Source organism: Citrobacter sp. wls615, from assembly GCF_005281355.1.
Taxonomy (GTDB): domain Bacteria; phylum Pseudomonadota; class Gammaproteobacteria; order Enterobacterales; family Enterobacteriaceae; genus Citrobacter; species Citrobacter werkmanii.
The window spans coordinates 1-41672 of record NZ_SZXM01000071.1 but is presented as its reverse complement, the minus strand read 5'-3'; the positions used below and the strand labels follow the sequence as shown (position 1 = coordinate 41672).

Annotated in this window: 31 protein-coding genes, 1 other RNA gene, 1 pseudogene and 1 other annotated feature; of the genes and pseudogenes, 13 read left to right on the top strand and 20 right to left on the bottom strand. The window is 52.6% G+C overall.

Annotation, left to right across the window (positions count from 1 at the left end; all coding sequences use genetic code 11):
* The 7 genes and pseudogenes from FDX04_RS19610 to smpB all read right to left on the bottom strand — a co-directional run.
* Positions 1-101, bottom strand: a pseudogene (locus FDX04_RS19610) (DinI family protein); the annotation flags it as partial.
* A gap of 271 nt (positions 102-372) precedes the next feature.
* Positions 373-736, bottom strand: a transfer-messenger RNA (tmRNA) gene (gene ssrA, locus FDX04_RS19605).
* Between the two features lie 72 nt (positions 737-808).
* Entirely contained in the window at positions 809-1972 is a 1164-nt protein-coding gene (locus FDX04_RS19600; RefSeq protein WP_137361384.1) for an HlyD family efflux transporter periplasmic adaptor subunit, read from the bottom strand.
* Positions 1973-1979: 7 nt separating this feature from the next.
* On the bottom strand, positions 1980-4166 hold the full coding sequence (locus FDX04_RS19595) for a type I secretion system permease/ATPase (protein ID WP_137371365.1): 2187 nt from the start codon (positions 4164-4166) through the stop codon (positions 1980-1982).
* On the bottom strand, positions 4163-5572 hold the full coding sequence (locus FDX04_RS19590; protein WP_137361382.1) for a TolC family outer membrane protein: 1410 nt from the start codon (positions 5570-5572) through the stop codon (positions 4163-4165). The genes FDX04_RS19595 and FDX04_RS19590 overlap by 4 nt, the downstream gene beginning before the upstream one ends.
* Before the next feature lie 70 nt (positions 5573-5642).
* Complete coding sequence (locus FDX04_RS19585) at positions 5643-17117, bottom strand: BapA/Bap/LapF family large adhesin (RefSeq protein ID WP_137371364.1); 11475 nt, start codon at positions 17115-17117, stop codon at positions 5643-5645.
* 568 nt (positions 17118-17685) lie between these two features.
* A complete protein-coding gene (gene smpB, locus FDX04_RS19580; RefSeq protein ID WP_043017973.1) occupies positions 17686-18168 on the bottom strand; it encodes an SsrA-binding protein SmpB in 483 nt (160 codons plus the stop codon).
* 154 nt (positions 18169-18322) lie between these two features.
* Here smpB and ratA point away from each other — a divergent pair, with 154 nt between their 5' ends.
* Both ratA and FDX04_RS19570 read left to right on the top strand, forming a co-directional pair.
* Positions 18323-18766 (top strand): type II toxin-antitoxin system toxin RatA, encoded by a 444-nt coding sequence (ratA, locus tag FDX04_RS19575; RefSeq protein ID WP_038642770.1) that lies wholly within the window; start codon positions 18323-18325, stop codon positions 18764-18766.
* The gene (locus FDX04_RS19570; protein WP_137371363.1) at positions 18750-19046 is read left to right on the top strand and encodes an RnfH family protein; all 297 of its coding nucleotides are present in this window, start codon (positions 18750-18752) and stop codon (positions 19044-19046) included. Before ratA ends, FDX04_RS19570 begins: the two co-directional genes overlap by 17 nt.
* A 50-nt stretch (positions 19047-19096) precedes the next feature.
* Here the strand turns inward: FDX04_RS19570 and bamE are convergent, their stop codons facing one another.
* The 3 genes from bamE to nadK form a co-directional block, all read right to left on the bottom strand.
* A complete protein-coding gene (gene bamE, locus FDX04_RS19565; RefSeq protein ID WP_003826401.1) occupies positions 19097-19441 on the bottom strand; it encodes an outer membrane protein assembly factor BamE in 345 nt (114 codons plus the stop codon).
* A 149-nt stretch (positions 19442-19590) separates the two neighbouring features.
* Positions 19591-21252, bottom strand: coding sequence for a DNA repair protein RecN (gene recN / locus FDX04_RS19560; RefSeq protein WP_137361380.1), 1662 nt, complete (start codon positions 21250-21252; stop codon positions 19591-19593).
* An 85-nt stretch (positions 21253-21337) separates the two neighbouring features.
* Entirely contained in the window at positions 21338-22216 is an 879-nt protein-coding gene (gene nadK / locus FDX04_RS19555; RefSeq protein ID WP_042313284.1) for an NAD(+) kinase, read from the bottom strand.
* Between the two features lie 122 nt (positions 22217-22338).
* Between nadK and grpE the strand changes: the two genes are divergently transcribed.
* The gene (gene grpE / locus FDX04_RS19550) at positions 22339-22932 is read left to right on the top strand and encodes a nucleotide exchange factor GrpE (protein WP_038642760.1); all 594 of its coding nucleotides are present in this window, start codon (positions 22339-22341) and stop codon (positions 22930-22932) included.
* A gap of 49 nt (positions 22933-22981) precedes the next feature.
* Here the strand turns inward: grpE and FDX04_RS19545 are convergent, their stop codons facing one another.
* Positions 22982-24271, bottom strand: a complete 1290-nt coding sequence (locus FDX04_RS19545) for an HlyC/CorC family transporter (RefSeq protein ID WP_137349537.1) — start codon at positions 24269-24271, stop codon at positions 22982-22984.
* Positions 24272-24289: 18 nt separating this feature from the next.
* Positions 24290-25081 carry an inner membrane protein YpjD gene (locus tag FDX04_RS19540; protein ID WP_137361379.1) on the bottom strand — a complete coding sequence of 264 codons (792 nt, stop codon included), beginning with the start codon at positions 25079-25081 and terminating at the stop codon, positions 24290-24292.
* A 166-nt stretch (positions 25082-25247) separates the two neighbouring features.
* Between FDX04_RS19540 and ffh the strand changes: the two genes are divergently transcribed.
* The 5 genes from ffh to rplS all read left to right on the top strand — a co-directional run bounded on the left by ffh (position 25248) and on the right by rplS (position 28938).
* On the top strand, positions 25248-26609 hold the full coding sequence (ffh, locus tag FDX04_RS19535; RefSeq protein WP_006687321.1) for a signal recognition particle protein: 1362 nt from the start codon (positions 25248-25250) through the stop codon (positions 26607-26609).
* A gap of 314 nt (positions 26610-26923) precedes the next feature.
* Positions 26924-27172 (top strand): 30S ribosomal protein S16, encoded by a 249-nt coding sequence (gene rpsP, locus FDX04_RS19530; protein ID WP_003031228.1) that lies wholly within the window; start codon positions 26924-26926, stop codon positions 27170-27172.
* A gap of 18 nt (positions 27173-27190) precedes the next feature.
* Positions 27191-27739: a ribosome maturation factor RimM gene (gene rimM / locus FDX04_RS19525; protein ID WP_003031230.1), complete on the top strand. Its 549-nt coding sequence runs from the start codon at positions 27191-27193 to the stop codon at positions 27737-27739.
* Between the two features lie 44 nt (positions 27740-27783).
* Positions 27784-28551 (top strand): tRNA (guanosine(37)-N1)-methyltransferase TrmD, encoded by a 768-nt coding sequence (trmD, locus tag FDX04_RS19520; protein WP_003031232.1) that lies wholly within the window; start codon positions 27784-27786, stop codon positions 28549-28551.
* A gap of 39 nt (positions 28552-28590) precedes the next feature.
* Positions 28591-28938 carry a 50S ribosomal protein L19 gene (rplS, locus tag FDX04_RS19515; RefSeq protein WP_006687325.1) on the top strand — a complete coding sequence of 116 codons (348 nt, stop codon included), beginning with the start codon at positions 28591-28593 and terminating at the stop codon, positions 28936-28938.
* Positions 28939-29076: 138 nt separating this feature from the next.
* On the opposite strand, the gene FDX04_RS19510 is transcribed toward rplS, so the two are convergent.
* From FDX04_RS19510 to FDX04_RS19495, 4 genes are all read right to left on the bottom strand, one after another.
* Positions 29077-29559: an OmpA family protein gene (locus tag FDX04_RS19510; protein ID WP_038642755.1), complete on the bottom strand. Its 483-nt coding sequence runs from the start codon at positions 29557-29559 to the stop codon at positions 29077-29079.
* A 12-nt stretch (positions 29560-29571) separates the two neighbouring features.
* Positions 29572-30795, bottom strand: a complete 1224-nt coding sequence (dgcN, locus tag FDX04_RS19505) for a diguanylate cyclase DgcN (RefSeq protein WP_137371362.1) — start codon at positions 30793-30795, stop codon at positions 29572-29574.
* Positions 30788-31306 carry a YfiR family protein gene (locus tag FDX04_RS19500; protein WP_042313295.1) on the bottom strand — a complete coding sequence of 173 codons (519 nt, stop codon included), beginning with the start codon at positions 31304-31306 and terminating at the stop codon, positions 30788-30790. The genes dgcN and FDX04_RS19500 overlap by 8 nt, the downstream gene beginning before the upstream one ends.
* A 158-nt stretch (positions 31307-31464) precedes the next feature.
* The gene (locus FDX04_RS19495) at positions 31465-31839 is read right to left on the bottom strand and encodes a DUF2799 domain-containing protein (RefSeq protein WP_137361377.1); all 375 of its coding nucleotides are present in this window, start codon (positions 31837-31839) and stop codon (positions 31465-31467) included.
* 216 nt (positions 31840-32055) lie between these two features.
* On the opposite strand from FDX04_RS19495, the gene aroF reads away from it, so the two are divergent.
* Together aroF and tyrA are read left to right on the top strand one after the other, a co-directional pair.
* Positions 32056-33126 carry a 3-deoxy-7-phosphoheptulonate synthase AroF gene (gene aroF / locus FDX04_RS19490; protein WP_137361376.1) on the top strand — a complete coding sequence of 357 codons (1071 nt, stop codon included), beginning with the start codon at positions 32056-32058 and terminating at the stop codon, positions 33124-33126.
* Between the two features lie 10 nt (positions 33127-33136).
* The gene (gene tyrA / locus FDX04_RS19485; protein WP_003826456.1) at positions 33137-34258 is read left to right on the top strand and encodes a bifunctional chorismate mutase/prephenate dehydrogenase; all 1122 of its coding nucleotides are present in this window, start codon (positions 33137-33139) and stop codon (positions 34256-34258) included.
* A gap of 42 nt (positions 34259-34300) precedes the next feature.
* On the opposite strand, the gene pheA is transcribed toward tyrA, so the two are convergent.
* The 4 genes from pheA to bamD form a co-directional block, all read right to left on the bottom strand.
* On the bottom strand, positions 34301-35461 hold the full coding sequence (pheA, locus tag FDX04_RS19480) for a bifunctional chorismate mutase/prephenate dehydratase (RefSeq protein WP_038642743.1): 1161 nt from the start codon (positions 35459-35461) through the stop codon (positions 34301-34303).
* Positions 35462-35483: 22 nt separating this feature from the next.
* Positions 35484-35609 (bottom strand) — a sequence feature (Phe leader region).
* A complete protein-coding gene (pheL, locus tag FDX04_RS19475; RefSeq protein WP_100250063.1) occupies positions 35561-35608 on the bottom strand; it encodes a pheA operon leader peptide PheL in 48 nt (15 codons plus the stop codon). It overlaps the preceding feature by 48 nt.
* 102 nt (positions 35610-35711) lie before the next feature.
* On the bottom strand, positions 35712-36050 hold the full coding sequence (gene raiA / locus FDX04_RS19470; RefSeq protein WP_003031244.1) for a ribosome-associated translation inhibitor RaiA: 339 nt from the start codon (positions 36048-36050) through the stop codon (positions 35712-35714).
* Between the two features lie 269 nt (positions 36051-36319).
* Complete coding sequence (gene bamD, locus FDX04_RS19465; RefSeq protein WP_005130417.1) at positions 36320-37057, bottom strand: outer membrane protein assembly factor BamD; 738 nt, start codon at positions 37055-37057, stop codon at positions 36320-36322.
* A 131-nt stretch (positions 37058-37188) separates the two neighbouring features.
* On the opposite strand from bamD, the gene rluD reads away from it, so the two are divergent.
* From rluD to clpB, 3 genes are all read left to right on the top strand, one after another.
* A complete protein-coding gene (rluD, locus tag FDX04_RS19460; RefSeq protein WP_042313304.1) occupies positions 37189-38169 on the top strand; it encodes a 23S rRNA pseudouridine(1911/1915/1917) synthase RluD in 981 nt (326 codons plus the stop codon).
* Positions 38166-38897, top strand: a complete 732-nt coding sequence (yfiH, locus tag FDX04_RS19455) for a purine nucleoside phosphorylase YfiH (protein ID WP_137371361.1) — start codon at positions 38166-38168, stop codon at positions 38895-38897. The genes rluD and yfiH overlap by 4 nt, the downstream gene beginning before the upstream one ends.
* Before the next feature lie 129 nt (positions 38898-39026).
* Positions 39027-41600 carry an ATP-dependent chaperone ClpB gene (gene clpB, locus FDX04_RS19450; RefSeq protein WP_038642736.1) on the top strand — a complete coding sequence of 858 codons (2574 nt, stop codon included), beginning with the start codon at positions 39027-39029 and terminating at the stop codon, positions 41598-41600.
* Positions 41601-41672 lie beyond the last annotated feature (72 nt).

Here is a 41672-nt window from a genome sequence, read left to right as displayed (position 1 = left end):
AAAATCTGGTGCACTCGCTTCGTCAACTCAGCCAGGATGATCTCTCTGGCCCCCGCCAATCCTTCAACATTACGCTTGTCATAAACCAGTTCAACGAACATAAAAGCTCCGGAAAAAACACTGTGATTGTATACAGTATTTTTACTGTAAAAATAAACAGTGTCAAGCCGAGCTGAGCGCGAAGAGGTGATGTATTTTTGTTACCCTTAGTTACAAATAGAAAAACCCCAGACTGTGAAATCTGGGGTTCTTTTAAAGTGCACGTGCATTTCACGTGCATATTTTTGTCTTTTCTCGGTCTGCCTGCTGTCTGGTCAGTATCCGTAAGTGGCTGTTTTTATTGCCGCTGTCCGGTTGCAGTCCTATCAAAAGTGGTGGAGCTGGCGGGAGTTGAACCCGCGTCCGAAATTCCTACATCCTCGGTACTACATGCTTAGTTCGTCTTTACATTCGCCTGGCACCTGCGGACGGACACGCCACTACCAGACTAGCCTGATTAGTTTTAACGCTTCAACCCCAGGCAGGGCATCCACGCGATCTCTTTTGGGTTTGACCTCTCTTTGATCCCCGTCTTAAGAGCGGAAGCTAGGGAGAGAGGGCTCAGAGCAGGTTATTAAGCTGCTAAAGCGTAGTTTTCGTCGTTTGCGACTATTTTTTTGCGGCTTTTTACGAGGCCAACCGCCCCTCGGCATGCACCTTGGGTTTCGCGAATCCCGTCGAATCCAGAATCAGCCCCAATGTGTTAGAGCAAGTATAACAGACTTGTGACACGCGTGACCAGCCCCCGCAACCCCTTATCCTCAAGGATTTACCGCTCGCGCAGCGCTTCTTTAGCCCGATTAAATGGTTTGATTAAATAGTCGGCGATGGTTTTTTCACCTGTTTTTATATCCACTGTGGCAATCATGCCCGGTACGATGGAGAAATGGCGTCCCAGTTTGTTCTCCAGGTAGTCCTGATGGGTACGGATAAACACGCGGTAGTAGAAGATTTCCGGTTTCGCTTTATCCTGGATGGTGTCCGGAGAGATGGTTTCAACAACGCCTTCCAGACCGCCATAAATGGCGTAGTCATAAGCGGTTATCTTGACCAGCGCTCGCTGGCCTGGGTGAATAAATGCGATATCACGTGGCGACAGACGGGTTTCAATGAGTAGATGATCGTCTATTGGCACTATTTCCATCATTTCGCCATTGGGTGGGATAACCCCACCAATGGTGGTGACCTGGATATTTTTCACAATACCGCGCATGGGCGCGCGCACTGTCAGCCGGGTGACGGAATCCTCACGTCCTTTCAAAATAGCTGCCAGCATATCCACTTCGGCGTTGGCTTTAGACAGCGCCTCACGCGCCTGCACGAAGTATTGGGAACGCAGGTCGGTAATTTTTAATCCCAGGTCGCTTTTTTGTCGTTGCAGGCGCAGCACTTCTACATGGCTGGCGGCGCCGCTTTTCTCCAGACGCTGGGTAATGGCCAGCTCTTTGTTAACTGAGACCAGCGCGTCCTGCAGTTCCGCCATAGAATCAGCAAGCTGCGCGCGGCGGCTTTTATACAGACGCGTTTCGGAGGCGACGAGATCAGGCCAGGCGCGCAGTGAATCGGGAAAGGTCAGCGGTAGATCGTTAACTTCAGCATTAAGCCGCGCGCTGGAAGCCAGCGAGGCGCGATAGCGGGCGGCGCTTTCCCCAACGTTGGACTCAGACCGGGTAGGATCGAGGCGTGCCACGATTTGATTGGCCTGCACCTTATCGCCCTCGCGTACCGTCAGCTCGGCGAGGATCCCGCCATCCAGCGACTGCAATACCTGCTCACGTGAGCTGGGGATCACTTTCCCGCTGCCGGTCGACACTTCATCCAGTTTACCGAAATACGCCCAGATACCCAGCACGGCAAACAACAGCGTGCTGAGCAGAATAATGCGGCTGGCCCCGGAAAAACGGTGTTCGCGGCGGATATCGAGATCGTCCATGGCGGCGTCATGCGGATTGGTTTTCATTTTTCCACTCCCGACCGTGAGTCGGTACAGGTGCCCGACTCGCATTCAACGCCTGCGCTTTCGGGGCATCCATCACCAGTTGACCTTCTTTCAACACCACCACGCGCTCAACCAGCTCCAGAACCGGCACGCGATGGGTGGCGACAATCAATGTGCGGTTGCCCAGCCACAGGTTCAGCCGCTGAATAAACTCCCGCTCGGTATGTTCATCCAGTGAAGCACTGGGTTCGTCGAGTAGTACGATATTGGGCGAGCGCAGCAGCATTCTTGCCAGCAAAATCGACTGCCTCTGTCCCCCGGACAGACCGTTGCCGCCCTCCATAATCGGATGCGCCAGCCCTTTGGCGAGTTGTTTAACAAAAGCCGCTGCGCCGCTGACCTCCAGCGCTTCGAATATCTGCGCGTCGCTGGCATGCGGCGCGCCGAGAGTCAGGTTCTCACGCAGGGTGCCGAAAAACAGGCGCGCATTATGGCTGAGAAAACCGATGTTGCGGCGTAAGTCGGCCATATCGATTTGCGCCAGGCTCAGGTTATCGAGTCGGACATCGCCCTGAATAATCTCCACGCCGCCCGCCATGGCCTGCAGCAGCGTTGATTTCCCCGCGCCGTTACGACCGAGGATCGCTATTCGTTCCCCGGGCATGATCTCCAGACGGGAGATACGCAGCGGAACGCGCTGATCGTCGCTGTGGTAGCGAAAGTGCGCGTTTTCAAAAAGATAATGACCGTGAAGAATCTCTTGATGTACCCGATCTTCATCGTATTGCGTTTCGGTGGGGAGCTGCATGATGCTGTCCAACCCCATCTTCGCTGCTTTAACCTGCTGCCAGCGGGCCAGCACGCCGCACAGGTTAGCCATTGGGGCAATCATTCTGGAACCGAGCATGGAGGCGGCCACCACGGCCCCGGTGGTCATCGTGCCTTCAATGACCATCGGCGCGCCGAACATAATAATGGCGGCGTAGACCAGACTCTGTACCGACATGCCCCAGCCAATCAGCCCCTGAGTCAGCTTGCGCGTGCGCAGCCCGGACTCTCCGGTAATGCGGATGTAGCTGTTCCACTGCTGTAAAAAGCGGTTTTCCGCCTGCATCAGCTTGATGTCCTCCAGCCCCTGAACGCTTTCAACCAGTACCGCATTACGCAGGGTGGATTCATGTGCGGCCTGGTTGGCGAGCACCGCCAGCTTCTTCTGTAACAGTAAACCTGGCAGGATCATCAGCAGGGCGGCGACGGGCGCTATCCATGCCAGCGGCGGGGCAATGCAGGCCAGCACCACGATAAACAGAAAGAAAAAAGGCAGATCGACAATAGTCGACATGGTTGAGGAGGTGATCATCTCGCGAACCTGCTCCAGCTCGCGGAGTTGAGAAATAAAGCTCCCCGTCGAGCGAGGTACGGCGCTATTACGCAGCCGCAGGGCATGGCTGAATACCCGATCGGAAATGCGCATATCGGCGCGTTTACCCAGCAGATCCATTATGTGGGTACGTGCTTCGCGCAGCAGAAAGCCAAACAGGACCGCCACCAGAACGCCGGTTGAGAGAACATACAGCGTCGGATATGACTGCGCCGGAATCACCCGATCGTAGACCTGCATCGAAAAGATAATCCCGGAGAGCGACAGAACGTTAATCAGAAAAGCGGCAACCATCACTGGCAGGTAAGGGCGGATATCCTGTAAAACCAGTTCGCGCATCCAGTCGGGTTTAAAGCGAGAAATATAGCGGTCTACCCGACTGTCTTTTAGCGCCGAAAGCGGGCGCAGCGCGGTAATGCTTACGATCTCTGGCACAAGCTCTGCGACCGTCACCCGGTTACGTTGCCCCTCTTCGGCGGTGATAAAAACATCCAGTGCATCGTCACCGTTGAAATGCTCTATCACCATGATTTGGCCGTCGCGCAGTTCCGCTACTACCGGTAAACGCCACTGGCTGAACGCCTGCTTTGTGGTGTCCAGCGCGTGAAATGACAGGCCCGCCTGGCGCGCCAGTTGTGTCAGCGCGAGGGTGCGGTTTTTCCCTGCAAACCACGGGGCGTTGGCCTGGATTGCGCCGGGGGAGCAGGCAACGCGATAGTGGCTGGCAATATACGTCATCGCCTGCGCCCACTGGCTCAGAGCCTGTTCGCCAATGGCCTCTTCAGCATGTGAATCGACGTCGCTCATAGCTGTATCTCCACCGATTGAATGCTGCGGTTATTTAAGGCGAACGCCTGGCGTAGCGATCCGGTATTGTAGAGGCAGTTAAGCTGTAACTGGCGCAGCTGGTTTTGTGTCTGGAGTTCAGCAAAACGCGCCTGATACACCTCCTGCTCGGCGTTAAGCACATCGAGCAACGGGCGAGAGCCAAGATCCAGATACTGCTGTTGATACAGCTCGCGCGTTTGTTCACTCAGTCGCTGCTGGCGTCGCAGAATTTGCAGAGCGGTGGCGAGACTCATCGCCTGGCTGCGGGATTCCAGTAATTTCTGCCGTACCTCAAGCCGGGTTCGTTGAATGGAATACTGGGCTGACTCAACCGCATGACTGGCGGCGTTGCGTCTGGCGGTAAGTCCCCCCCCCTGATACAGCGGCATTTCAACTTTTACCCATGCGGAGTACTGGGTTTTGTCGAGCACCTCATGGCTGGGGTATTTGTCGTTGAGATAGTGCTGAACCGACGGCTCCAGAGAAATAGTTGGCGTCATTTGCGCGTTGGCGTAGTCGAGGTTGGCCTGCGCCACATTTGCCTGCGCCCACGCCGCCAGCACGGCAGGAACCAGCTTATCGTCGGGTTTTACGACATCACAACTGCTGTCCAGTTTGCCGGGGAATTCATTGCTGATGCCGTTGAGCGAGTTCCAGCCGAGAAAACTCATCAGCGTTGCCTTGCTGCTGTCGAGATTGGCCTGGTACTGCGCCAGTTGCGAACGCGCAGACTCTATACGCGCATCGGTTTGCACCACGTCCGATAGCGAGGTTGCGCCTTCATCATTGCGTTGCCGGGTCAATCGGCCAATGCCGTTGAGGGCGGCGAGTTGCTCCTCGGCGGCATCCACCATTTGCTGCCACGTCTGCACCTGGACTATCGCGTTGGCGGTCGCGTGCGCGATGGTATCAATACTGAGTAACACATTAGCCTGCTGCTGCGCGGAACCTGCGGTTTCAGCGCGGACCTGGCTGGCCACTTTGCCGAAGTCATACAGCATTTGTGACACCGAAATAACCAGGGCCGGGCTAAAGCCGTGGTCGGTGTAAGTATTGCTGTAGCCGTTGTTCATTCCGGCAGTTACCTGCGGGTAATATTTCGATTTCGCCACGTCTATCTGCTCATTCTGTGTGAGTAATTTGCCGATAGATTCACGAATGGATGGGTGCCAGCTCACGGCACGACTCACAGCATCGTTCAGCGTCAGAGTTCCGGGGGCGGCGGAGCTTAGCGGCAGATCGGCAACGGAGCCGTCAAGGTTTGGAAGCATCTGGCTGTTTGCCAACCCTTCCGGCGTAATAATTTGCGGTTCATCTTCGGCATTCACCCGCATGGAACACAGCGTTAATGCCAGCAGTAATGCCACGGGCATGACTTTTCCCATATCTCATCCCTTTCAAATACAACCGTTACGGCAGTTGCTCCGGGCGTCGTGGCGCCCGGAGCTTTATGTATTAACCACCCGTGATGAGATGGTTGTTCTGTAGCAGTTCATTCAGCGTGGTGTTGACGTTCTCCAGGGTGATGAGGTTGGTGGATTGATAAGTTCCACCCGTACCATCGCGGTCGATGGCGATCACGGTGTTGGATCCGTTGGTGGTGACTTGCACGTAGTTTCCAAGCGTTGAGGCCTGATGGTTCCATCCGCTCAGCAGTTCGTGGATATCGATCTTGTCGCCCTGGGCCATAGAGAAGTTGGTCCAGCTGTCGCTGTTGTTCCCTCCGGTTGCGTTGTTGGCATTAAGCAGGTGATAGATAAGCGTATCGCCGTAGACCGATCCGGTGATCACATCATGCTGTGAGGAGCTTGCCAGCTGCGGATTCATATTGATGGTCAGCGTGGCGGTGTCCGTATGTCCGTTTTGGTCATTAAGCGTATAGGTGAAGGTCTCTTTGGTGGTCATCGATGCCACGGTCGTACCCGGCTTCAGCGTGTAGGTGTAGGAGCCATCCAGATTCATGGTCAGTGAACCATAATGGCCCTGAACGGTGGCGCTACTGGTACTGCTGGTCGGATTGAGCGTGGCGGTACTGCCGTTATAGCCATTGACGGTAAGCAGGGTATGGACGGTTGACAGCTGATCGTGGGCGCCTGCCGCATCACTACCATCAAAAATATTGCCATTTACCGTGGTGGTGTTGACGTCAAAGGTATTAAGGTGCCAGGTGGTGCCGGTGACATTCGGAGTAATGCTGACGTCGCCCACGGCCAGCCCTCCCATCGTTCCTGTGAAGCTGACGCTGTAATGACCTGCGGTCAGTTCGGCATTCCCCAGCGAGACCGCGATTGAACTGCCTAACAGACTGATGGCGCTGGCAGGTACCGTACCTGAAAGTGTGTATCCGCCAGGGCCGGTTATCGTCCAGCTCACACCGAGCGTACCGACGGTGATTAGCGTGTTGATATCGAAGTTAAGCGTAGCGTTTTTCAGGACGTCATTTGTCGCGATGTCAAACGAACCTGTCGCGGTTGCCTTGCTCCCCAGTGTCGGAATTGTCGCTGTTCCCAGCGCGCCGCTGCCATATGCAGCCGAGTCCTGAACGGTATTTACCGCCATGATGCTGCTGACGTCATCGACGGCATTCAACGCCTGCGGGGTTGGCGTGATATTCAGTGAGGCGGTATCCGTATCACCATTCTGCGCGCGAACGGTATAGACGAAGCTGTCCGGGGATTTGATGCTGTCCGCACCAACGCCGTTTTTCAGGGTATAGGTGTAATTTCCTTTTGCATCAATGGATAACGTACCGTAGAGTCCGTTTATGGTGGTGCTTCCCGATGCCGGGACAGCCACGCCGTTGACTTCAGTGATCACCGCATCTGGCGGCACAATATCGTTAGTTAACACATTGCCGGTGGTATTGGCGGTAGTGCTATCTACGGCATAGGTATGATCCTGCGAGATATTGAGCGTGTAACCGGTGAGGACGCTGATCCCGCTGGCGGTATTCAGTACAAACAGGTATTCACCGCCTGGCAGCGTTACCGTCAACGGCTGTGAATTGCCATTCAGCAGCAGGGTGTTGATCCAGCCTTTTTGCACCCGGTATTGTTCAAACTGCTGGATCGCATCATTGAAGCGGTAGATATAAAGATCGAACGTTGAGGCCAGCGTTACGCCGCCAACGGTCCCTTGAATGGTCATCGTACGGGTTGAGCCATCCTCTACATCAAAGATAATCGGATTGCTCATGTCATCAAGCAGGTTGGCGTTAAGTACGGTACCAACTCCGACGCTTAATACCGTCAGACCGCTTTGTACTGATGGCCCATTGTTGACATAGCTGACGCTGGTATCAAAGACCATGGCAGCATTGTTGTCGGCCGCAATAACGGTGGTGGCCGCCGGGGCTGGCCCCAGGTTGATCACCAGATGTGCCGAGCTGCTGTTGCTACCCTGTGTGATGGTATAGGTGAAGCTCTCTTTTTGACCGTAAACCGCGGCGCTGGTGTCAATTAATGTGTAGGTATAGCTGCCGTCCTGGTTGATGTGCAGGGTGCCGTACTGACCTGTGATATCGACCCCACCCGCGCCAACGACGGTGGTTTTCCCGCTGGCATCAGTGACTGATGTTAGCGATGTTCCGGTTGGCGTAACGTCGTCGGCCATCACGTTGCCAGTATTGACGGTCGGCCCGCTGACAACGCCTGCGCTGGTCTGATGAACGTCTACGTCCAGGCTGGTATATGAACCTGTCGTCAGCAGGCTGGTGTTATACGTCAGCACGCGATACTGCCCGCCGGTCAGGCCGGTCAGATTCAGGGTGACGCCGCTACCAGTTAACGTCAGTAGGTTTGCGAAGTCGCCATTTGCAGTGTTGATGAAGGTGCTCCAGGTGCCGAGAGTGGCATCAAAGCGCTGCACCACAATCTCCTGGGTACTGAGCAATGACAGAACAATGCCTGTCGCTGCCGCATCGATCGTAACATTGCCAGAACCGCCGGCGGCAATGGTGAACTGTACCTGTGCGGTGTCATTACCCAGAACGGAGGCGACATTCCCCAAAGCACCTACCAATAGCAGACCGTAGTCAGAGTAGCTTTGTGAGCTGGTGGTTGCGGTGGTCGTCAACGCGAGACTGGTGACATTATCGTTAGCCGAGAGTGGGAGGATTGGGGCGGTAATGGAGAGCGACCCCGACGTATTGCCCGCCGCATCGGTTGCGGTTATGCCCAGCTTCTGCCCTTCAATTTGTTTGGTCGGCAAGGTCAATGACCAGACGCCGTTGCTTCCTGCCGTCGTGGTGTAGGTACCCGCGCCAGGGATTGTCACCGTCACCGTGCTGTTTGCTTCTGCCAGGCCTGTTAGCGAACCGCCATCCGCACTCAGTATGCCGGTTGGCGTATTGGGAGCCAGTGTATCGACCACCACTGTGGCGGGACCTGATGCGGCTCCTGTGCCGTTCGCGTTGGTTGCGGTCGCGGTAAAGGCGTGCGAGCCCTCGGTCAAATTGCTGTCAGGCGTGAAGGACCAGACGCCGCTGGCGTTTGCCGTTGTGGAGCCAAGCAGCGCCCCGTTGTTGTAAATATTGATGACGGCATTGGCCTGTGCCGTTCCGTTTAGCGTAGGTAAGGCATCGTTGGTTACCTGACCATTAGCGATAATCCCGGTATAAATGCCGAAATCATCTACAACACTGACGATGGTTGGGGCATCGGGTACGCGGGTATCCGGGGCAGTGAACCCGGCAGAAACACCGGTATTACCCGCTTTATCCTGAGCAAATGCCAGCAGCGCCTGGCCGCTGGTTTGTGCCGGGGAAAGCGCCACCACAAAGCTGCCAGCACCATCCGCAGTGGCGATTCCCAGTACGGTTCCTGTACTGGACGTAATGGTCACGGTGCTCCCTGCTTCAGCTGTACCGGTGACGCGGTTTCCGGTGGCATTGATAGTAAGGCCTGTCGGCGCGCCGGGCGCAAGGGTATCCACTACAATCGACGAGCCAGGGGAGGTGGGGCTCACGTTACCCGCCGTATCAGTGGCATTCACCGTATAAGCATGCGTGCCCTGGCCCAACGCTGAGGTGGGAGTCCAGGTCCAGTTTCCGCTGGCGTTCGCCGTTACGGAGGCCACCAGCACGCCGTTGTCAAAGATATTGACCGTGCTGTTGGCTTCCGCTGTGCCGTTGAGCGTGGGGAGGGTATCATTGGTGGACTGACCATTACCCACTGCACCAGTGATGTTAGGCACATCATCAATAATGCTGACAATAACTGGCACGCCTGGCGCGGTGGTATCAACGACTATCACAAAACTGTTGGTCGCCGGGCTGTTATTACCCGCCGCATCGGTGGCGGTGACGGTTAGCGTGTGCGAGCCTTCGCTGAGCGGGGTTCCCGGCGTGAAGCTCCAGGCGCCACCTGCTCCAGCCGTGGTTGTTCCCAACAAGGTGTTGCCGTCATAAACACTTACCGTACTTCCCACCTCAGCAGTCCCGTTCAGTGTTGGCCGGCTGTCATTACTGATCTGACCGTTATTCAGGTTGCCGAATACACCGCCAGCAACGTCATCCACGACGGTAGTCAGGATTGGCGTAGCGGGGGCCGATGTGTCGACAGTCAGCGTAAAACCGCCTGTTGGTTGGCTGGCGTTGCCTGCGGCATCTGTAGCGACAGCGGTAATGGTATGTGTACCGCTTCCCAACGTGGAGGTGGTGACGCTCCAGGTACCGTTGGCTAATACGGTGGTGGTTCCCAGGACGGTATTATTCTCATACAGGGTGATTGTGGCTCCGGCCTCCGCTGTTCCGCTAAACGTCGGCGTTGGATCGTTGGTGCTTTGTCCGTTAGTAATCGCCCCGGTGCCAGGGGGCATATCATCGGTCACCAGGGTAATAACCGGTAGCAATGGCGCGGTGGTATCCACCACGAATGTGAAGCTGTCCGATGCAGGACTCACATTACCCGCCGCATCGATGGCCGTTACGGTGATGACATGATTTCCCGTGGCCATTGCAGGCGCTGTTGGTTGCGTAGGCGTATAGCTCCAGTTACCGCTGCTGTTAGCGGTTATCTCCGTTAACAAAGAGCCGTTGTCAAAGATACGGATTATGGCGTTGGGTTCGCTGGTACCGCTGAATGTCGGGCGGGCATCATCAGTAATTTGTCCATTGCTGAGATTGCCGGTGAGTGGCCCTTGATCGTCAAAGACGGTGGTTATGACAGGTGCAACGGGGGCGGTGGTATCAATAGTGAATGAGCGAACATCCGATGCTGGCCCGGTATTACCCGCGGTGTCAGTTGCCTTCGCGGTAAGATTCCATGTGCCTGCAGCAAGCGCATTTGTTGGTGTAAAGCTCCAGTTGCCGTTGGCCTGGACAAGGGCTGTGCCCACGAGAGAAGCGCCGTTATAAATAGAGATTGTCGAGCCTGCTTCACCGGTTCCGGTAATTGTCGGCCTTGTCTCGTTGGTGCTTCCACCATTCGGTACGACGCCTATCACGGGGGCCGTATTATCCGCGATGCTGGTAATGACTGGCGCTACAGGTGGAGTGGCGTCAACATTCAGCGTAAATCCACCGGACAGGGCGCTGGTGTTGCCGGCTGGGTCAGTCGCGCTGAGGGTAAAGGTATGGTTACCATTAGTGAGTGGCGTTCCAGGTGTGAAGCTCCACGACCCGGTTCCATCAACAATGGCTGTGCCAATCGGTGTTGTTCCGCCATCCAGCCAGATGTTAATTGTAGCCCCGATTTCTCCGCGACCGTTGAGCGTCGGAGTCGCGTCGTTGGTGAGTTGACCGCTGACCAGATTGCCGGTTAAACCGGGCTGATCGTCTACCACGGAAGTGAGCGTTGGTACGGCGGGGGGCGTCACATCCACGACGATATTCCACCCAGAGGAGGCTGCGCTGGTGTTACCTGCCGGGTCGGTGGCGCTGACGGTCAGGGTGTGGCTGCCTTCCGTTAGCGCGCTGTCAACCGTCCAGGACCAGGCTCCTCCTGCACCTACTACGGTCGTACCAAGGAGTACGCCGTTATCAAAGATATTAATTGTCGCACCGGTTTCGCCCGTACCGTTCAGCACGGGCTGGCGATCGTCGGTTGCCTGGCCTGGTAAAACGGAAACGTTCGGTAGGTTGTTATCGTCAATCACCGATGTAATTGTCGGGACGGTGGGCGCTTGTGCGTCAATGGTCAGGGTGAAATCGCCCGAAATAGCCCCGGTATTACCTGCACTATCCGTTGCGCGGGCGGTGAACACATGCTGGCTGTTACTGAGATTACTTCCCGGCGTGAAGCTCCAGCTACCGTTTTGAGCGACGGTGGTAGTGCCGATCGCATTGCCATTATCAAAGATGGTTATAGTGGCACCTGCTTCGCCGGTACCGTTGAGCGTGGGGCGCGCATCGTTTGTTAGCGCGGCGTTAGCCAGTGAACCGGTGTAGCCGGGAACGTCATCCGTCGCGTTAACAATCACCGGCTGGAGCGGTGCGGTTAAATCTACCGTTACTGCAACGGGGGCGGACAGACCGCCCTTGCCGTTACCGTTGGTGGCCTGAACGGTAAAATTGTAGTTCCCTTCGCCCGGCAGGGTGGGAACCGCAAATGTCCAATTGCCGCTGGTATCAACGATGGCCTGGCCAGCGCTGGTGCCGTTAATAAAGACTTCGACCGTCGACCCCACTTCCGTTGTGCCACGAAGCGTGGGGGTGGTGTCGTCTGTTCTACCGCCAGCAGTGAGAATATTTCCCTGTACGCTACCGACATCGTCGTCAATCGCGGTAATGAACGGCACATCAGGCAGGCCGCTGTCAGAGGCGGGAAAGGTCGCATTGGGGCTTTCGTTACCCGCGCGATCAATTGCTTTCGCCGTGAGTTCACCGCCGTTGGTCTGCGCCGAGCTTAAGGTTACGGTGAATTCGCCGGTGCCGTTGGCGGTAGCAGTTCCGAGCGATTTCCCTGATCCATCACGGATTTCAATGGTGCTCAGAGGATCGGCCATACCAGAGACCCGGGAGCCATCCTCTGTGATCACCTGAATGACAGGGGCTGGCGGCGGTGTAATATCTACGGTGATATTAATGGCCGGCGTTTGAACCGTCGTGTTTCCGGCTCCGTCATCTGCACTGAAGGTCAGCGCGTGAGGATCTGGATCTTCTGAAAGTGCTGGCGTGGTGAAGGTCCATTTTCCATCAATGACGTTTGCGGTCCCTATAACTGTGCCATTGTCATAAATCGTTATTGTGCTGCCCGTCTCTCCGGTGCCGTTGATGGTTAACGTCTGGTCGTTAGTGAAGGAGCCATCGCTCAGAGTGCCAGTGACCGGGTTGACGTTATCAAGGATTTCCGTCACTACCGGTGCCTGCAGAGGAATGGTATCAACGGTAAAGGTAAAGCTGTTCGATGTCCCGCTGGGATTACCGGCGGCGTCTTTTGCGCTGGCGGTCAGGGTATAGGTACCATCGAGCAGGGCGCTGGTAATGGGGAATTCCCAGTTGCCAGAACTGTCGACGGTGGCCACGCCCAGAACGGTAGCGCCATTGAATACAGTAATAATACTGCCAGCTTCACCCGTACCATGAATAACCGGCGTATTGTCATCGGTGGTGGCGTTGTTGTTAAAGTTTGAGTCTGGTACGCCATAATCATCCGTCGCAAATTCAATAGTGGGAGTGGTTGGGGCCGTTGTGTCAATGGTGAGGGTGACGGGATCCGACGGATCGCTGGTATTGCCCGCAATGTCGGTTTCAGTTGTGGTGATGACGTAAGTCGTGTCTGGGTCTAATGGGCTCGGGGTAAAGGTCCAGCTCCCGTTATCACCTACCGTTGTTTGACCAATTTCGCTGCCGTTATTGTAGATAGTGATAGTGCTACCCGGCTCTCCCTTCCCGCTGAAGGTGGGCGTGGTGTCATTGGTTGTGCCACCACTGGCAACGTTTCCGGCAACGGGTAGAACGTTATCGGTGATTAGCGGTACGTCAGGTTTCGCAGGTGGAATGGTATCAATTGTGATCGAGTAGACGCCGGATACCGGGCTGACGTTGCCTGCCGCATCGGTAGCCGTCGCGGTAATGACGTTTAACCCTTCAGATAAATTGGCGGTTGGCTGGTAGGTCCATTTCCCTTGTGCATTGACCTTTACCGTGTCCACCTCAGTGCCATTATTATAGAGCGTGATCGTGGCGCCTGGCTCGCCGGTACCGCTCAGAAGCGGGGTTTCCTGATTCGTTGTGCTGCCATTAGCCAGGACGACATTTTCGGTACCCACAACAATGGTTGCTGACAGTATTTGTGGTGCATTTGGCGCATTTGTATCGACCTGTAGCGTGAAGCTGGTGGATTTCGGGCCTTCATTGCCCGCCGGATCGCTGGCGGTTGCCGTCAGAACATGTGTGCCGTCACCCAGTACCACTGGCGGCGTGAATTGCCAGTTTCCATCCGTGCCAACCTTTGTTTCACCAATCGGCTTGCCATTGTCATAAATGGTGATGGTGTCGCCAGCGGTGCCACTACCGGTTAACTGTGGCTGAGAAGAGTTGGTCGGTTGACTGGTATCGATAGGATTTTTATCAGGATCAAGGATCGCAGAAAATCCCGGGGCGAGAGGTGCCGTGCTGTCAATGGTAATGGTGAACCCTGCGGAGAGAGGTGTCGTGTTTCCATTGTTGTCGCTGGCTGTCACCGTAAATTCATATTTATTATCGGGCAACGTTTGCGGCGGGGTGTAGCTCCATATCCCACTAGTATCGACGGTAATATCTGCAATCAGTTGCCCGTCACGCATCAGATGAACTATTGAGCCGGGTTCGCCGGTTCCGTTGATGGTTGGCGTGTTATCGTTGGTCAGACCGTTATTGGCGATGGAACCGACAATGCCCGGTTTGTCATCCGTTACATGGGTAATGGCAGGCATTTGCGGTGACTGCGTATCAACAATCAGTTCAAACGCGGTCGCCGGGCTGGCGTTGCCTTTGGTATCTGTAGCGACAGCCGTAAGCTGGTGTTTCCCTTCACCGAGGTCGGTCTGAGGGGTGAAGCTCCAGCTACCGTCAGGCTGCATTACGGCCACACCTAGAGATGCCCCGTTATCAAATATCTCTACCGTTGAGCCAGCTTCTGCTGTGCCGCTCAGCGTCGGACGGTTGTCGTTGGTTGTTTGTCCACTGGTGAGTGGCCCGGTATCGTCTGCGACATCATCAAATACCTGCAAAATAATGGGCTTATCGGGGGCGGTAATATCCGGCGCTACCGCCGTTTGCGCCGGGCTTTCATTTTTAGCGCTGTCAGTGGCGGTGACGCTGACGGTTTCGCCATTCGTCTGCGCAGGTGAAAGCGGTACGCTAAAGTTGCCATCGCTTCCTGTTTTTCCCGTACCGATGGTGCTGCCGTCCGGTGCGGTAATGGTTATTGTACTGCCTGGTTCAGCCGTCCCCGTTACGCTGGTGCCTTCCGAGCTCACCTTCACATCTTCTGGTGCGAGTGGTGCGGTCGTATCCGGTGCGAGCACGGTAGACGGTAGACTCTCATTTTGTGCAGCGTCTTTGGCTGTTGCCGTTAACGCTTCGCCATTGGTTTGTGGTGAATTTAGCGGGGCGATGAATTGCCCGCTGCCGTTGGCGATCCCGGTACCCAGTACGTTACCCGCGACGTCTTTGATGATAACCGTAGAACCGGGTTCCGCCTGACCACTAACGGATTCACCGTCGGCGGCGACAGTTAGTCCGGAAGGGGAGGCTGGCGGCGAAATATCCGGTACTTTCAGGCTCTCTACAGGACCCGTATTTGAGGCTCTATCAGTGACCGAAATGGTCAGCGTTTCACCATTGGTTTTTGCGGGATTAATGCCTATTGAGAATGAGCCATCATTACCTGCCTTACCGCTTCCCAAAACATTTCCCTGACTGTCTTTAATCACCACCGTGCAGCCTGCTTCGGTGGAGCCTGTCAGCGTGGTTCCCTGATTAATGACTTCCAAATCTTCCAGCACCGGAGGTTGGGTGTCGATATCAACCGCAAAGCTGATGGACTGTCCGCTGGTGCCGAAGTTATTTGTTGCCGTTGCGGTAAAAAGATGATCACCATCAGGAAGTGGTTGAGAGGGCGTAAAGCTCCACTTCCCATCGTTGTCAGCAATCACCGGCGGGATTGTTGGCATTGGCACGCCATTGTCATTAATTGTGATAACACTTCCCGGTTCAGCAGTGCCGCTGATGGTCGGGCGATTGTCATCTGTAGCATCGCCGTTTTTCAGAGCACCGGTCACGCTCCCAATGTCATCAGACACGGTGATGATGATCGGTTGAGAAGGATATTGAGAGTTTGATGCAGTAAATTGGCCTGCCGGTCCGTCATTACCTACCTCGTCCCGGATACGTGTTTCCAGCGTTTCACCATGCGTTTTCGCTGGATTCAGCGTAATACTGAATAAGCCATCCTGGCCTGCTACAGTTGAACCGAGGAGATTGTTATCGGCATCATAGATGGAGACGGTACTGCCGATTTCAGCATGACCTGTTACGGTGGTGCCATCCACGGAGACTGAGTCAACCACCGCAGCAGGTGGGGGAGTCGTATCAACAATAATCGTTGGGGTTGTCGTTATTTCGCTGACGTTTCCTGCTTTATCCGTCTGTTGGATCGTGAACGTATGTGCGCCGTCGCTTAACGCTGTTGTCGGGGTGAAGCTCCACTGGCCGCTGGCATCAACGACAGTCGTCCCCAGAATGATGTTCCCTTCACGGATGGTAATGGTATTTCCTGCTTCACCTTTACCGGATAGGGTTGGTTTTGCTTCATCAGTGTGTGCGTTATTGATGAGTAGACCAGTAATGTACCCTGTTTTATCCGTTAGGGCTTCAAGTACAGGGGCTTCTGGGGTGTGAGTATCAATGTTGAGCGTGAATTGGGTAGATTCTCCGCTGCTGCCTTTAAGGTTGGTAGCAATGGCTGTAAAGCTGTGTTCACCATCTGCCAGCGGTGTGGCAATAGCAAAGCTCCATTTTCCATTCGATCCCACCACGGCGGTACCTGTCTCTTTACCATCAACATAAATATGGATAGTTGAGCCGGGGGTGCCGGTTCCCTGTAGCGTTGGGGTATTGTCATTGGTAAATTGCTTGTTAGCGACAGTCCCGGTTTCCGGAGCCTGATCGTCTATAGCAGCAGAAATTACCGGTGTGGCAGGCAGAGGAATATCGGGCGCGTTAACGCTCGCGGCGGGGCTGGTATTACCTGCCGCATCGGTTGCGGTAACGGTCAGGTGTTCTCCGCTGAGTTTAGGGGGATTAAGATCGATCGCAAATTTGCCGTCACTGTCTGCTTTACCCTGACCAACAATGTTGCCCTGCGCATCTTTAATGATGACTGTACTGCCCGGTTCTGCCTGCCCGGTCAACGACTTGCCATCAGGGGAGACCACCAGTGCAGTTGGGGATGTTGGTGGAGTGGTATCTCCGCTATTATTACCGCCTGGATTAGTGCCACCATCTGGATTTGTTCCAACGCCAGGATCCGTACTACCACCGGGATTACCATTGCCTGAGCCGTTGTCGTTATTGTGATGTCCTCCACCGCCGCCAGAAGAGGCTATAGCTGCAATCCCACCTGCGGCAACGACCCCGCCGAGAACCCAGGGCCAGACTGCGCCACCGTCATGACTGCCTTCGGCCGTCATCAGCGGCGTGAGATCGTCCAGGTGCTGAAAATGGAAAGCGCCATCCGTATCCTGAACCCACCACAGCGCGCCATTGCTGTCTTCCAGAACCAGCTGGTTTTGCGCATCACCTTTTCCGACGTAAAAATTTTTAATGGTGATGGTTTCACCTGAACGGAGTGTGACAACCAGATCCTGATTAACGCGAGTCAACTGGCTGACCTCCTCACGCGAAACGGACAGTTTCACAATAGAAGGTGAGTTGAGCGTAATTTCAGAGGCTTCAACATTGGTAGAAACACCAGTCAACTTCGATACAACGGCGAGTAGACGCATATGTTCACTCCTGATGGCAGGTCGGGAGTATTAATCCGCAACGGCGTGCCGGGAAAATGAGCAGACAGGTGCCTCGTTCATCATAATGATGAACTTGCACATGTAATTTCATGGATGAGATTTACAGATATCAGTTTCTGAACAAATAAAGTCGTAGTCTGAGCACCAAAAATAGTTCTTTCGTATTAGATGATATAGTCAGAAAGAAACTTTTCTGCAATGTCCAGATATTAAAAACATATGATGACATTTTTCATCGAAATGAGTTAAACGTTTCGATAAATGGGTTTTATTTATAAGTTACTGTAATTATTGTTTTTATTATTTATTGTTAATAATAAACAACAGTAATAATAATGCTATTTCGTAGGGTGGAAAATATAGGGTGCAAGTACTTGAAGTTTTATTCTATTAGGCTACTCCTTGCCTGCAGATTGGAGATTGTATTTTTAGCTGAACGATTCAGCAATGGGATATATAATTACTGTGAATGTATAATGCGGCTTTCAATAACTAAAAAATAAAGGCCAGTCATCATGGTGATAGACTGGCCACAGAGAAAAGAAGGTTATCGCCCGGCATTTTTCATAATACGTGCTTTATCCACCTGCCATTCACGTTCTTTCACATCGGAGCGCTTGTCGTGTTGTTTCTTACCTTTTGCGACGCCGATTTTCACTTTACACCAGGCGTTCTTCCAGTACAGCGAAAGTGCTACCACGGTATAACCATCCCGATTCATGCGACCATACAAAGAGTCGAGTTCGCGCTGGTTTAACAGTAGTTTACGGGTACGGGTGGGATCGCATACCACGTGTGTTGAAGCAACGGCCATCGGTGTGAAGTTGGCGCCAAACAGGAACGCTTCGCCGTCTTTGAGTATAACGTAGCTATCGCCGATGTTGGCTTTACCTGCGCGCAAGGATTTGACTTCCCAGCCCTGCAGAGCGAGTCCTGCTTCGAACTCTTCTTCGATAAAGTATTCGTGTCGTGCGCGTTTGTTAAGCGCGATTGTGGCTGAGCCAGGTTTGTGTGCTTTTTTCTTCGTCATAATGCCGCTCAGTATAGGTAATCTGGAATCGAAATACACCCCATTTCATCCAGCGGGGCGCAAGGCGCTATCTTAGCACGAGTTGGGCTATAGCGTTTTTTTTAGCGAGTGATAAATGGTATTATTTGTGTGATTGATATTGATGGAAATTGTTATGCCTCAGATTAGCCGGACCGCTTTAGTACCTTACAGTGCGGAGCAGATGTATCAGTTAGTGAATGATGTTAAATCCTATCCCCAGTTTTTACCGGGGTGTACCGGTAGCCGCGTACTGGAGTCGACTCCGGGACAAATGACGGCCGCTGTGGACGTCTCTAAAGCAGGGATTAGCAAAACGTTCACCACGCGTAACCAACTGACCAGTAATCAGAGCATACTGATGCATCTGGTCGATGGACCGTTTAAAAAACTGATTGGCGGCTGGAAATTTACGCCGTTAAGCCAGGACGCGTGCCGCATTGAGTTTCATCTCGATTTTGAGTTCACGAATAAACTCATCGAGCTGGCGTTTGGCCGCATCTTTAAAGAGCTGGCTTCGAATATGGTGCAGGCTTTCACCGTTCGCGCGAAAGAGGTTTACAGTGTCAGCGTCGGCTAAAATTGTCGTTGAAGTGGCATACGCGCTACCTGAAAAACAGTATTTACAGCGCGTAACGCTGCCGCAGGGCGCTACGGTGGAAGAGGCTATCCGCGCTTCCGGGTTGCTGGAATTACGTAATGATATCGATCTCAGCAAAAATAAAGTGGGCATCTACAGCCGTCCGGTAAAGCTTGCTGATGTTCTGCATGACGGCGATCGGGTGGAAATTTATCGGCCGTTGATTGCCGATCCCAAAGAGCTGCGCAGGCAGCGAGCAGAGAAATCCGCTAAAAAATAACAGACAATAAAAAAGGTGCTCATTGAGCACCTTTTTTTGATCTCTCAAACCTACTTGTTGTCGGTCAGGGCAGGTTTGTTATCAATGTTGGTCAATACGCCGCTGCTGTTAAAGGTCAGCGTCAGCGTTTGCTGAGTTACGCCTTCGTGTCCAGGTTGCTGACGGAACACATAGAACCAGGTGTTAGTGCCAAAAGGATCGGACATCATCGGGGTACCCAGAGCATAAGCAACCTGCTGTTGCGTCATGCCTGTACGCACTTTGGCGACATCGGTCGGTGTCAGATAATTTCCCTGGTTGATGTCAGGGCGGTAAACCACTCGCTCCAGAGTGGAACAGCCTGCAGTCAACATCAGTAGTACTGCTGCAGCAGCAGTCAGCGTTTTACAGCGCATAGTGATTTGATTCCTTTTCGGGCCCGAGCAGTACGCGGCTCATATGTAATATGCCGATGATAATAGACCTTTCACCACTTTAAAACCTTTTGCTGTCGGGTCGGTCGGCGATTTTATGTTGAACTCAGACCTTCACAAGGGAAAAAAGTTTATGCTGCCAGCAGTTCTTTTGCGTTTGCGAGGGTATTGCGTGTGACTTCGCTTCCGCCAAGTAAGCGGGCTAACTCCTGCAGACGTGCGCGTTTATCAAGCGGCTGCATGTGTGTTTCCGTCATTGCGCCGTCAGTTTCTTTGCTGACATAGAAATGTTGATGACCACAACCAGCAACCTGCGGCAGGTGCGTTACGCACATTACCTGGGTTGATTCTCCCAACTGACGCAGCATTTTGCCCACGACCGCTGCCGTCGGGCCGCTGATGCCGACATCAACCTCATCGAAAATCAGCGCCGGGGTTTCCATTTTACGTGCGGTAATAACCTGAATAGCCAGAGCGATGCGCGACAGCTCGCCGCCGGAAGCAACTTTCGCGATCGGTTGTAACGGCTGACCCGGGTTAGTGGTAACTTTAAACTCCACGCGGTCGGCACCGTCTGCGCTCAGATGATGCTCCTCAAATTTTACATCAATGCAAAAGAGACCATGCGGCATCGAAAGGGTATGCATACTCTCGGTAATGAGTTGCCCCAGTTCCTGGGCGTAATGCTGGCGCTGTTGGTGCAACCTTTTTGCTGTTTCCAGCGCCTGCTGATGGTGATTGTTCACCGCCAGGGTTAAGGTTTCGAGCGAGTCGGCCTGATCGTCAAGTTGCTGCTGTTCATCTAATAAAGACTGATAGAACTGCGGTAGCGCTTCCGGAGAGACGTGATGCTTACGTGCCAACGAGATTTGCTTTGAAATACGCTGCTCAAGTTCGAACAAACGGTTAGGGTCTAAATCCAGACGATCGCAATAGTGGCGCAGTTCATCGCTGGCTTCGCTGAGCTGAATGGTTGCCTCTTCCAGCATATCGAGGATACCGGAAAGTTTGCCGTCCATGCCTGCCAGTTCGGTGACCAGGTGCTTTGCGGTGTACAGCTGGCTCTGCAGATTGATGTCTTCGCCATCCGCGAGGATAGCCAGCGCCTGCTGGCTGGTGGTGAGCAATTGCCCGCTGTTAGCCAGACGCTTGTACTCTTCATCAATTTGCTCAAACTCGCCCGGCTGTGGGTTGAATTCGTTCAATTCTTTTAGCTGATATTGCAACAGTTCCGCCCGTGCTGCGCGCTCCTGGCTTTGTTGCTGATGATGCGCCAGATCGCGGCAGCTTTGGTGCCATAGCTGATAGCGCGCGGTCATTTCCTGGGCCAGGGACGCTTCATTGGCGTAACCATCAAGCAGGAATTTTTGGTGTTCGGATTTTGTCAGAAGCTGGTGTGCGTGCTGGCCGTGGATTTGAATCAGCAACTGGCCCAGCTCACGAAGCTGTGACAGCGGAACGGCGGTACCGTTAATAAAGCCACGGGAGCGGCCGTCGCTGCTGATAACGCGACGCAGCAAGCACTCACGGCCATCTTCAAGCTGGTTCTCTTCCAGCCAGCGCAGGGCTGCTGGGGTGTCTTTTAAGGCGAAACGGGCACAGAGGTCGGCTCGCGCAGCGCCTGCGCGCACCATGTCGGCTTCTGCGCGCCCGCCCAGGCACAAACCGAGAGCATCAATGGCAATGGACTTACCCGCACCTGTCTCACCGGTGATGACGGTCATGCCGTTCTGGAAATCGATCTCAAGTTCACGAACGATAGCAAAATTGCTGATGGTCAGTTGTGCCAACATAGCTGTTTTCCTGTATGAAAAACCATAACTGTAATTACATACAGTATAAACTGGTTTTTTATACAGTAAAGAGGTTGGCGTTAAATTAGAATAATTTTTTTGACCAGCCCAGCTTGGTACTTAATGTATTGAAATAGCTGTAATCTTTTGGATGTATCAGGTTCAGATGATAATCACAGCGGCGGATCAATACGTCTTCACCTTCCTGTATCGGCAGGGCGATTTGGCTGTCGCAGCTGATCTCCAGATCGCTACGGCGATGAGAAAAGCGCAGGCGAATTGTGCTGCTACTGTTGATCACCAGCGGGCGCGCAGAAAGCGTATGCGGGAACATCGGCACCAGCGTAATGGCATCCAGGGAAGGCGTCAGAATTGGGCCTCCGGCAGAGAGCGAGTAGGCGGTAGAGCCGGTAGGCGTAGAGATAATTAGTCCGTCGGAACGCTGAGAGAAGGCAAAGATTTCATCGATATACACTTCGAACTCAATCATATGCGCCACTTTGCCTGGATGCAGCACCACTTCGTTGATCGCGGTGCTGATGCGCTTTTGGCAATCCTGTTGGCATACCTGGGCTTCGAGTAAAAAGCGTTTTTCGCTGATGTAGTGGCCTTCCAGTACGTCAGCTAACTGTTGGTGGGCATTGTCTGGATCAAGGTCGGTGAGGAAACCGAGGTTACCGCGGTTAATTCCGATAACCTTGATGTCATAACGTGCCAGGGTGCGCGCAGCGCCCAGCATATTGCCGTCGCCGCCGACGACTACGGCGAGGTCTGCCTGCTGGCCAATCTCCGCGAGCGTACCGGTTTTCACATTTTTCAGCTGTAGCTCGTGCGCGATTTGTTGCTCCACGATAACCTCATAACCTTTGGCGCACAGCCAGCGGTAGAGCATTTCATGTGTTGTCAGTGCAGTGGGGTGACGTGGATGCCCCACAATGCCAATACACTTGAAATGATTGTTCATTTTCTCGAGGTCCTTGTAACGAAGATTAGTGACAATGTGAGTACTTCCCTTGAAACCCTGAATCTTATCCCCATAATAATCCAGGTTAGCGAGATGAATGCGAAAAAAACGCGGAGAAATTCATGAGTAGTAAAGAACAGAAAACGCCTGAGGGGCAAGCCCCGGAAGAAATTATCATGGATCAGCACGAAGAAGTTGAGGCGGTTGAACCAGACGCTTCTGCTGAGCAGGTGGATCCGCGCGATGAAAAGATTGCGAATCTGGAAGCTCAGCTTGCTGAAGCCGAAACTCGCGAGCGCGACAGCGTGTTGCGTATCAAAGCGGAAATGGAAAACCTGCGTCGTCGTACCGAACTGGATGTAGAAAAAGCGCATAAATTTGCGCTGGAAAAATTCGTCAACGAGCTGCTGCCGGTGCTGGACAGTCTGGATCGTGCGCTGGAAGTGGCGGACAAAGACAATGATGCGATGGCACCAATGATTGAAGGTATTGAGCTGACGCGTAAGTCAATGCTGGATGTGGTGGCGAAGTTTGGTGTGCAGGTGGTTGCGGATATCGATGTGCCGATGGACCCGAACGTGCATCAGGCCATTGCAATGGTAGAGTCTGACGACGTTGCCGCTGGTAATGTGCTGATGGTAATGCAGAAAGGCTATACCCTGAACGGACGTACCATCCGTGCGGCGATGGTCTCCGTGGCGAAAGCCAAAGGCTAATCAGCCCTGGGCCGGGTAATGCTGATGCGCTACCCGGCCCGGACTATGCTCACTGGTCCGCTACGCTTTCGCGCAGTGGTGTAACCGGCAACACCTGTACCTGTTTAATCATATTGTCCTGCACGTCGAGAATATCGATATCGTACTGCCCAATACGCACTCGTGTGCCAGCTACCGGGATCTCTTCCAGCGCTTCAAGAATAATACCGTTCACGGTACGTGCGTCATCCTCCGGCAGGTGCCAGTTAAACGCCTTATTGATTTCACGAACGTTGGCGCTGCCGTCAATGATCACTGAGCCATCATTCTGCGGCGTCACCTCTTCAGCAAGCGTCGGTGACATTGACGTGGTGAAATCGCCGACAATCTCTTCCAGAATATCTTCGACCGTGACCAGCCCCTGAATATCGCCATATTCATTGACCACCAGACCCACTTTCTTCTTATTGCGCTGAAATTTAATGAGCTGGGTGCTGAGGGGCGTACCTTCCGGGACGTAATAAATTTCGTCGGCCGCGCGTAACATGGTCTCTTTGGTGAACTCTTTTTTCTCCGCCATTAATCGCCAGGCTTCGCGTACGCGCAGCATACTGATGGCATCGTCGAGTGAGTCGCGGTACAGCACGATGCGACCGTGAGGGGAGTGCGAAAGCTGGCGCACGATTGATTTCCAGTCGTCGTTAATATCAATGCCGATGATTTCACTGCGCGGCACCATGATGTCATCGACGCTGACTTTTTCCAGATCCAGCACGGACAGCAACATATCCTGATTACGACGTGAGATTTGGGAGCGCGATTCATTGACCAGCGTTCGCAGTTCATCTTTACTCAGCGAACCGCTCACCACGATATCCGTTTTGATGCCCATCATGCGCATCAGCAGGCGGGTGATGGTATTAAGCAACCACACTAGCGGCATCATGATGATTTGCAGGGGGGCCAGCAAAAAACTGCTCGGGTAGGCGACTTTTTCTGGATACAGCGCGGCAATGGTCTTTGGCAGTACTTCGGCAAAAACCAGCACCACAAACGTTAGCACCCCGGTAGCGATGGCGACGCCGGCATCGCCATACAGGCGCATACCGACAATAGTGCCAAGCGCGGAGGCCAGAATATTCACCAGGTTATTACCGATCAGTACCAGGCTTATCAGGCGATCCGGTTTGCGAAGTAACTTTTCAACGCGTTTTGCCTGACGATTACCCTGCTTGGCCCGATGCCGCAGACGATAGCGATTCAGAGTCATCATTCCGGTTTCAGAACCGGAAAAATAGGCGGAAATGACCACCATGATGAGAAGCGTGACAATGAGCGTGGTGGTGGAGATGTGTTCCACGTAGGGTTCCTTAAAGATTTAACTCACGAACTGCTGCAGTATACGGCTGCCGAAATAGGCCAGCGTCAGAATGACTGCGCCTGCGACGTTAAACCATACGACGCGACGTCCGCGCCAGCCTTCATGGTAATGCCCCCACAACAGAACGATATAGACAAACCATGCCACGATAGAAAGAACGGCTTTATCAATATTCTCAGTACTGAACAGGTTATGCATGTAAAACAGGCCAGTACACAGAGTGAGCGTCAGCAGAACCACGCCGATCTGGGTGATATGAAACATTTTCCGCTCAATGCTCATCAGTGGCGGCATTTCATTACTGAACGCCAGTTTTTTGTTTTTCAATTGATAGTCGATCCACGCCAGTTGTAACGCATACAGCGCGGCAATAATCAGCGTGGCGTAAGCTAACAGCGATAGCCCGATGTGAATCATCATGCCCGGTGTCGCTTCGAGATGGGTGATGAACTCGTTGGGCATAAACGTCGCGAACGCGAGGTTGATCAGGGCAAAGGCGTAGACAATGGGCAGTAATAGCCAGCCACGATTGCGGGAAGCGACGATAGTCATTACCGTGCAGATCATCAGGCTAACCAGCGAGCCAACGTTCAACAGGCTCAGGTTTTGTCCGCTTTCACCGCCGGGCAGGATACGCGCTTCCAGAGCGATAGCATGGCTTACCAGCGCGACGACCGCAGAAAGAATAGCCATACGCCGCCAGCCGCTGTTTTTTTGCAGCAGGGCGGGAATAATCAGCGCGAGGCTGACTGAGTAGGCGACAAGGGCGAGCAGAGCAAAAACGGGCATATTAGGTGTCGACAGTTGGCCAGTGATAAAGAAAAGCAGTATAGCGTTACGTGACCGCTGCTCCAACCGTTGCATAACAACAAAGGCGGCTTCATGTTATACTGCGACAAATTTCTGTTGATGTGTCGCTGTCGCGACCGACCGTTTCCACCCCAGGCGAGAGACAATGTTTGATAATTTAACCGATCGTTTGTCGCGCACGCTGCGCAATATCAGTGGCCGTGGACGCCTTACTGAAGACAACGTTAAAGAGACGCTGCGCGAAGTGCGCATGGCGCTGCTGGAGGCTGATGTAGCGCTGCCGGTAGTGCGTGAGTTTATCAATCGCGTAAAAGAGAAAGCGGTTGGTCATGAAGTTAACAAAAGCCTGACGCCGGGTCAGGAGTTCGTCAAGATTGTCCGTAACGAGCTGGTTGCGGCAATGGGCGAAGAAAACCAGACCCTGAATCTGGCTGCTCAGCCGCCTGCCGTCGTACTGATGGCGGGCTTGCAGGGTGCGGGTAAAACGACCAGCGTTGGTAAGCTGGGGAAATTCCTGCGTGAGAAGCACAAGAAGAAAGTGCTGGTGGTCTCCGCGGACGTTTATCGCCCGGCGGCGATTAAACAGCTGGAAACGCTGGCCGAGCAGGTCGGTGTAGACTTCTTCCCGTCGGATGTCGGTCAAAAACCGGTCGATATCGTCAACGCCGCGCTGAAAGAAGCCAAACTCAAATTCTACGACGTGCTGCTGGTGGATACCGCCGGTCGTCTGCACGTTGACGAAGCGATGATGGACGAAATCAAACAGGTCCACGCTTCTATCAAACCGGTAGAAACGCTTTTTGTCGTCGATGCGATGACCGGTCAGGATGCCGCGAATACCGCAAAAGCCTTTAACGAAGCGCTGCCGTTAACTGGTGTGGTGCTGACCAAAGTTGATGGTGATGCGCGGGGCGGTGCGGCGCTCTCTATTCGTCATATCACCGGCAAGCCGATTAAATTCCTCGGTGTCGGCGAGAAAACCGAAGCGCTGGAGCCGTTCCACCCAGACCGTATTGCTTCACGTATTCTCGGCATGGGCGACGTGCTGTCGCTGATCGAAGATATTGAAAGCAAAGTTGACCGTGCGCAGGCAGAAAAATTAGCCAGCAAGCTGAAAAAAGGCGACGGCTTCGATCTCAACGATTTCCTTGAGCAGCTCAAGCAGATGAAAAACATGGGCGGTATGGCAAGCCTGATGGGCAAACTGCCGGGCATGGGTCAGATCCCTGACAATGTGAAATCGCAGATGGACGATAAAGTACTGGTGCGTATGGAAGCCATCATCAACTCGATGACGATGAAAGAACGCGCTAAGCCGGAAATCATCAAAGGTTCCCGTAAACGCCGCATTGCCACCGGTTGCGGCATGCAGGTACAGGACGTTAACCGCCTTCTGAAACAGTTCGACGACATGCAGCGCATGATGAAGAAAATGAAGAAAGGCGGGATGGCGAAGATGATGCGGAGTATGAAGGGGATGATGCCGCCAGGCTTCCCGGGTAGATAAATATATCGGGCTACCTTATATTTGCCATTTTGACGCCGGAGTGTGCTCGACAAAACACGATAGTGTTTTGAACGCCCTTTAGGGCGGCCCGAAGGGCGAGCGGAGCGAGTAAATGCTCACGTACTGCGTGTACGCTCCGCTTTCTGCGCGCACGCCGACGCCAAACTGGCTGCAACGGTCACGCCCTGGAATCAAGCTTCATCACATGTTGATTGCTTTTTTCCCAGAAATCAGTAAAATTTTCGGGCTTTTAATATGACACCGGGTCCCTTCCCTCGATGGGGCCCGGTGTTTTATTCACACAAGAGGATGTTATGGTTACTATTCGTTTAGCTCGTCACGGCGCTAAAAAGCGTCCGTTCTACCAGGTTGTTGTTACCGACAGCCGTAATGCACGCAACGGTCGCTTCATCGAGCGCGTTGGCTTCTTTAACCCAATCGCTAGCGAAAAAGAAGAAGGCACTCGCCTGGATCTGGATCGCATCGCTCACTGGGTTGGCCAGGGCGCGACTATTTCTGATCGCGTAGCTACGCTGATCAAAGCAGCAAACAAAGCAGCTTAATCTGTCACGGTGGTCATGATGAGCAAGCAACTCGCCGCGCAGGCTCCTGTGGAACCCATCGTTTTGGGGAAAATGGGGTCTTCTTACGGTATTCGTGGTTGGCTCAGAGTGTTTTCTTCCACTGAAGACGCCGAAAGCATTTTTGACTATCAGCCCTGGTTTATCCAGAAGGCGGGTCAGTGGCAGCAAGTACAGCTGGAAAGCTGGAAGCACCACAATCAGGATCTGATCATCAAGCTGAAAGGCGTTGACGATCGTGATTCGGCGAATCTACTGACCAATTGTGAAATTGTCGTGGATTCCTCGCAGTTGCCAGCGCTGGAAGATGGTTCCTACTACTGGAAAGACCTTATGGGCTGCCAGGTAGTGACCACCGAAGGCTACGATCTCGGTAAAGTCGTCGATATGATGGAAACCGGTTCGAATGACGTCATCGTCATCAAGGCAAACCTGAAAGATGCGTTTGGTATCAAGGAACGTCTTGTACCGTTCCTCGATGGGCAGGTTATCAAGAAAGTCGATCTCGCTACTCGTACTATCGAAGTAGATTGGGATCCTGGTTTTTAAACCACCGGATAAACGGTAAAAGTCGGCGTTATGGGGATTGGCTTGTGTTTATAGGTATCGTTAGCCTGTTTCCTGAAATGTTCCGCGCAATTACCGATTACGGGGTAACTGGCCGGGCAGTAAAAAATGGCCTGCTGAACATCCAGAGCTGGAGTCCTCGAGACTTTACTCATGACCGGCACCGTACCGTGGACGATCGTCCTTACGGCGGCGGACCGGGGATGTTAATGATGGTGCAACCCTTACGGGACGCCATTCATGCAGCAAAAGCTGCGGCTGGTGAAGGCGCAAAGGTGATTTATCTGTCACCTCAGGGACGCAAGCTTGATCAAGCGGGCGTCAGCGAACTGGCCACGAATCAAAAGCTGATTCTGGTGTGTGGTCGCTATGAAGGTATCGATGAGCGCGTGATTCAAACCGAAATTGATGAAGAATGGTCAATCGGCGATTACGTCCTCAGCGGTGGTGAGTTACCGGCAATGACGCTGATCGACTCCGTTTCCCGGTTTATTCCGGGGGTTCTGGGTCATGAAGCATCAGCAATCGAAGATTCGTTTGCTGACGGGTTGCTGGACTGTCCACACTATACCCGACCTGAAGTGTTAGAGCAGATGGAAGTACCGGCAGTATTACTGTCGGGGAACCACGCTGAGATACGTCGCTGGCGTTTGAAACAGTCGCTGGGCCGGACCTGGCTTAGAAGACCTGAACTTCTGGAAAACCTGGCTCTGACTGAAGAGCAAGCAAGGTTGCTGGCGGAGTTCAAAAAGGAACACGCACAACAGCAACATAAACATGATGGGCAGGCGTAAGCCCCCAATATCAGTTTACCCAGGATAAGAGATTAAATTATGAGCAACATTATTAAGCAACTTGAACAAGAACAGATGAAGCAGGACGTACCTTCCTTCCGTCCGGGTGATACCGTGGAAGTGAAAGTATGGGTTGTTGAAGGTTCCAAAAAACGTCTGCAGGCATTTGAGGGCGTGGTTATCGCTATTCGTAGCCGCGGTCTGCACTCTGCATTCACTGTTCGTAAAATTTCCAACGGCGAAGGCGTTGAGCGTGTCTTCCAGACTCACTCTCCGGTAGTTGACAGCATTGCTGTTAAACGTCGTGGTGCTGTTCGTAAAGCTAAACTGTACTACCTGCGTGAGCGTACTGGTAAGTCTGCTCGTATCAAAGAGCGTCTTAACTAAGATTCGCGCAAGCGACATCCTGTTAGAAAAGGGCTGGCCGAAAGGCTGGCCCTTTTTTTATCGCGATATTTATTTATGGGAACAGACTGACTGCCGGGGGATTTTACATACTCTCTGGATACAGTCAGCCGGGGATGATTACGGTGTGGCGATCACCACCGCGACACGGCGGTTTTCAGCGCGACCTTTAGAGGTCTGGTTACTGGCGATAGGGTATTTCTTCCCGAGTCCCTGGGTGGTCAGATTGGTACGGGGAATATTAGCGCCTTGTGCCCAGGCATCGGCCACGACATTTGCGCGTTTGAGCGACAGAGCTTCGTTGTAGCTGTCTTCGCCGTAGTTATCCGTATGACCGTCCAGACGTGCATGGTTTAGCCCGGTAGCAGCCAGTTTGGATGCCATTTCCTGAATCTGCTTTTCACTTTCCGGACGGAGCTTATAGTCGTTTTTATCAAACAGGATATTGTCAGACAGGCCAAGAGACCAGTCTCCTGAAACTTCGCTAAATCCGTACGATTTCATAGCTGCAATTTGCTCTGGGGTAAATTTTCCCTGAGGTGCCTGACAGCCTGCCACGATCAGTAAAAGCAGAAAAAACGGTGAAAATAGACGTTTTAACATGTGTGTAATTCCTTATTTAATAATGCGTTCAGAACGCAAATGTTTGGCCTGATACATATTTTGATCGGCAAGTTCTTGTAATTTCTCGGCAGAGGCATGTTCCCACGTCAGCGCAAAGCCAATGCTGAGTGTCATGCTTGCCAGATGACCATTGTGCAGGTCAAAAGGTCGGTTAAACGCTTGCGACAGTGCGGCACAGATACGCTGAACTTCGTATTCTGAGTGAACGCTATACAGCACCATGGCAAACTCATCGCCGCCAAGCCTGTAGGGGTGATGTCGATCACCTCCAAACTCGGCCAGCCTTTTTGCAACTTCAATCAGGACACGGTCGCCCGCTGCGTGGCCCCAGGTATCGTTAATAAATTTAAAATTATCACCATCAAGGAATAGCAATGCAGAACTGCTGCGGGCAGCATCGTCGTTCATCAGGGCGTTAATGCTGCTGCGAAATGCGGCGCGATTTGCCAGTCCTGTCAGAGGATCATGTAACGCGGTACGCAAAAGCTGAGCGTTCTTTGCCTGCAACCGAAGTTGCCATTCCTCCATTTCGTCCAGTAGGCTATTGAAATCCTGGGCAAAAAGATGAAATTCTTCGATATGTTCTTCTGAAACACGTCGTGAAAAGTTACGGTTGGTACGGACATCATGTACCACCTCGGTTATATTTTGCAGGGCTTCTACTACGCCATTGTGCAAATAGCGAGTGAGCATTAATGCAATGCCTGATGCCAGCAGAATGCATCCGGTAAGAACGGCCAGCGACAGATAAATGAAATGGCTGATCACGCTATCGCGTGCCGTCAGGCGCACTTCACCAATCACGCTGCCATTGTGCAAAATGGGCTGTGTGACCGGTTGCGGAAACAGCCAGTGGCTGATCAGACCGCTGATCTTTTCAGTGGTGTCCTGCGCGTCATAGCGCCAGGTGGCAATCACGTTCTGATTTTTATTACGCACTTCCGCTACGGAAAACTGCCCTTGTTGCCCTAGCGCCGCCAGTGTTTCTGTGGCCGCAACACTGTCAGAAAAGACTAATGCAGCTTCAAGTGTACGAGTCATAGTGGCTGCGGTCAGGTCCAGGTTCTTTTGCGCATACTGTCTTAATGCCAGCACGGAGGAAATGCTAAGCAGTAGCCAGATCAACGTCATGGTGACCAGGACGCTGATTATGCTGATACGCCGTAATGTCCGCTTAAACGTCGGGCGTGTTATGGGAGAATGGCCCTTATCCATGCTTTTTATTCCGTGCAAGCATCAATACGTCTGGACTGACCCTTACGCCACTGCGTGAAAGGGAATCCATATTTACGGAAAATCTCACATCTTCATCTTTAATTATGAGGCAAAAGGCACTGCCAATAACGCATTCGGGATTCTGTTCAGCGATTAATAACAGTGCCTTTGTCGGATATTTATTCTTTAATTCCACCTGATAACCAGGGGATTCTTTTCCAAAATAAAAACCATCACACTGCGCAACTAATATTTCTTGTTCCGTACGAATGATGACGGGAAGATAGGGTAAAGCACCAGTACTGGTATCTACCAGTACACTGGAAAAACGCGATGAAGAGAAAATACACAGTTTTGGTGGCCCGGAAAGTGAAGGCCAGTGTGTATAACTGACGATGCCGGAAACCATCGCGCGTACAGATTTTGCTTCTTCCGTAACGCTCTGGGCGTACAGCGGTAATCCGGTCAGGAGCAGTGCCAGTAGAAGTATGAGTCGGTAAGAATAGCTCATGAATAGTTACCTACCAGCGGTTGCCGTAAAGCGTCGAAATACACTCAAGATTGTTTGAGACAAAATAACATTATTTTCCTAAGTCGTCATTATTCCGGGTATAAAGCTATTGATAATTTAAGTTAAATCTCATGTGCTTATAAAATATAAGCTATTGTTTAATTTAATCTTATAGAGGCATTAGCTTCGTTTTCCCCTTTTTGCCAGGCGTTGTGTAACTGGTCAACATTTTCGACCGTATCGCAACTTGGGGGAAAGGTTTTCCCGGCCAGACCCCTGGCGTAAACAAAATCCTGCTGGCAGGTTTTACGTTGTCCCTCGGCGTAACCCTTAAGATATTCCGTACGATCGACTTCTGGATCATTGTAATTGTCGGCAAGAATTTCATTATCTTTAACCGCATAGCCTGAAATGGCATCGCGTATCCCGGCATCGTACCAGTCGGTTCTTGTCCAGGTAGGAGCGTGAGTATAGGGATCTATCTGACAGCCGCTCAGAAGTAGTATCAATAAGGTGCTGATGAGTTGCTTCATTGCCTGTGCTCCCGCGTTTTTTTTAAGCATAGTGGATCTGATATTTGGTGGGTGTAAATTTAAATATACATAAAGACGGGCCTTATTTAGTGCTTAATAGTATTATGTAAAGTAAAATTTACGGATTATGGATTGAAATCTTTACCTGTTGTGATATCGTTATTTCCTCCTCGCTGAGGATCAACTATCGCAAACGAGCTAAACAGGATCACCATCATGCAAAAAGACGCGCTGAACAACGTACATATTACCGACGAACAGGTTCTGATGACTCCGGAGCAGCTGAAAGCTGAATTTCCGCTGAGCCAGGCGCAAGAGGCGCAAATCGCCCAGTCGCGTAAAACCATTTCAGATATTATCTCTGGTCGCGATCCGCGTTTGCTGGTGGTATGTGGTCCGTGCTCCATTCACGATCCTGAAATGGCAATTGAGTACGCTCGTCGATTTAAAGCCCTTGCCGCAGAGGTCAGCGATAACCTCTACCTGGTGATGCGCGTCTATTTTGAAAAACCCCGTACTACCGTTGGTTGGAAAGGGTTAATTAACGATCCTCATATGGATGGCTCTTTTGATGTTGAAGCTGGACTGAAAATTGCGCGTCAGCTGCTGCTTGAACTGGTAAATATGGGACTTCCGCTGGCAACTGAAGCTCTGGATCCTAATAGCCCGCAGTACCTGGGCGATCTGTTTAGCTGGTCAGCAATCGGGGCGCGTACCACGGAATCACAGACTCACCGTGAAATGGCTTCTGGTCTTTCGATGCCGGTTGGCTTTAAGAACGGCACTGACGGCAGCCTGGCCACCGCTATCAACGCCATGCGTGCCGCGGCGCAGTCACACCGTTTTGTCGGTATTAACCAGGCAGGGCAGGTAGCGCTGCTGCAAACTCAGGGCAATCCGGACGGTCATGTGATCCTGCGTGGCGGCAAAGCGCCGAACTACAGCCCGGCAGATGTTGCCCAATGCGAAAAAGAGATGGAGCAGGGGGGACTAAGACCTTCCCTGATGGTAGATTGCAGTCATGGTAACTCCAATAAAGATTACCGCCGTCAGCCTGCCGTGGCTGAATCCGTGATTGCGCAAATCAAAGATGGCAATCGCTCGATCATTGGTTTGATGATTGAAAGTAATATTCATGAAGGCAACCAGTCTTCCGAACAGCCGCGCAGCGCAATGAAATACGGTGTGTCCGTAACCGATGCGTGCATTAGCTGGGAAATGACGGATGCGCTGCTGCGTGAAATTAGCCAGGATTTAAACGGCCAGCTGTCGGCGCGTGTAGCATAAGAGGTTGGTTATGGTTGCTGAATTGACCGCATTACGCGATCAAATTGATGAAGTCGACAAGGCGCTGCTGGATTTGCTGGCACGCCGCCTGGAGCTGGTTGCTGAAGTCGGCGAAGTAAAAAGCCGCTTTGGGCTGCCGATCTACGTGCCGGAACGGGAGGCCTCTATGCTGGCTTCTCGCCGCGCGGAAGCGGAAGCCCTTGGCGTACCGCCGGATCTGATAGAAGATGTGCTGCGCCGGGTTATGCGCGAGTCCTACTCCAGTGAAAATGACAAAGGATTTAAAACGCTTTGTCCTTCTCTGCGACCGGTGGTGATCGTCGGCGGCGGTGGTCAGATGGGGCGTCTTTTCGAAAAAATGCTCACTCTGTCAGGTTATCAGGTGCGGATCCTGGAACAGCAGGACTGGGATCGCGCGCCGGAGATCGTCTCTGATGCAGGCATGGTGATCGTCAGCGTGCCGATCCACGTCACCGAGCAGGTAATCGCCAAATTACCGCGTCTGCCGTCTGACTGTATTCTGGTCGATTTGGCATCGGTGAAAAATGGTCCTTTACAGGCGATGCTGGCAGCGCACGATGGTCCGGTGGTGGGGTTACATCCCATGTTTGGTCCGGACAGCGGCAGTCTGGCAAAACAGGTGGTTGTCTGGTGTGATGGACGTCAGCCGGAAGCCTATCAGTGGTTTCTGGAACAGATTCAGGTCTGGGGCGCGCGGCTGCATCGGATCAGCGCCGTTGAACACGACCAGAATATGGCGTTTATTCAGGCCTTGCGTCACTTTGCGACCTTCGCCTATGGTCTGCACCTGGCGGAAGAAAACGTGCAACTGGAACAATTGCTGGCGCTCTCTTCGCCGATTTACCGCCTTGAGCTGGCGATGGTTGGACGCCTGTTTGCCCAGGATCCGCAGCTGTATGCCGATATCATTATGTCGTCTGAGAGCAACCTTGCGCTGATCAAACGCTACTACCAACGTTTTGGTGAGGCGATTGGTTTACTGGAGCAGGGTGATAAGCAAGCGTTTATCGACAGCTTCCGTAAGGTGGAGCACTGGTTTGGCGATTATGCGAAACGCTTCCAGAGCGAAAGCCGTACTTTGTTGCGCCAGGCGAATGACAGCCGTCCTTAAGTAAGATGCCGGATAAGCCTGGCGCCATCCGGCATTGTCACGTTAACTCGGATCGACCGGCACCACGTTCTCACTCGGGTAACATCCCAGCACCTTCATCGAACGCGTAATCTCTCCCAATTCCTTTAACGCCTTTTGCATTTGGGGGGATTCCAGATTGGCCTGGATATCAAGATAAAACATCTCTTCCCATGGATTGCCGTGAATCGGGCGTGACTCCAGTTTAGTCATAATCAGATTATGGTTGCGCAGTACCAGCAGCGCTTCAACCAGCGCACCGGCCTGTTGGCCTGTTGCCATCAGCAGCGTGGTTTTCGCCGGAACTTGGTCGGAAACATTGATAGCCTTGCGTGCCAGTACCACAAAGCGGGTGATGTTTTGTGTCTGGTTTGCTTCGATATGCTCGAGAACCTGCAAACCATACAGTACGCCTCCGGCTTCGCTCCCCAATGCGGCTACGCGCGGTGAGTTAGCTTGTGCAACTTTTTCCATCGCCGCTGAGGTGCTTTCGGTGTACTCAATCTTCCAGTGTGGGTAACGGCTCAGGAACTTGCTGCACTGTTGGAACGGCTGCGGGTGGCTGTATACCGTATCAATGGTCTCGAGATCGGTTGTGCCGGATACCAGTACGCAGTGGTCAATCGTAATAGTCATCTCGCCAACTATAGACAGACTGGTGTGCTGCAGCAGGTCGTAGACGTCGTTAATCCCACCGGAGCTGGTGTTTTCAATCGGGACGACCGCATAGTCAGCTTGTCCGGTTTCGACCTGATTAAAGATATCGGCAAATTTCGCGCAGCCGCTTTCAATGAATTGTTCAAAATGACGGGCAGCGTACTGACGTGCGGCGAGGTGTGAGTATGATCCTTTTGGCCCAAGGAAGGCGACGCGCGCGGAGTGCGGATTAATTTTGTTCAGGTGTTGCTGGAGCAGTGCCTGCTGCGTCAGGACGGAGTCTTCGATAATCAGTTGGAACAGGCGGGTGATATAGTGCGCGTCGAGATGATGCGCTTTGCCAAGCTGAATCAGTCGGTCTAACAGATCGCGTTCGCGGTCGATATCACGTACCGGACGATGTGAAAGCAGTTTAGCTTTACCGACTTCTACGGCCAGCCCACGCCGTTCAGCCAGCAGGGCCAGTAATTTTTCATCCAGCGAACTGATTTTATCGCGCAGCGCCAGCAATGGGTTTTCCGATGTCATAGTGTTGCCTTTCTTGTTATCAATAAAAAAGGCCCCCCGTTGTGGGAGGCCTTATTGTTCGTCTTCGCATTCTTTATCACACGACGAAACGCCTCCCATTCAGGGGAAGGTAAAAAAGAATGCGAAGAAGAACGGGACAAGTTTCATGTAATTTTCCTTTGGCTACGTCAGTAAAGTACCCGTACTGTTTTCACCCTGTCAACAAAAAACGCGCCCGAAGGCGCGTTGGCGATACACTCAATGTAAGGGACTACTCTTCTTCTGCTTCGACGAAGTTGGCGTCTTTGACTGAAGTTGTTGCACGACGGGCTTCGCCTTTGTGCTGCACTTTATTGAGCTGCCGTTCCAGCTTGTTGATCAAATCGTTAATTGCGGTGTACATATCCTCGTGTTTTGCGCTGGCGACCAGATGTCCGTTCGGTGTATTGATGGTGGCATCAGCAATGAAACCCTGTGGTTCCTTAGACAGAATGATATGTGGATTAATCAGATGAGTTTGCCATTTTTCAAGTTTGGCGAGACGGTCTGCGACATGCTGGCGAATTGCCGGAGTAATTTCCATTTGTTTACTGGTAATGTTCATTGTCATAAATTTTACCTCTTGTCTTTCCCGTCTTGGTGATTCCAGCATACCGTTCCTAATGTCAAAATGTGTGATTTAAATCACATTATTTTGTCGCTTTTTGTCAAGAAAACCTTTTTGTGAGGCACCGCAGGAACAAGCGATTTTTTACTTGAGGAATAGCAGAAAGCAGGCCATATTTGATGAGATGCGTCGGAGCTAAACCGCTTCAGTTATGGCGTAAACGGATAAAAAAACGGCAGCCCTTGGGCTGCCGTTTTGCATTCTGAGGTAAATCAGGTATTACTGCTGTTGGCGGCAATGATTTTCGCTACTTTTTCTGCCTGCGCATTCATTTGCATCTGGCGATAAGCGTTTTCCATCAACGGCAGAGCATCACGCGTTGCCTGGGTATCCGGGTAGTCGCGCAGCATGCCTTCCACACGGTTTACCACCGCCACCCATGCGCCACGGGCAGTATAATATTCCGCAACGGAGTATTCATACTTCGCCAGACGATCTTTCAGGAACACCAGACGTTTAGTGGCGTCAGTGGTGTACTGACTGTTCGGATAGCCACGTACCAGTTTGGAAAAGTCATTAAACGCAGCTCGGGCATGTTGTGGATCGCGATCGCTGCGATCAACCCCAAAGAATCCTTGCAGTGCGCTATCATCCAACGCCATATTGGTCAGGCCACGCATATACATGACATAATCAATGTTAGGGTGTGTCGGATTAAGACGGATAAAACGATCGATGGCAGCCTGAGCAAGTGGCAGATCGGCGTTTTTGTAGTAGGCGTAGATGAGATCTAATTGCACCTGCTGAGAATACGGTCCAAATGGATAACGGTTATCCAACGCTTCCAATTGCGTTATTGCCTGTTTCCAGTTACCGTCCTGCAGCTTTTGCTGAGCAGTCGCGTAGATTTCATTTGGCGGATTATCGGGCACCTCTTCCTTTGAACCCGAGCAACCCGCCAAAAACAGGCTCAACGTGGCTGCTGCCACCAGATATTTCATGCGCGTCATGACGTTTTGACTTTCCTCAAAATGTTTTACGGGAGATTCTCTGTTCCTGCTCCCGGTTAAGACCAGCTACAATAGCACACTATATTAAACGGCAAAGCCGTAAAACCCAACGTTAAACGAAGAAGCAGTTTATGGCACAACGAGTAGAACTCACCGCAACAGTCTCCGAAAATCAGCTCGGTCAACGCTTAGATCAGGCTTTGGCCGAATTGTTCCCTGATTATTCGCGATCGCGCATAAAAGAATGGATCCTCGACCAGCGCGTGCTGGTAAATGGCAATCTTTGCGATAAACCGAAAGAAAAAGTGTTGGGTGGAGAGCAGGTCTCCATCAATGCAGAAATTGACGAAGAGGTTCGTTTTGAGCCTCAGGATATCCCGCTGGATATCGTGTATGAAGATGACGATATTCTTGTTATCAACAAACCGCGTGACCTCGTGGTGCATCCGGGTGCAGGCAATCCTGATGGCACGGTTTTGAATGCGTTGCTGCATTACTACCCGCCAATTGCGGATGTTCCTCGCGCGGGTATCGTCCATCGTCTGGACAAAGACACGACCGGATTAATGGTGGTGGCAAAAACCGTTCCGGCGCAAACGCGTCTGGTGGAGTCATTACAGCTGCGTGAAATTACCCGTGAGTACGAAGCCGTGGCGATTGGTCATATGACAGCGGGCGGAACCGTTGAAGAGCCGATTAGCCGTCACCCGACCAAGCGTACACACATGGCGGTACACCCGATGGGTAAACCGGCGGTGACGCACTATCGTATTATGGAACACTTCCGTGTGCACACGCGTCTGCGGTTGCGTCTGGAAACCGGACGTACGCACCAGATCCGCGTGCACATGGCACATATTACCCATCCGCTGGTGGGCGATCAGGTCTACGGCGGCCGTCCGCGTCCACCGAAAGGCGCTTCTGACGAATTTATTTCCGTATTGCGTAAGTTCGACCGTCAGGCGCTGCACGCGACCATGCTGCGTCTGTATCACCCGATTTCCGGTATCGAAATGGAATGGCATGCGCCAATTCCACAAGATATGGTGGAACTGATTGAAGTGATGCGCGCTGATTTCGAAGAACATAAGGATGATATTGCCTGGTTATGAGTAAGCTAATTGTCCCGCAGTGGCCGCTACCGCAAGGTGTTGCGGCATGTAGTTCTACCCGTATTGGCGGTATCAGTATGCCGCCTTATGATTCGCTGAATCTGGGCGCCCATTGTGGCGATAACCCGGAGCATGTCGAAGAGAACCGCAAACGACTGTTTGCTGCGGGCAATCTGCCTTCAAAGCCAGTCTGGCTGGAACAGGTCCACGGTAAGGACGTCCTGAAACTGACGGGCGGGCCGTACTCATCCAAACGTGCGGATGCGTCATACAGCAATACGCCGGGCACGGTGTGTGCGGTGATGACGGCGGACTGTCTGCCCGTATTATTTTGTAATCGTGCAGGTACGGAAGTCGCGGCGGCCCATGCGGGTTGGCGCGGATTATGCGCTGGCGTGCTGGAAGAGACGGTGGCGTGTTTTGCCGACAAACCTGAAAATATTATTGCCTGGCTAGGCCCGGCGATTGGCCCGAACGCGTTCGAAGTGGGGCCAGAAGTCCGCACAGCGTTTATGGCGAAAGATTCGCAGGCGGACCTCGCATTTGTACCGCGCGCAGACAAATATCTGGCGGATATCTACCAGCTTGCGCGCCAGCGTCTGGCAAATGTTGGCGTGACGAACCTCTATGGCGGTGACCGTTGCACCTTCAGCGAAAGTGAGACTTTCTTCTCTTATCGTCGCGACAATACCACGGGGCGTATGGCAAGTTTTATTTGGCTGATATAACCTAAAGAATCAAGACGATCCGGTACGTGTAATTTTCTTTTCACATAATTCAGGTCATTCACCTTGAATAATTGAGGGATGACCTCATTTAATCTCCAGTAGCAATTTTGACCTGTTATGGGAGGAGTTATGCGTCTGGATCGTCTTACTAATAAATTCCAGCTTGCTCTTGCCGATGCCCAGTCACTCGCATTGGGGCACGACAATCAATTCATCGAACCACTTCATCTAATGAGCGCCTTGCTGAATCAGGAAGGGGGATCGGTACGTCCTTTATTAACCTCTGCTGGCATTAATGCCGGCCAGTTACGTACAGCCATTGACCAGGCGTTGAGCCGCTTGCCGCAGGTAGAAGGCACCGGCGGTGATGTGCAGCCTTCTCAGGATCTGGTGCGTGTACTGAATCTTTGCGACAAGCTGGCGCAAAAACGAGGGGACAACTTTATTTCGTCAGAACTGTTCGTTCTGGCGGCGCTTGAGTCACGCGGTACGCTGACCGACTTATTAAAATCAGCAGGGGCGACGACCGCCAATATCACTCAGGCAATTGAACAAATGCGTGGAGGTGAAAGCGTGAATGATCAGGGAGCTGAAGACCAACGTCAGGCCTTGAAAAAATATACCGTCGATCTGACTGAACGCGCCGAACAGGGCAAGCTCGATCCGGTTATCGGTCGTGATGAAGAAATTCGCCGCACCATTCAGGTGCTGCAACGTCGTACTAAAAATAACCCGGTGTTGATTGGTGAACCTGGCGTCGGTAAAACTGCCATCGTTGAAGGGCTGGCGCAGCGTATTATCAACGGCGAAGTGCCGGAAGGCTTAAAAGGCCGCCGCGTACTGGCGCTGGATATGGGCGCGCTGGTGGCCGGGGCCAAATATCGTGGCGAGTTTGAAGAACGTTTAAAAGGTGTGCTGAACGATCTCTCTAAACAAGAAGGCAACGTCATTCTGTTTATTGATGAGCTGCACACCATGGTTGGCGCGGGTAAAGCCGATGGCGCCATGGATGCCGGTAACATGCTGAAACCGGCGCTGGCGCGTGGGGAACTGCACTGCGTAGGCGCAACCACGCTCGATGAATATCGTCAGTACATCGAAAAAGATGCGGCGCTGGAACGTCGTTTCCAGAAAGTGTTTGTGGCTGAACCCTCAGTAGAAGACACCATCGCCATTTTGCGTGGTCTGAAAGAGCGTTATGAGCTGCACCACCATGTGCAGATCACTGACCCGGCGATTGTGGCGGCAGCGACGCTGTCTCACCGCTATATTGCCGACCGTCAGTTGCCGGATAAAGCTATCGACCTGATCGATGAAGCGGCATCCAGCATTCGTATGCAGATTGACTCCAAGCCGGAAGAACTGGACAGACTCGACCGCCGTATTATCCAGCTCAAACTGGAACAGCAGGCATTAATGAAAGAGTCTGATGAGGCGAGTAAAAAGCGTCTCGATATGCTCAACGAAGAACTGGACGACAAAGAGCGCCAGTATTCTGAGTTAGAAGAAGAGTGGAAAGCGGAAAAAGCCTCGCTCTCCGGTACTCAGACGATTAAGGCTGAGCTGGAGCAGGCGAAGATTGCCATTGAGCAGGCGCGTCGTGTGGGCGATCTGGCGCGGATGTCCGAGCTGCAGTACGGTAAAATTCCGGAGCTGGAAAAACAGCTGGAAGCCGCTACCCAGTCGGAAGGTAAAACTATGCGTCTGTTGCGTAACAAAGTGACCGATGCAGAAATTGCTGAAGTGCTGGCGCGTTGGACGGGGATCCCGGTTGCCCGCATGCTGGAAGGCGAACGGGAAAAACTGTTGCGTATGGAGCAGGAGTTGCACAGCCGTGTGATTGGCCAGAACGAAGCGGTTGAAGCGGTATCTAACGCGATTCGCCGTAGCCGTGCTGGGCTGTCTGACCCGAACCGTCCGATTGGTTCATTCCTGTTCCTTGGGCCGACCGGTGTCGGTAAAACTGAACTGTGTAAAGCGCTGGCAAACTTTATGTTCGACAGTGACGATGCAATGGTGCGTATCGATATGTCCGAGTTTATGGAGAAACACTCGGTGTCTCGTCTGGTCGGTGCGCCTCCGGGATATGTCGGCTACGAAGAGGGTGGTTATCTCACTGAAGCCGTGCGCCGTCGTCCTTACTCCGTCATCCTGCTGGATGAAGTGGAGAAAGCGCATCCGGATGTGTTCAACATTCTGCTGCAAGTGCTTGACGATGGTCGTCTGACTGACGGGCAAGGGAGAACGGTCGACTTCCGTAATACGGTGGTCATCATGACTTCGAACCTGGGGTCCGATCTGATCCAGGAACGTTTTGGCGAGCTCGATTACAGCCACATGAAGGATATGGTGCTGGGCGTTGTGAGCCATAACTTCCGTCCGGAATTCATCAACCGTATAGATGAGGTTGTGGTATTCCATCCGTTGGGCGAGCAGCACATTGCTTCTATTGCTCAGATCCAACTGCAGCGTCTGTATAAACGTCTGGAAGAGCGTGGCTATGAAATCCATATCTCTGACGAAGCGCTCAAACTGCTGAGCGCGAATGGTTACGATCCGGTATATGGCGCGCGTCCATTGAAACGCGCTATCCAGCAACAGATCGAAAACCCGCTGGCGCAGCAAATTTTGTCCGGGGAGCTGATTCCTGGCAAAGCCATTCGCCTGGAAGTGAACGACGACCGTATCGTGGCAGTGCAGTAAGTCACAAAACGACAATAAACGAGCCCTGCGGGGCTCGTTTTTGTTGTGCACAGAAAACCCCCAGCTAGGCTG

What these genes read in the sequence shown, in the direction of transcription:
- pheA (WP_038642743.1), bottom strand. Translation starts at nt 35,461, where the DNA reads ATGACATCGGAAAACCCATTGCTGGCGCTGCGCGATAAAATCAGTTCG.
- grpE (WP_038642760.1), top strand. Translation starts at nt 22,339, where the DNA reads ATGAGTAGTAAAGAACAGAAAACGCCTGAGGGGCAAGCCCCGGAAGAA.
- rplS (WP_006687325.1), top strand. Translation starts at nt 28,591, where the DNA reads ATGAGCAACATTATTAAGCAACTTGAACAAGAACAGATGAAGCAGGAC.
- bamD (WP_005130417.1), bottom strand. Translation starts at nt 37,057, where the DNA reads ATGACGCGCATGAAATATCTGGTGGCAGCAGCCACGTTGAGCCTGTTT.
- FDX04_RS19540 (WP_137361379.1), bottom strand. Translation starts at nt 25,081, where the DNA reads ATGCCCGTTTTTGCTCTGCTCGCCCTTGTCGCCTACTCAGTCAGCCTC.
- smpB (WP_043017973.1), bottom strand. Translation starts at nt 18,168, where the DNA reads ATGACGAAGAAAAAAGCACACAAACCTGGCTCAGCCACAATCGCGCTT.
- ratA (WP_038642770.1), top strand. Translation starts at nt 18,323, where the DNA reads ATGCCTCAGATTAGCCGGACCGCTTTAGTACCTTACAGTGCGGAGCAG.
- FDX04_RS19495 (WP_137361377.1), bottom strand. Translation starts at nt 31,839, where the DNA reads ATGAAGCAACTCATCAGCACCTTATTGATACTACTTCTGAGCGGCTGT.
- FDX04_RS19595 (WP_137371365.1), bottom strand. Translation starts at nt 4,166, where the DNA reads ATGAGCGACGTCGATTCACATGCTGAAGAGGCCATTGGCGAACAGGCT.
- raiA (WP_003031244.1), bottom strand. Translation starts at nt 36,050, where the DNA reads ATGACAATGAACATTACCAGTAAACAAATGGAAATTACTCCGGCAATT.
- FDX04_RS19600 (WP_137361384.1), bottom strand. Translation starts at nt 1,972, where the DNA reads ATGGACGATCTCGATATCCGCCGCGAACACCGTTTTTCCGGGGCCAGC.
- bamE (WP_003826401.1), bottom strand. Translation starts at nt 19,441, where the DNA reads ATGCGCTGTAAAACGCTGACTGCTGCTGCAGCAGTACTACTGATGTTG.
- rluD (WP_042313304.1), top strand. Translation starts at nt 37,189, where the DNA reads ATGGCACAACGAGTAGAACTCACCGCAACAGTCTCCGAAAATCAGCTC.
- FDX04_RS19590 (WP_137361382.1), bottom strand. Translation starts at nt 5,572, where the DNA reads ATGGGAAAAGTCATGCCCGTGGCATTACTGCTGGCATTAACGCTGTGT.
- nadK (WP_042313284.1), bottom strand. Translation starts at nt 22,216, where the DNA reads ATGAACAATCATTTCAAGTGTATTGGCATTGTGGGGCATCCACGTCAC.
- ffh (WP_006687321.1), top strand. Translation starts at nt 25,248, where the DNA reads ATGTTTGATAATTTAACCGATCGTTTGTCGCGCACGCTGCGCAATATC.
- aroF (WP_137361376.1), top strand. Translation starts at nt 32,056, where the DNA reads ATGCAAAAAGACGCGCTGAACAACGTACATATTACCGACGAACAGGTT.
- yfiH (WP_137371361.1), top strand. Translation starts at nt 38,166, where the DNA reads ATGAGTAAGCTAATTGTCCCGCAGTGGCCGCTACCGCAAGGTGTTGCG.
- recN (WP_137361380.1), bottom strand. Translation starts at nt 21,252, where the DNA reads ATGTTGGCACAACTGACCATCAGCAATTTTGCTATCGTTCGTGAACTT.
- rimM (WP_003031230.1), top strand. Translation starts at nt 27,191, where the DNA reads ATGAGCAAGCAACTCGCCGCGCAGGCTCCTGTGGAACCCATCGTTTTG.
- rpsP (WP_003031228.1), top strand. Translation starts at nt 26,924, where the DNA reads ATGGTTACTATTCGTTTAGCTCGTCACGGCGCTAAAAAGCGTCCGTTC.
- FDX04_RS19510 (WP_038642755.1), bottom strand. Translation starts at nt 29,559, where the DNA reads ATGTTAAAACGTCTATTTTCACCGTTTTTTCTGCTTTTACTGATCGTG.
- clpB (WP_038642736.1), top strand. Translation starts at nt 39,027, where the DNA reads ATGCGTCTGGATCGTCTTACTAATAAATTCCAGCTTGCTCTTGCCGAT.
- tyrA (WP_003826456.1), top strand. Translation starts at nt 33,137, where the DNA reads ATGGTTGCTGAATTGACCGCATTACGCGATCAAATTGATGAAGTCGAC.
- FDX04_RS19500 (WP_042313295.1), bottom strand. Translation starts at nt 31,306, where the DNA reads ATGAGCTATTCTTACCGACTCATACTTCTACTGGCACTGCTCCTGACC.
- FDX04_RS19585 (WP_137371364.1), bottom strand. Translation starts at nt 17,117, where the DNA reads ATGCGTCTACTCGCCGTTGTATCGAAGTTGACTGGTGTTTCTACCAAT.
- dgcN (WP_137371362.1), bottom strand. Translation starts at nt 30,795, where the DNA reads ATGGATAAGGGCCATTCTCCCATAACACGCCCGACGTTTAAGCGGACA.